Raw genomic sequence first — 57,671 nt, 5'->3', positions numbered from 1 at the left:
GTTATGTAGCCTTGCAATTTGCTTTTTCACTATTTTTTGAATAAAAAATAGAGATAAAAATCAGGAAAATAATACCAACCTAATTTTTTCTCTATTTACGTTTTATTTAAAATACTCATCTAATCCATCTGCCACACATTGCATCATTTTTCTTTGATATTCTGGATTTGACATCATTTGGTCCTCATTGTAATTGCTCATAAATCCCATCTCTACTAATACAGCTGGCACTTTTGACCAGTTAAATCCAGTCAAATCTCCTCTTTGAACAATTCCATTTATTTGTATTCCAGCTTGTTCCATGTTTGTTTTGATAAATTCTGCACATCTATTACTATCTTCATATATAGGCGCTGTATATTTTCCATCCTTCTCAGGAACTAATATAGATGCACCAGTCTTTGAAGAATTATTTAAACTATCTGCATGTATTCTTACAACCATATCTGCTTTTTTCTCATTAGCAAGTATCGCTCTTTCTGAGTTACTTATATTTACATCATGTGTTTCTCTAGTCATTATTACATTGTAACCTTTAGATTCTAATATATTTTTTAAAACTACAGATGCTTCAAGATTTAAAACATACTCTGCTTTCTTTGTGGCTATACCTTCTGTTCCTGAAGATACTCTTGCTTTTTGAGATGAAGAACCTGGAGCTACTGGCTCTAAATTACTATCTCCTTTTCCTTGATGCCCTGGGTCTATACAAATTAAAAACTTTTTATTTTTTTGAGTTTCTGTTTTACTATCTGATTTATTATCCTCTGACTTATTATCATTTTTGCTTTTTGAATTTGATTTATTTTCATCTTTATCTTTTATATTTTTATTTTCATCTTTATCTTTATCTGTTTTTTCATTTTTAGTAGTACCTGAATTAATTAAATTTGTTGTCTTGTAAAAATTGGTAACTGGATTTGATGTTCCTATAATTATAATTCCCATGGCAATTATACAAGTAACTAACAATCTATATTTTTTCATCTTTTGCTCCTTTCAATGATAGACAGCTATTATCTATTTTAAATTTATATGAATATGTATCTATTTTATCATATACCTTGTTTAATTTATTTATTTTTATGAAAACTAAGGTGTTATTGAGTCAGTTTTCCAAGCATCAAAAACTGATTCTTGAGCAACATAATATTGAGGCAGCAAGAAAATTTCAATTTTATTATTAAAATATTTTAATAAGAAAGAGGTATTCTATGCAATTTAAAAATTTTTATTTTAAAGATAAAGCTTTAAGTAAAAGAAATAACTTAGCTAAGTCTAAATTTACAATTGTTTTAACATTTTTATTTTTATTATATTTTTTCTCAAATAATTTAATTTATGCACAAAATTTACAAAAAAGTGAACCTCAATATTTAATACCTATAGGAAATGTTCTTCAAATTGATGCAGAACTAAAAAATATCATTGTTAGAAGTCCTGGTGAAGCATCTCCATTTAGATTAGGTGATGCTATAATCAAAGTAAACAATATAGAAGTTGATGGATATAGTGATTTTGCTAATACACTAAATGCTTTACCAGAAGAAAAACCAGTTTCTATTTTATTAAATAGAGGTGGTCAACTTCTAACAATGAAAACAACTAAACACATATTAGAAAAAATTAGTTTTAATAACTTACTTTCTGGATTTGCTACTTTGACTTATATCAATCCAGAAACCTCAGAATTCGGTGCTGTAGGTCACCCAATAAGTGTTGGTAATTCAAGAAAAATACCTATAAAATCAGGTTCAATTTCTACAACTAAACATCTTGATATAGAAAAATCTTATCGAGGTAGTGTTGGATGTATAAATGCAAAAAGAGAAAATATTATTGGTAGTTTTACAGAAAACACTGATTTTGGAATAAGAGGTCAAATTAATAATTTTGATATTTCTAGCTTAAAAAAATATAAAGTAGCTTCATTAAATGAAGTTAAACTAGGAAAAGCTCAAATAATTTTACAAAACAACTCTAATGAATGTAAAAAATATAATATTGAAATTGTAGATATAGAAAACCAAAATCATCCTGAGAGTAAAAGTTTTAAAATTAAAATCACTGACAAAAACCTTTTAGCTCAAACTGGTGGTATTGTACAAGGTATGAGTGGTACTCCAATAGTACAAGATGATAAAATAATAGGAGCAGTTTCTCATGCCATTGAAAATGACCCAGCTGTCGGTTATGCTGTATTTATTAAATGGATGTTATAGATAATAAATATTATAAGTAATTTGTAAACTTTAAATCATCATTCAATAAATGTTACTAATATATTTGGTCTGAAGATATATTCCTTCACTCTACAGACCAAATATATTAAATATTTTACATATTTAAAAACATAAATTTTTATTACAATTATACTAATTTTTATTACAACTATTATATTAATTTTTATTACAACCATTTTAATTATTATTTATTACTTATTATTTACAAAATTTTTATTTATAAACTATTATTTCAAATTTATCAAAAAATAAACATCACTATATTACTTGTTAGCATTTTTTCCAGTGTTAGGTAAAACATTCCCAAGGTTCTTTTCAGGTATATTTACATAACTTTCTGGAACATCACCTACTATTATAGTCTCACAAATAGGTATCTGAGCTTTAATTTGTTTTGTTGAAGTTATAAGTGGGATTACAACTTTTACTTGGGTTTGAGCTTCTAAATATATCCTATGTCTTGTTTGATTTATGCCTGAAGACTCAAATTCCGTTTTAAAGTTTACTGATACTGTTCCTATAGGTTCAATAGATACTTCAAGTTTAGGACCGTATTTAGCTAATATAGGACTTCCTAATGCTGTTCCTATAGGTATGTAAGAGTCTGCTGTTTTACCTTTTTTTAATTCATCTTGTATTTCTAAAGCTATTGCAGATGCAATTTCATTCATCATAATAGTATTTGCTTGTATCATAGTTATTTTTCCATTATTATCAAGCTGTATATCCATTAAATCTTCATAATTTATTTTTCCTTCTACCATTTCAGCAACAGCTTTATTTATAGACCTGTTTGCTAATTCAAGAGCTTTTGTTTCTGCTAGAACTGTAATTGTTGGTCTTAAACTTTTATCTATATATATAAAACTGCCTATAAATACAGACAAGAAAAGAATTAACAAGAAAATAGCTACAATTTTTCTAAATTCATTTTTCTTTTTTCTATCTACTATTCTATTCAAATTTATCCCCTCCTATTTATTTATATGTAACTTTGGCATAATTTTTATAATATTTGTCAAAAATAAATAAATAAAAATATAGACTTATTAATACATTTTGTTTATACATATCTACAATGTAAAGAATATTATAGCAAATTCATTTTTTCTATTAATTACAAAATTACTCCTATTTGTGTTATAATATTGCATTAAGTAAGGAGGTTAAAATCTTATGAATAACGATAATGATAAAAATGGAAATAAAATCAGAAGAAAAAAGGTTAGCTCATCTAGTAACTCAAATAAACCAGTTAATAGAAATTCAGCTAACAAAACTCGTTCAACTAAAAACAAGAATAAACCTAAAAAAAGCGATAAATTTAAAAGACTAAGAGTATTTGGTATAGTATTTTTAGTTTTATTAGTTGTTGGTGCAGCAGGTACTGCTGGATTAGTATTTGCATCATTAAGAGATGTCTCTCCAGTTACAGAAGCTGTTTTAGACAAACAAACCAACCAAACAACTACAATTAAATACGCTAATGGAAAAACATTATCTACTGCTCCAAGTGTAAATAAAAAGACACCCGTTCCATTAGATAAAATTTCAACTCATCTTCAACATGCAGTAATTGCAATAGAAGATGAACGTTTTTATGAACACAAGGGTGTTGACATTAAAGGTTTATTTAGATCAGTATTAAAGACTCTTACAGGTACCAAGCAAGGTGGTAGTACTATTCCTATGCAGGTATCTAAGATGCTGTTGACTACTGAGCAACAAACTCTACCTCGTAAAATAAAAGATATTTATTATGCATATGAGATGAGTAAGACAGTAAGTAAAGACAAAATATTAGAAACTTATTTAAATAACTTCTTCGTTGGAAAAGGTCTTGCAGGAGCTGAAGCTGGTGCACGTGGTTATTTTGATAAGTCTGCAGCTGACCTTACTATAGCTGAGTCAGCACTTCTTGCTGGTTCAACTAAAAACCCATCTAGGTTCTCAGCTTACAAAACTTCTAAATTAGATGGAAGTGAAGCTAAGAGTGACTTAGAGAATAAATTATTATTTTTTGTTAATACAACTGATGATGATTTAGATGACCCAACTCAAGTAGACTTTGATATGATTGAGAAATTAAAGACTTGGGAACTTATATCTAGTGATACTTATAGACAACTAAAAGCAGGTACATTAGTTGTCAGAAAAGCTATAAACAATCCTGAAGCTAAGAAAAGACAAGAAATTGTTCTAAAGAAAATGTTAGACCTAGGATATATAAAACAAAAAGAATATGATGAAGCAATTAATGCTAAGATAGAAATAAAATTACCTAAATCAGCAGATAAAGTTTCTTCATCTGTAGAAGACCTTATTGAAAGTGAAGTTATAAATGCCCTAATGGAACAAGGTCATACAAATGATGAAGCTCAAAACTTATTCTACAATGGTGGTCTAATTGTAAATACAACTATAGACCCTAAAATGCAAGATGCTTTAGAAGAAGAATTTGATAAAAATAGCAATTTCCCAGGCCATATGGTTGGACCTGATGGAGTTAGCCAGCCACAGGCTGCAATGGTAATTTTAGATTACAAGAATGGTGAAATAAGAGCACTAGCTGGAGGTAGAAACATAAGTGGCAGAAAAACTTTAAATCGTGCTACTAGCCCTCATCAACCAGGTTCTTCTATAAAACCTCTAGCAATTTATACGCCAGCTATTGATACTTTAAAGATTACACAATCAACTGCTCTAAATGATGTTAGAGGAGGATATAAATTTGAAGAAAATAATAAGTGGAATCCAAGAACTACTACTAGTGGTCATGGTTCTATGAGTTTACGTAAAGCACTTGCTAAATCTTCAAATACAATAGCAGTTAAAACTGCTGAAATGCTTGGAGATTCTTACGATGAATGTATAGATATAATGATGGACTACTTAAAGAACTTTGGTATAACAACTGTTAAAAATAGCCAAACAGGAGCAACTGATAGACAGTTTCCAGCATTAACACTTGGTGGTATGGCAAGTGGTATTACCCCACTTCAGATGGCTGCTGCTTACGGTACATTAGCAAATCAAGGAGTTTATGTAGAACCATCTATTTACACTACTATAACTACTTTTGATGGCCAATTATTAGTTAAAAACGCTCCTGAGGAACATAAAGTTGTAGACCCAGAAGTAGCTTATGTTGTTACAGATATGTTAGAAAGTGTAATTACTGAAGGTACAGGTGGTATTGCATCACTTCCAAAAGAAATGCCTGTTGCAGGTAAAACAGGTACTACAAATAGCGCATATGATGCTTGGTTTGTTGGTTATACACCTTATTATGTAGGAGCAACATACATTGGAGATGATGCTGGTAGAAAAGATGATGCTGGTAACACCATAAAACGTAGAGATGTTCCACATGGAAGTACTAGTACAGCAAAACTTTGGCAAAAAATTATGTCAAAAATACATGCAAATTTAACAGTTACTGAATTTGAAGTTCCTAAAAATGTATATTTTACAAAAATTAATTTAGAAGATGGAGGAAAGCAATCTTCTGGCTCTAAAGCAGCATTTATTGAAGGTACTGCTCCTTCTAGAGTAAGTTCTCAACCATCTCCTGAAGATACAAAGAAACCAGATAATAATCAACAAGAAGAAGAGAATAATAATAACAACAATAATTCAGGTAACAATGGTGGTGGCTCTACTCCTCCTGATAATGGTGGAAATAGTGGTGGAACTACTACTCCTCCTGATAATGGTGGAAATAGTGGTGGTACTACTCCTCCTGATAATGGTGGAAACAGTGGTGGTACTACTCCTCCTGATGATGGTGGAAACAGTGGTGGTACTGTCACCCCTCCTGATGGTGGTGGAAATACAACACCTTAGTTTAATAAAAGATTATATTTAAATATTAATAAATACTTAAAATTCAAACAAAAATATAAGGAGTTGCCTCAGAGTGATTTTTAGAAATCCTCAATGAGACACTCCTTTTTTAGTAATTATAATTAATGTGGGAATTGTTATAATATTTATGTATTACAAATTATATAAATTTTATATTTTTTGCTTATTGTATACCAAAAGTCTGGAATGTATTTAATTTACCATATCTTTTGATAAGTATATCCCATTCTTCCTTATCATAAAAATCACACTTATTTACACCAAATAATTTGGCAACTTCAATTGCAAATCTACCAGCTGACTCTAAATCACTAAAATGAGTTGCACCTGTAGCACATCCAGCAACAGGCATTTCTGTAGTAATTGCTACTCCAACTACTGGAGAATTTGTAGCAACTGCTGGCTGTAAAATACTATTCAAATGATACAAGTCATTTCCATATGGTGTTATATCTTGAATAGATAAAGGAAATACAAATGGAGATTTTCCAGTTACAGTCTGTATAATATCTAAAAGATTATCACTAGTTTTCAATATATACCCTTCTTTTACAGTTGGCGATATTGCAAATCCTCTAGTATTGATTATTCTATTACCTTTAGTAGTATCGATTGAAAGTATTGCATCACAACTACTGTCAACTTCATTTTCATTCATAGTTATCATATCTATTGGTGAATCCATAAAAGGTGTAGGATAGTGCTCTTTAGTTGGAGCATCTGGACAAATATGAGTCGAAATCACAATATCTCCTTCTAATACATCTCCTTTTCGTTGCATATCTAAAAGTTTCGCTGCTACTGAAATTGCTACCAATGCTCCATCACCATCTGAAACAAAACCTATTACCTCTGGTCTTGCCCCAATACCTCCAAGTCTGCCTAAAATACCAAGAGTAGGAGCACTTCCTCCTTTTAATTTACCATTCTTGCCAGCAATTGTAAGCTTAACTAAATCTGTAGAACCTTTACTTGATGAAAGCTTTTTTACTATTATATTTTCTCCACCATAGCTTTGTAAGTATGTCTTTACTTCTTCTCCACTTGCAGTTGATTTGTCTAAAATATCATAAACCTCTAATACTTGTTTTAATACCATATTTAATCTCCTTTCTTTATGTATTTTTTTAATAATACATTATTTACTGTACAAAACATCTACACCACACATTGCTAGTACTTTAATTGCTTTTATAAGTGCTATTTTTCCTTCTTCTCCACCAGCAGCTACAGCAAATTCTTCTGTATGAGTTGCAGTATTTTCTTTTAATTTGATATACGCTTGTATTGCAGGTATTTCATGAGTTAAATTTCCAGTATCAGTTGAGCCAATACCTTGAGTTAAATCTCTTTCAATATAGTCTTCACCTAATACTTCAAAATTTTCTCTAACTATATTTACTAATCTTGAATCATTTTTTATTTCTTTATATATCTCATCTAATTGAATTACTTCTACACTAGTTCCTGTAGAAATTGCAGCTCCCTTAGCACAATTTTTAAGCATATCACAAATTTCATTTAGGTATTCTATGCTTAATGCTCTTACATTAAATATAGCTGTAGATTTTTCGGGAATTATGTTATGTATACTACCTCCATCAGTTATAATTCCATGTACTCTTGCATAATCTTTAAGATGTAATCTCATGCTATTTACACTATTAAACAATGCTATTACTCCACTTAATGCACTTCTTCCTTCCCAAGGATAAGCAGCAGCATGAGAAGCTTTTCCACTAAAATCAAATTTTAAATTAACTTGAGCAAATGATATATCATCAGGTATTGAAGCATCACATGGATGTAAAATTAATGCAGCATCTACATCTTTAAATACTCCTTCTCTAATCATAGTTATCTTTCCACCTACTCTTTCTTCAGCAGGTGTTCCAAACACTTTTACAGTTCCTTCTATATCATATTTTTTTATAACTTCTTTTAAAATAATACCCGCTCCAACAGAACTTGTGCCTATAATATTGTGTCCACAAGCATGTCCCATACCTGGAAGTGCATCATATTCAGCTAAAAAAGCCACTGTCTTTCCACCAGTTCCATTTGAGTAGACTGCCTCAAAAGATGTTTCTAATCCTCCTACACCTTTTGTCACATTGAATCCATTTTCTTCTAATAAATCACATAATGCTTTTTGTGATTTAAATTCTTCAAATGCTAATTCTGGATTTTCAAATAAAGATTTAGATACCTTTTCAAATGATGCTTTTTTCTCATCAGATAACAACTTTATATCTTCTTTGATTTTTAATTTTAATTCTTCCATACTTACTACCTCCTTAAAGCATTCCATTTATTTTTAGAACTGTTTGAGATATAAAAGCAGAACCAAAATAAGTAGATGTCATAACTATAAATGATATAACTACTAGCTTCCAGCTCAAAGTCTTTAATATATCCAATTGGTTACCTACAGAAATTCCTGCAAAAGCTAATAATGGTGTTACTGTAGACATAAAATTTATTTTTCCTATATTACTTGCTATAAAATCTCCAACTGGTGATATTGGAAGTGATAATACAAACGCAACCAAAGTAGCCCATGCAAAACCTGGTAAATTTGGTCTCTTAACAAAATTCTTTATTACAATAGCAATTATTACTAATATAAAACCAAATACACTTCCAATCAATAAATCTTTAGCCTGTGTTTTAAGTGCTATAGCCTGTCCAAAGCAAATAATAATATATATGAACATTACTATTTTTATCTGTTCCATAATAGTCTTCAAAGTTTTTTCCATCTATACACCCTCCATTATAAAACATCTCTTGTTTTTGTTTTTTTTCTACTTCTAAACTTCTCAATAATTGGAGCCACTTTACTATAATAATAATTGGCAACTGGTAATGATAAAAATAATTCTATGTATATTCCAGTAACAGCTGTAATCAATCCGCTGGTTGCTGAATAAGCTAAAATCTGTTCAGACATATTTGGTACAGTATTCATCAATGATGCTGTTGCAGCCCCCATCATAGAACCACTTCCCATTCCTGATGCCATTGCTAAAGCATATGGATGAAAGCCTATAAGAACACCCAGTGGTGCCAAAAATGAAAATAATAATGTTCCAAAGATACTACCACTTATATAAGTTCCTAATGTTCCTATACCTTCTGGTGAATTCAATCCATACTTATCCCCAATAATTCCTAGTGCTGTGTCACGACATAATGAAAAAGTTCCTCCTAATGCACTTCTTCCAAGACCTAATGCTACTCCAACAGGTAATGCTATTAACATTGTACCCATATGACCAAACTCTTGTAATAAAAGTGCTGGTCCTGCTTGAAGTAATATACCAACTTTAGGTCCTGCATTAATTCCAAACATGATTCCCAATGGATATAGAGTTAAGGATAAAAGATATGGAGATACATTTATTTCATTATCTCCTATAAACTTTTTTAAAGCTGGTATAATCCTTCCTAACAAATGAGGGGAAACAGCCATACCTATAAAGATAGCCCATAGTATACTAAGTAAAGTTATATTAATACCCATAACTTTAAATGAAATAGGCCCAATTAATTCAGCCAATACTGTAATTATACAGGCTGCTATCAGAGCATTTCTAATTCCTGTCTTTCCTTTCATTTCTGTACCTCCTTGCAATTTTTATAATTTTCTTACAATATAATTGTTAGTGATTTAATTATATATTCTCTCATCGATAATGTATAATATAAATTTTTCATTATTTTTATATGCTTTTAGTCATAAAGCAAAAGGAGGATTAAACATCATGGATTTATTACAATTAAAATATTTTCAAGTTATAGCTCGTACTGAAAATATGACTAATGCTGCTAAGCAATTGCATGTAACACAGTCAGCACTTAGTAAAAGTATAGCTCTACTTGAAATGGATTTAGGTGTAAAATTATTTGACAGGAAAGGAAGGTCTATTAAATTAAACTATTGCGGAAATATTTTTCTTAAAAGAGTTGATTCAATACTTAATTTATTAGATACATCAACTAAAGAAATAAAAGATTTAGCTTGTAGTGAGTTTGACCAAATCAAATTAATCGTACTTACTGCATCAGGGTTAATTTTAGATGTACTTAGTGAATTTAAAAAATTACATCCAAATATTTCATTCAAATTAATGCAACATGTTCCAAAATCAACATTTGACTACGATTTTGATATATGTATTACTTCATATTGCTTTGAATTTAAATCATCAAATTATGAAGTATTAACTAGTGAAGAAATATTTATAGGTATCCCTTATAACAATCCACTATCAAAGCTTAACAGTATATATTTTAAAGATGTACAAGATGAGAATTTTATATGTTTAGAAGAAGGTACAAATTTCAGAAAAATTACAGATAGATTTTGTAACTATGCTGACTTTGAACCTAATGTATGTTTTGAATGTGATTCTCCTTCAACTGTTTATAATTTGATAAAAGAAGGTCATGGAGTTGGATTTATTCCTGAAAAATCATGGTGTATAGATTATGAATCTTCTATTAAACTATTGCCTATTAATGATATAAGATGTGAGCAATTTATTGAGCTATATTGGACAGATAATAAATTTTTAAACAAGTCAACAAGGATGTTTATTGATTTTATAAAAAACTATCTTAATAAATAGTAAAGCTCAATGTTGCACTGAGACCCAAAAGGTTGGACTTTATACTGGAATGAGTTTTCATTCCAGTATTTTTATTTTTATGCAGGTTTTTATTCATATTAAATTTTATAATCAACTGGACTACTTTTAGTTTTTTATTCTATTAACGCTGTTTCTTATAATTAGTCTTGGATAAAGTTTTCTTGGGATATGTTCTGTACTCTTTTTATTTATTGTATTTACTAAACTATCTACTCCATTTTTTATAACTTGTTCTCTTGGGTCATCTATTGTTGATAAGTGTGACCTAAAGTAAGATATCAATTCAATATTATTATATCCTATTACAGATATGTCTTCTGGTACATTTATACCATAAGTAGTTTTTAATTCTTGTATTATAGAAATAGCTGGTACATCTTGTTGCACAAATATAGCTGAAGCTTTTTTTATTTTATCAATATATTTTTTTAATAGCTCAACTTGAGATTCAAAATCCATTCTAGATTCAATTACATCAGTCTTTAAATTAGCTTCTTCCATAGCATTTAAATACCCTTTTGTTCTATCTTCGTGCATTTTTGAACTCTTATCTTCTGAAGTTATTGTTATTATATTTTTATGACCATGATCTATTAAATGCTTAGTAGCTATATAACCTCCATATACGTTATCATCCCAAAAGAAATTATCTACTTCTCCTACAAAAGATGGCTTAAAATATATGAATACATGTGGAAAATTATTGTCTTTTAAAAACTCATACTCTTCTTTTTTTATTGATTGAGACACTATTACTAATCCATCAACCATTTGTCCATTAACCATTTTATAGACATTACTGTCACCACTAATGTTATTATTAGGCTGTATTATAAAGTCGTACTTATTAGTCTCAATAGAATTTATAGAACTGTCCATTATATCACTAAAAAATTTTCTAGTGTCTTGATGATTAAAATTATTTGAAAAGATTACCCCTATTCTATTTGTTTCTTTTTTTGCTAGATTTCTCGCATTTACATTAAAATGAAACCCTAGCCTGTTAGCCTCTTCCACTACCTTCTTTTTTGTTTTTTCAGATACATTAGGATTATTGTTTAAGCACCTAGAGACAGTTGAATAGCTAATGCCTAGGTTCTTTGCAATATCTTTAATAGTTACCATCTTTATCCCCTACTTCACTTCATTTTATTTTTGCTAATATAATACTACACCATGTTGTAAATAATTGTCAACTTGATTATGTAAACGCTTGTAACTATAAAAAAATAGGTAGAATCTAAAAAGATATCTACCTATTTTAATAAAAAAACTTATCATATATTTAAGTGATTTTATGGTTTTGCTTTTGGTGTAAATACTACTGACATAATATATCCAAAAAATATAGCTGCGGCTATTCCACCAGCTGTAGCAGTTGTTCCACCTAGAAAAATACCTAAAAATCCATCACTTTGTATTGATTTTATCACTCCTGTTGCAAGTGAATATCCAAATCCTATTATAGGAACTGTTGCACCTGCTGCTGCAAACTTAACTAATGGCTCATAAAGTCCTAGAAAAGTTAAAACTACACCAGATGTTACATATGTTACCATAACATATGGAGTTTGCATCTTAAAATAATCCATCATTACTTGGGCTATTAAACATATAATTCCACCTACAATAAATACTCTTACATAGTCCATTAACATATATATCACATCCTACTCATTTACTATTACTACTGCATGTGCAACACATGGTATTGTTTGCTTTTGTAGTGTACTTGTTGGTGATAATAGTGCTCCTGTTGATACGAGCATTACTTTGTTAAATTCTTTTTTTCTTAACTTTTCATATATATATCCTGCAAATACTGTAGCTGAACATCCACATCCACTTCCACCACAGTGAACATCTTGCTCTTTAAGGTTAAACATTTCTATACCACAATCAGTATAACACTTTGAAATATCTACACCTTTTTGTTTTAAAAAGTCTTCTGTTATCTGTTTTCCAAGTGTACCTAAATCGCCAGTGGCAATTATGTCAAAGCTATTTGGGTCATCATTAGTGTCTTCAAAATAAGAATATATAGTATCTATTGCTGCTGGAGCCATGGCTGGTCCCATATTATTACCATCATCAATACCTTTATCTATTACTTTTCCAACTGTAACATATTTTACTTTAGGACCTTCTCCATTAGGAGCTAGTAAAACACTTCCTGCTCCTGTAACTGTCCATTGAGCTGTCATTGGCTTTTGATTTCCTAGCTCTAGTGGAAATCTGAATTGTCTTTCTGCTGTACAATAATGGCTTGATGTACCTGATAGCACTAAATCTGCAAAACCACCATCTACAAGCATAGAACCTATGCAAAGTCCTTCTGCCATTGTAGAACAAGCACCATATATACCCAAAAATGGAATTGCTAATTCTCTTGCAGCAAAAGATGCTGGTACTATTTGATTGATTAAATCTCCACCTAACATGTAATTTACATCTGACAGTTTTTTTCCTGCCTTTTGTATGGCTTTCTGTGATGCAGTCTCTACCATTTTACTTTCAGCTAATTCCCAAGTTTTTTCACCATATAAATCATCGGTCATAATCATATCAAAATAGTCCTTTAGCGGTCCTTCACCTTCTTTAGAACCGACTATAGTGCCAGCTGATATTATTGTTGGTTTATTTTCTAGCTTGACTGTTCTTTTTCCAATTCTTTTATTTTTCATATTTTCACACCTTTTTAATTTTGAATTTTACTATTTAATCCTTTAATATTAATTGAAATTTTCATAGCTATTTTCTAATAGATAATTTTTCTAGCTAATAGTTAATTAATAAAGTTTAAATTAAATAAAAATCATCTAAAACATTTTAAAAATATAATAAATAATTCCACATAAAATAGAAGAACCTATACCATAAACTAAAACTGGTCCTGCAATTTTAAATAGGTTTGCACCTACACCTAATACATATCCTTCTCTTTTATACTCCATTGCAGGAGATACTATTGAGTTAGCAAAACCTGTTATTGGTATTATAGAACCAGCTCCTGCTCTTTTTCCGATTAGGTCATAAACTCCTAATCCAGTTAGAAATGCCCCTATAAATATTAGTGTTATTGATGTAGCAGAACTAGCACCTAATTTATCAAGCCCTCCAACTTTCATGTATAAATCATTTATAGCTTGCCCTATCATACAAATAATTCCACCTACAATAAATGCAAGTGTATAGTTTTTTAAATATGTAGGTTTTGGGCTTATTTGGTCTACATACTTTTTATAATTTTTATCCATACTAAACACCTCTCTAAAGTATTATTTGTTAATTTTAAAAAAATAAACCTATAATTTATTTTAGACACTTAAAGTTTTGTCAAAAAATAAAAAAGATGCCTAATAAAGAAAATAATTTATTTTCTATTATAAAGACACCTTGTTTTTTAATATTTTTTATTTGAACTTATAATTTTTTAATCGAAACTTAAAAACTTAATATAAAAACTTAATATATTATAAATATTATCATGATATATATTCTTTTAACTTAGACAATACTTTTTTCTCTATTCTTGATACTTGAACCTGTGATATATTGAGCATTTCTCCTATTTCACTTTGAGTCATATCTTCAAAATATCTGAGAACTATTATTTGACGTTCTCTCTTATCCAGTCTTCCAAGTATGTCCTTTAATAATATATTATCTACAACTTTTTCTTCCTCACTTTCTCCTTTCATGCTTATCTTATCAATAAGACAGATTGGAGAACCTTCTTCTTCATGAATAACACCTTGCAAATACTCTACATTAAAGTTAGCTTCCATAGCCATTACTAAATCTTCTTTTTCTACATCTAATGCTTGAGCTATTTCTTCTATACTTGGCTCTCTACCTAGCTTTTTAGTTAAAGCTTCACTTTCCATCTTGGCCTTTACAGCTATTTGCTTCAATGACCTTGATACTTTTATCATACCATCATCTCTTAAGTATCTCTTTATTTCACCTAGAATCATTGGTACTGCATAAGTAGAGAATTTAACATTAAACTTGGGGTCAAATTTATATATTGATTTTATTAAACCTATAGAACCTAACTGAAATAAATCTTCTCTATCATACCCTATATTTAAAAATCTAGATACAACGCTCCTAACTAGACCTAAATTACTTGATATTAATATTTCTTTTGCCTCTTCATCTCCATTTTGAACTTTATCAATAAGTTCTAGAGTCTCTTCATGACTAAGAAGAGGTTTTTTTTCTTCTCTGGCAACAGTTACTTCCATAATAAAACCTCACTTTTGGACTTTATTTAGGCAAATTTATTTTTTTAGTCATTTCAATTCTAGTGCCATTATCTTTTCTAGAACTTACCTCTACATCGTCCATAAAGCTTTTCATAACTGTGAATCCCATTCCTGATCTATCAAGTTCTGGTTTTGATGTATAAAGTGGTTCCATTGCCTTCTCCACATTTTCTATTCCATACCCTTCATCTTCAACTACAATTTTTATAGTATTTCCTTCTATCTCACATCTCAAAAAAACAAACTTAGAACTGTCTTCTTCATATCCATGTATTATAGCATTTGTAACAGCCTCAGAGACAGCAGTTTTTATATCAACTAATTCATCTACTGTTGGGTCTAATTTTGCTGCAAATGATGCTACTATAACTCTTGCTAAACTTTCATTTTCTGATAGTGCCGAAAATTTAACTTCCATAATATTATTCATCACATACTCCTCCCTACAAAGAACTTAGAGCTTCTTCATACGTATCATAAATGCCAATAATTTTATTTAACCCAGATAAATCAAAAATTTTCTTAACTCGTGAACCTATATTAATTACTGAAACTCGTCCCCCTTCATTAGAAATTTTTTTATATCTACCTATGATGACACCTATACCTGAAGAATCCATAAAATTAATATTTCCAAAATCAAATACAACATTTTTTACTTGATTAACACTTAATAAGTTATCTATTTCTTCCCTTATTTCATTAGCTACATGGTGGTCTAGTTCTGAGCACATAAATTCTATGTATAGATTCTTATGTTCTAAGGAATATTTTACCATCAAAATCCCTCCTTCAATAGTTTTGTAAAAATAGTAACTTTTAATCAATTCTATAATCTTATTTCTATTCCTTCAATGAAATTTAACTAGTTTTGTCGTATTATTTCTACCATCGTTTCATTATATGTTACTTGACCACCAATATCTGATATACCAGTATCTGTTAAACTATTAGGATTGCCATGTTTCTTCCACCATCCAACATACATTTTTACTATATAATCACTTACTCTGTTATCTATATTTATCTGAACATCTATCTTTGTTTTTTTTGACTTTAAATCTACAATCTCTTTATTCTTAACACCTATTTTTTTAGCCATACTTTGATTTATATATGCTTGAGCTATAGATGTCTTATCCATAAAGTGTTGACTAAACAAAGTATCTGCATGGTGATTAGTTAGCAGTCTAAAAATATTTTTTCTATTTTCATATTCAAAGTTTCTAGTTTTGTTACTTATATACACTGGAATTGGACTAATTCCTAAATCTCTTATCCTTTCTGAATAAAGTTCATACTTTCCAGATGGAGTTTCAAACTTCTTATCTTCCCAAGCAATAGGATTATGTATAGTAAAATAACTATTTTTAAGTTTTTCTATATCTAGGCTTTTATCAAAGCATTTAAGTGGTTCAATTACTTTTTCTAAGTATTCTTTTTTTGATACAAAAGGATAGTCTCTTAGCTCCATCTTTTTAGCTAACTCCATAAAGAAATAATACTCATCCATCAATTCATGCTTTGGTTTTACTGCTCTTTCATTGTATGTTATATATGGATTAGTCATTGAGCTATAAATTATATCTTCACTTTCAAGCGTATTTGTACAAGGTATAAATAAGTCACATAAAGTAGCTGTGTCAGTTATAAACATATCAAAACATACTTTAAATTCAATCTTTGAAAAAACTCTTTCTAGTTCTACTAAATCTGGCAACTGATTTAACATGTTACTTTTAGTTATTACTGCCATCTTTATAGGAATATTTCCTTTTAGTGATTTACTTGACATATTATCAAATTCACTCAGTATATTATTTGTTTTCTCTAACATATTATTAGCTTCATTTGGTGTATTGTCTTTTAAAGATTCTTCTATAAACTTGCTAATATTACTTACATAAAACTCCCTATCTTCTCCATATGATTGACTATTATAAGGGTCAGCATCTATCACATTTGGATAAACCTTATTAGCATAATTCACTCCTCCACCACTAAATCCTATTTGACCTGTTATAGCTCCTAAGGCATCTATCGCTCTTATTGTATTTCCTCCATTTTTATACTTTTGAAGACCATAACCTACGTTTATACTTGAATATTTATTAGCATATAAATTAACTAACTCTCTTATATCCTTTTCTTTAACACCACATTCATCACTTAAAAAGTTTAAATCTAATGAATCCAAATATTTTTTATATTCCTCAAAACCAACAACATACGAATTTATATATTCTTCATCCTGCAAGTTATCTTCTATTATAATTTTTGCCATAGCCATAGCTAATGCTCCATCTGTTCCAGGGCTTACTTGTATGTACTTATCTGCCATTTGAGCAGTCTTTGTATATATAGGGTCAATGACTACTATTTTTATCCCTTTTTCTTTAGCTTTTTTAATTATTTGCATAGTATGAATGGTAGTATATGCTGGATTTTTTCCCCATATAAAGATACTCTTGCTGTTTAGCATATCTTCTATAGCATGTCCCTTAGCTACTCCAAAGTCATACTTTTGGGCATGTATTCCTGCACTCCAACATGGCCCTCCCTTATGTCTACTAACTCCTCCATAAAAATTAAAAAACACATCTCCTATATATTTTAATATAGACCCACTTCCATATTGGTCATAGTGCATAATAGACTTTGATGTATACTGTTCTTTATAATATAGGAGTTTATCTGCCATTATCTCTAATGCTTCATCAAAAGAAATCTTTTTCCATAGACCGTCTACCTTTAACATTGGAGTCTCTATCCTATCTTTATGATTTAATCTATCTAAATGAGCCAACCCTTTTTTACATATAAATCCTTTTGTATAAGGATGATTCCTATCTCCTTCAATTTTTATCACATTATTTCCACTAGTATAAACATTAAATTTACAACAATCATGGCAATCTAGTGTACATCCATGACTTAATTTCTTCATTGTATCCATAAAATATCTTTCTCTCCTTATAAACGCTACCTATTCACTATATTTTTATTAAGATTTGTATACTGAAAATATCCTGCTGAAGACATAAATATATTTTATCAAAATAAATTTAAAAATACCTTATAAATATGATATTCATATAAAATTACTTTCAACAAATCGAATTAAGAAAGCACAATATTAAATTCACACATACTGTTTAATATTAAAATAGCAGTTAGACTGCCTTATAGATTTACTTACTATATTTCTTAGTTAATAAAAAACCTTTCAATTACTTTATCTTTAAGATACAGTAATTGAAAGGTTTTACTAAGTTTAAAAATTAATTTTAAATCCTTAGACATTTTTCATTTTCTCTTTTGTATCACATTAAAAGTTAACTTGATAAGTTAAATTGATTTTTATCTATAACCTACTTATAATATGATTATATTAGTGCTATATTTGAAAGTTATAAACACATTATATTATAATATACTCTTTACACATTTCAATCTAGTTTTCAATGCTTTCCCCTTTGCCAGTATAAACATAAAAATTCTGTTAACCGTATGGATTACAAAGAATTCTAAGCGATTAATTAATTTTTATTTGATTATTTATTTTCTAATGTATTTTTTCTACTTACAGAAATAAAGTACAAACAAAATTTAAAATGTCTTTAATAATACTATTATATAAAACAATAAAAGCCTTATGTTGTTGATTCTTACAGATTACTTATCATCTGTTTTGAAAACACATTAGGCTTTTTAAATATTCAATATACTATTTTATATATCTTTCGATTATATTTTTATATACTATATATTATTTTTTCTTTTTGTTGGCTTTTTCTATATTAATTTTGTTACCTTTTATCTTAATATCTTTCATTTTTTCAATTACTGTTTTTGCATCTTTTTTAGGTATTTCAACAAAAGTATACTTATCATATATATCTATAGTCCCTACCATTTTACCTGGTATTCCAACTTCTCCAGCTATAGCACCAACGATATCTTTAGCTTGTATTCTTTGATTTCTACCAATATTGATAAACAATCTAATCATACCATCTTTAGCTCCAGTAACACCTTTTCTATCTCCACGTTCTCTTCTAGGTTTTTCTTCTATTATTTCTTCTTTCATTTCTTCACCTAGAGATAACTTAACAAGTGCAGCAGCAATATCAACCATTGCATAATCTTCATCATTACAGAAGCTTTCTAACCATTGTAATTGTTTAGTTAAATGACCTTCTTCTATAGTTTGTTTAACTTGTGCAAAGAAAGTACCTACTTTTTTCTCTTCAACATCAGTTATTGTTGGTATATTATGCTTGATTAATTTAGATTTAGTATATCTTTCTATATCTTTCATCTTTCTCATTTCTTTTCCAAATACAAAAGTAAATGACATACCTTCTCTACCAGCACGACCAGTTCTACCAATTCTATGAACATAGTATTCTTCATCTTGTGGTAAATCATAGTTGAATACACATTCAACATCATCAACATCTATACCTCTAGCTGCAACATCAGTAGCAACAAGTATATCTATTGTACCATTTCTAAACTTATCCATTACTATATCTCTTTGTGTTTGCTTTAAATCACCATGTAATGCATCTGCAAAATATCCTCTTGCTTGTAAATCTCCCACTAATTCATCTGCTTTTCTCTTAGTATTGCAGAAAACAACTGACAATTTAGGGTCATACACATCAACTAATCTACATAATACTTCCAATTTATTTGATGATCTAGTTTCTATATAATATTGTTTTGTATTTGAAACTGTAAGTTCTTTTCTAACAACTTTTATATGTTCTGGGTCTTTTTGATATCTCTTAGTCAAATCTAAAATTCCTTTTGGCATAGTTGCTGAAAAGAAAGTTGTTTGTCTTTCCTCAGGAATCTTACTTAAAATCATTTCTATATCTTCTCTAAATCCCATATCTAGCATTTCGTCTGCTTCATCTAGTATAATCATTTTTACATTATCCATCTTTAATGTTTTACGATTAATATGGTCTATTGTACGTCCAGGTGTACCTATTACAACTTGCACACCACTCTTTAGAGATTTTATCTGTCTATCTATTGGTTGACCACCATATATAGGTAATGTCTTTATTCCGTACGAGTATTTAGCTAGTTTTCTTATTTCTGTAGATACTTGTATTGCAAGTTCTCTTGTTGGGCAAAGTACTACAGCTTGTAAACTTCTATTATTTGGGTCTATTGTTTCTAGTATAGGTATACTAAAAGCTGCTGTTTTCCCCGTACCAGTTTGTGCTTGTCCTATAACGTCTTTACCTGACAAAATTGCAGGTATAGACTGTGCTTGTATAGGAGATGGCTCTTCAAACCCCATTTCAGCTATAGCTTTTTTTATTCCCTCATTTATTGGTAAATCTTCAAACTTTGTTATATTCATATATTATTCCTCTCCGTTATCAATTAATCTTAACCTATCCATTATATACTTTTTTAGGATATTCTGCAATTAATATTTTTAACAGTATGATTAAATAATATACATAAAATACAAAATTGATATATATATAAAATATGTAAATAACATTAATATACCTTGTAATCTACTAAGTCTATTTGATTTAAGAGTTGGTACTATTACTAATAACAATAATAATATCATAAATGGTATATCAAGTTTTCTATTTTGAGATAATATTGGTATGTTATTTGGTATTGCTGATACAGCTATTACTGATACTATATTTAATATATTTGCACCTAAAATATTTCCTACAGATATTTCATGATGATTTTTTCTTATGGCAGTAATTGAAGACACTATCTCTGGTAAAGAAGTTCCAAGTGCTATTATAGTCAAACTCACTATACCTTGAGGTATATTAAGAAAACTAGCTATTCTTACACCACTCTCTATAAGAATTTGAGAACCTATTATCATCATTATTAAGCCTGTAGCAAAAATTATTAGTATTTTTATGATTTCTGCTATAGAGAAACCTCTGTACTGTTTACTCTTCTTTGTAGGTATTTCTTTAATAGTATCTTTTTGAACACCTCTATTTTTAGTATGCGATTTCCCTACAACACTCTTATAGTTATTAACCATATAAAAAATCAATATTATTATAAGTAATAATGAATCTCCTCTTGTTATAACTCCATCTAACCCCAATAAAATTAAAACTATAACAGATACTATTAATAGTAAAGACTTAGAAAAAAACATTTTTTTATCTACATTAAATGGACTTATAAAAACAACTAACCCTAATGCTAATCCTGTATTACATATTATAGAACCAATTGCATTTCCTAAACTCATTGTAGTGTGACCATCAATAGAAGCAAGTAATGACACTGTAAATTCAGGCAATGTTGTTGCAAAACTAACAATAGTTGCTCCAAGTATAATTTCTGAAATATTCGTTTTTCTACCTATCTCTACAGTACAATTTATAAAGATATCTGCGCCTTTAGTAATTAATAGGAAACCTACTAAAAATAATATCACTGTGATAAACAATATATCACCTCCCCCTATTAAATAAATATTCAAGTTGTAAAGATGTATGCTTTTTCTTTTTTGTACTGAGATTTATTTATTTCTAATTTATAATTTTTTCAAATATTACCTTATTAATTTAGACATTTATTTGTTTCATTTTATTAATATATGGGTATAATTTCATCACATTACTAACATATAATTTGTTTTATACTTTAAAACGACATTTTTTTATTTTTCATGTATACAGGATACGTATAATATGTTATTATTATATTAGAAAATATATTTTTTAAAAAATATATAAAATAAATTAAGTATATAAAAATTAATTTTAATAACATTATTTATCATTTAAATCTAAGGAGGAAATACTTAATGAATGCATGGCAAGGATTTAAAACAGGAAGATGGACTAAAGAAGTAAATGTCAGAGAGTTTATACAATTAAACTATTCTCCATATGAAGGAAATGACTCTTTCTTAGCTGGTGCTACTGAAAACACTAAAAAATTATGGGACAAAGCAATGGTCTTATTTAAAAAAGAAAGAGAAAATGGTGGTACTTTAGATGTAGATACAAAAACTATTTCTGGAATAGCTGCATATGCTCCAGGATATTTAGATAAAGTATTAGAAACAATAGTTGGATTACAAACGGATGCCCCTTTAAAAAGAGCGGTTATGCCATATGGTGGTATAAAAATGGTTGAAAATTCATGTGATGCTTTTGGATATGAATTAGACCCTGAAATAAAAGAAATATTCACTAAATATAGAAAAACACATAACCAAGGAGTTTTTGACGCATATACTCCAGAAATGAGAGCTGCTAGAAAATCTGGTATAATAACAGGTCTTCCAGATGCTTATGGTAGAGGTAGAATAATAGGTGACTATAGAAGAGTTGCTTTATATGGTGTTGATGCCTTAATAGAAGATAAAATCGAACAAAAGAAATCATTAGAAGTTTCTTGTATGGATGAAGAAGTTATAAGACTAAGAGAAGAAATAACTGAACAAATATCAGCTTTAAACGAACTTAAAAAGATGGCTGAATCTTATGGATTTGATATATCAAAACCAGCAACTAACTCAAAAGAAGCTGTACAATGGTTATACTTTGGTTATTTAGCTGCTGTTAAAGACCAAAATGGTGCTGCAATGTCTTTAGGTAGAACATCTACTTTCCTAGATATATACTTTGAAAGAGATTTAAAAGCTGGAACAGTAACAGAGGAAGAATTACAAGAATATATGGACCATTTTGTTATGAAATTAAGAATGGTTAAATTCTTAAGAACTCCTGATTACAACAACTTATTCTCTGGAGACCCAACTTGGGTAACTGAGTGTATAGGAGGTATGGGAGTAGATGGTAGAACATTAGTTACTAAAAACTCATTTAGAATGTTAAATACTCTATATACATTAGGACCATCACCAGAACCAAACTTAACAGTTTTATGGTCAACTAAATTACCTCAAGGATTCAAAGATTTCTGTTCTAAAGTATCTATAGATACAAGTTCAGTTCAATATGAAAATGATGATTTAATGAGACCATACTGGGGAGATGATTACGGTATAGCTTGTTGTGTATCTGCAATGAAAATAGGTAAACAAATGCAGTTCTTCGGAGCTAGAGTTAACTTAGCAAAAACTTTATTATATGCTATAAATGGTGGTATTGATGAAAAATCTGGTGCTCAAGTTGGGCCAAGATTTGAGCCTATAACTTCTGAGTATTTAGACTTTGATGAAGTTATGAGTAAATTTGAACCATTTACTGATTGGTTAGCAAACTTATATGTAAATACTTTAAATGTAATACACTATATGCATGATAAATACTCTTATGAAGCATTAGAAATGGCATTACATGATAGAGATATATTTAGAACTATGGCTTGTGGTATGGCTGGATTATCAGTTTGTGCGGATTCATTATCTGCTATAAAACATGCTAAAGTTAAGACTATCAGAAATGAACAAGGAATAGCTGTTGATTTCGAAATAGAAGGAGATTATCCAAAATACGGAAACAACGATGATAGAGTTGATAGTATAGCTGTAGAGCTAGTTGAAAGCTTCATGAATAAGATAAGAAAAAATAAAACTTATAGAAATTCTTATCCTACTCAATCTATACTTACAATAACTTCAAATGTTGTTTATGGTAAGAAAACTGGTAATACACCAGATGGTAGAAGAGCTGGTGCTCCATTTGCTCCTGGTGCAAACCCAATGCATGGTAGAGATACTAATGGTGCTTTAGCTTCATTATCTTCAGTTGCTAAATTACCATATGAGCATGCTCAAGATGGTATATCTAATACTTTCTCTATAGTACCTGGTGCTTTAGGAAAAGATATGGCTGAAAGAATAAATAATCTTTCTGCAATGATGGATGGTTACTTCGCTCAAAATGCTCATCACTTAAATGTTAATGTATTTGATAGAGCTACTTTAGAAGATGCTATGGAACATCCAGAAGAATATCCACAATTAACTATAAGAGTTTCTGGATATGCAGTTAACTTCATAAAATTAACTAAAGAACAACAATTAGATGTTATAAACAGAACATTCCACGGTAAAATGGCTTAGTCTTTAAATTTTTATACTTTAGCTAAGATTACTACTGTGTAGAAAATAAAAATAAATGGCTATCTTATATTCGGATTATTTCTGGTATAAGATGGCCTTTTTTAGAGAAATATTATAACTATTAATAAAGTTATCAAAATATATTGTGAGGTGAACTCTATGATTAAAGGAAAAGTACACTCTATAGAAACATTTGGTACTGTAGATGGCCCAGGAATAAGATACATACTATTCTTTCAAGGATGTCCTCTTAGATGCAAATACTGTCATAATAGAGATACATGGGATACCAAATCTGGAAAAGAATATACAGTTGATGAAATAATAACTGATGCTCTTAAGTATACTTCTTTTATGAAGTTTTCTGGTGGAGGTATTACTGCTTCTGGTGGCGAGTCTACTCTTCAACCAGAGTTTTTAAGTGAACTATTTAAAAAAGCTAAAGAAAATAACATACACACTTGTCTAGATACATCTGGATTTGTAGATATAGAAACTATAGACTCAGTTTTAGATAATACTGACTTAGTTTTGCTTGATTTAAAACATATGGTTGAAGAAAAGTCTATTGATTTGACTGGCGTGGGTATGGATAAAGCTTTAAAACTTGCTAAACACTTAGAATCAAGAAATATTCCAGTATGGATAAGACATGTTTTAGTTCCTGGGATTACTGATGATATAGATAACTTAGAAAGATTAGGTAGATTCGTTGCTACATTAAAAAATGTAGAGAGATTGGAATTGCTACCATATCATTCTATGGGAATACACAAATGGGAAAATTTAGGCATCGATTATGAGTTAAAAGATGTTCCTGATGCTACCAAAGAAGATATTAAAAAAGCTAGTGAAATAATCTCTAAGTTTGGAGCAAAAGTATATAATAGCTAATACTCCTTGAGATTAATAACTATCACAATAAAATAAGGTAAAATATACGATTTAAAAAACCTTATATTTTACCTTATTTTTAATATACTTTATCTACACTCATCAATTTGATAATTTAAGTCTATAAAACTCAGATGCACTTACAGGTCTACCAAATAAAAAACCTTGAATAATATCTACACCTAAACTCTTCACTATATTGTATTCTTCATAAGACTCAATACCCTCAACACAAACTTTCAAATTGATAATATGAGCTAATTTAATAATATATTCTAGAAAGGTATGTTCATAACTATTATATGTAATATTCTTAACAAAACTTCTTTCAATCTTTATTATATTAACAGATAACTCTTTAAGATAATTTAAAGATGAATACCCAGTACCAAAATCATCAATTGCAATATGTACTCCAATACTTTTTAAACTGATAAACTTGTCATTCAATAAATTTATATCTGGTATCCAACAATTCTCTGTTAGTTCTAAAATCAAAAATTCAGGTTTTAATTGATATTCTATCAAACATTCTATTATAAAATCTCTAAAAAAATCCTCTTTTAATTGAATATACGATACATTTACAGATATTTTGAAAGCTGGATTTACTTTATGCCATTCTTTACACTGTTTTACGGCCTCTTTTATAATCCATTTTCCTACTGGTATAATCAGATTACTTTGTTCTAGTATTGGTATAAATTCAACAGGAGATACTTCTCCATAAGTATTTGAATGCCATCTCAAAAGTGCCTCTGCTCCTATAACGTTTTTGGTAGATGCATCTACCTGTGGCTGGAAAAATAACTCAAGGTCATTAAAATCATTTTCAATACACTCTCTCAATTTCTGTTGCATTGAAATTACTTTCAACTTATTTTCATAGAGTTCTTTTGAAAAAAACTTCATTCTATTTTTACCACCCATTTTTGCGATATCTAGCGCAATGTCAGCATGTTTAAATAAGTCCAAATAATTATCTCCATCTTCTGGATACATAGCAACCCCCGCAGTTACTGTACAATAATATTTATTTGATTCGATTTCATGCTGAGTATTTGTATACAATTGTATTTTTTCATATAAGTTCTCTATCGTTTCTTTATTGCACATAGGGTAAAAAAATGCAAATTCATCTCCATCTAATCTGTACAATCTAACATCCTTAGGTAAATATTCTAAAACTTCTGTAGCAATTGCACGCAAAACCTTATCACCATAAGAGTGCCCATATTTCTCATTTATATTTTTAAAATTATCAATATCCATGATAAATATAGCTCCACTTGTATAGATTTTCTCTTTTATAATACAATTCATTCTGTATTCAAATTGTTCTCTATTCCATGTTCCTGTGATAGAATCAAATTTATTCTTTTCACCTATATTTTTTATTCTACCAACTATAATTATAGTTTTTTGGTCATCTGATACATAAGCCTTACCTCTACAAGAAATCCATACTACTTCTTCATATTTATTAATTAATCTATATTCTAAATTATGTTCATCTTTTTTTCCATCTACCAACGCTTGTATATCATCTTTCCATACTTTGACATCATCTGGATAAACAATTTTACTCCAACAATTGACTACATCAGAATCCATATCTTTACTTAAGTTAAATTCTTCAAAAATTGCTGAAGAAATTTTAAATTTATTCGTATTTATATCCCAAAAAAATATATAATCTTCTGTGCTTTGAGACAAAAGTTCAAAGAAAATTTCTATATGATCTAAATTTAAAGAGTTCGATTCTTCTCTCATCTTTTCCCCCTACAATATAAGTAATATAGTAAGATTATAACCCTACTTATAATAAAAATAAAGTAGGGTTATAATTTATTACTATTGGTGTAGTTTAATCAACAAAATATTCTTATTTAGATTATACTATTTTACTAATCTTTTTATCTCATCAAATGCATCTTCATTTCCATTTCCTCCTACCTTAGTTATCTTATCAAATTTCTTACTTTTAACTAAAGTTTTTTGAGACTCATCAAGTGATTTTTCTACAATCATTACTGGTGATTTATTTTTACCTGCTAAAACACCTACTGTTAAAGCATCTATTAAATCATTTTCTCTTAACATCCCATTTTTTGTTACATAAAGATTTCTTAGTTCTTTATCCTTATAAAACTCTTCTATTACTTTTGAATTTGTTTTATTTCTATCTTCTCCACCTATTCTCTTTGGATTTGGAAACTGTTTTTCTATAGATTTTGGCAAAGAAGTTTCTCCTCCTATAATATAAGATTTTGATATTTCTTCTTCATCTATAAATTTTTTAATAGATGTTATCTCATTTTTTACATTTGTAAGAATTATTGGAGTTTTATTTTGTGCTGAAATGCCACCAACACTTATTGCATCTGCTAATCCGTCATGTCCATTGACTACAGATACTTTTTCTACATCTATTATTTTATCTATTTCTTTAGCAAGTCTTAGAGAAGTTGAATATCTATCTACTCCACCTATTCTTATAATAGTAAGCCCTTTTAATTTTAATTCTTTTTCTAAATCAGAGCTTAATGTATTTTCTCCACCTATTATATAAATATTTTTTGCTTTTAATCTTTTTATCTCTTCTTCTGTATTTGCATTTAATTTATCTTTTTCAGTTAATAAAATAGGTGCATTTTTAGTAGATGAAAATGGAGTTGCTGATAGAGCATCTGGTATTGATGTACTATTTACTAGTATCACATTTTCAGCTGATTCAAAACCTCTTTTACTTATTTTTATAGCAGTTTTGTATCTATCATCACCTGTTAAATTTTCTTCTGATGGACTAGTTGTATTAGTGGATGAACCTCCACTACTTCCTCCGCTGTTTCCACCACTATTTCCACCTGAATTATCATTATCTCCTTGGTTATCAGGTATCTTCTCCCATTGCGCATAAAGTACTATATTATCATCAACATTAATTATATCACTTCCATCACCTTTATATGGAGTTCCACTACCATCTGGTTTTGTATTCCATCCAATAAATTTGTACCCTTCTTTTGTAAGATTTCCTGTATTCGCTTTTACACTTGTATTTGTATTTCCATCATGCAGTTCATCTTCAGGTACATCTCCTTGTCCACCATTATTTTCATATTTAACTCTGTATTTATCTGTCCAAAATGCATAAAGAGTTGTATTTGTATCTTTTATGTTAAACTTTTCTCCTGCTTTATACCTACTGCCTGTATCATCTGCTTTTGTACTCCAATAAAAATTTCCTCCTCTACCAGAAGGTGCTACTAAACCATTATCACCAAGTATAGTAACTTCATCTCCTTTTCCATATATATTATTATCTATTGGCGCTGTACCTGTACTTCCATTTTTATCATATGTTACTCTACATTCTTCTTTCCATTGTGCAAATAAAGTTGTATTTTTTGTAAGGTTAAATTTGTCACCATCTCTGTATGAAGTCCCTTCACCATTATTTTTTGTATTCCATCCCATAAATATTGCTCCAGATTTAGATGGTATCTGACTTGTAACAGTTACTTCAGCGCCTTTTTTATGTTTTTCTTCTGATATACTTCCTGTTCCTCCATTTAAGTTATAATCTAATTTATATCCCCATTGTGCATATATCGTATCTCCTGCGATATTTGGCGGAATAGTGTCACCTTCTTTGAAAGATGTTCCACTTCCATCTGCTTCTGTATTCCACCCTATGAATTCTTCATCACCATTGATAAGTCCACCTGACCCTGGGAATTTGTCAGCCTCTCCTGGCTTTGGTAAGTCTGGCAGTGTACCTGAGCCTCCATTACCATCAAGTTGTAAATCATACTCCCATTGTGCATAAAGATCTACGTTAAAATTGTCATAATCCCTTAATAATACCTCAAAACTTGAGCCTAAATTATAAGATGTTCCTGTACCATCAGCTTTTGTATTCCATTTTGTAAGTTTATAATTTGTTTTTTTAAGGTCACCTTCATTTCCTTTAATTTGCAAAGTAGCATTCTGATGATACTTATTTGAATCTGATGGAACATTACCTGAAGTATTTCCATTTCCGTTATATCTTACTTGTAAAAAGTCTGGAATCCAAATGGCATAAAGTGTTGTATCTCTATCGATATCTGTTCCTATTAGAATTTCTCCGCTTCCATATGGTTGAGTACCACTTGCCAAATGGTCCCTTGAGACACTCCAAGCATCAGTATGATAGTTTGCTCTTGTAAGATTATTACTGAACGCTAAATAAGAATCAAACTTATCAAGGTCATATACTTTTGGACCTGTTATTACTGGTCCAGGAATAACATTTCCCCCATTAAATATAGCTTCATTTATCGTTCCTCCAGTAGCCCCATTATCATCATAAGTTATTGTAATATTATTAACTCGCCTTAAGCTTTTATCTTGAATCTGCTTATTAAATATCTTATTTAAATCATAATCAGCAAAAACATTTGAATAATTTAAAGGAATTATAGCAAATGTAAGTATGCATATAGTTAACTTTTTTAACTTTTTATTCATCAAAACCCTCCCCTTTATATAAAAATTAATTTTATTTTTCATTTTGTAATTTGTAAAATAAAGAAATACTGATAAAATCTATATCAGTATTTCTTATAATTATTAAAATCTTATTCTTATATAAATATTAAATACGATTTTAGATTATAAATTACAATAATAAACAACTTATATTATTAATTTTTTTGCCACACTGCATATAATATAATGTTTCTTTCGTCCATAGTGATTGTACCTGATACTATTGTTGATGAGTCATTTCTAACTGTACTCCATCCTACAAATGTATAAGTATCAGCATTAAGCCCATTAACATTTCCTAAAACAGTCACAGTATCTCCTTTTTTATATTCTGTTGTATCAACAGGAGCCATACCTGAAACAGTTACTCCTGAAGGGAAGTTTGCACTATAAGCTACCCTATAAGTTTTTTCAGCTACAGTAAAATATATTGTATTTGGATTAATTCCAGAAGAATCAAGTGCAACTATTTGAGATTGACTTACTGGGTCTAAGTTGTATCCAGCAGGAACCTTTGTAGAGTCTGGAGTTATTGTATGGTCTCCAAGTACAGCATTAACAATCTCTGTGTACGTATCTCCAACTATATTACCATCCTTATCTTTAAAACCAATTGTTAAAGTACGTTCTGCTTCTGAAGGCATCTTACTTACTGTAAAGTAAATTATATCTGGTACAAGACCACTTGTACTAAGATTTACCATTTCAAATTGGTTGTCTGGATTAAGTACATATCCATTTGGTACCTTTGTAGAATCAGATTCCACTCTATGATTTCCATATTCAGCTGGTAGTGTAACTGTATATGGGTCTCCAATTATTGCTCCACTATCTTTATCTTTAAAGTTAACTGTAACTATACGATTTACAAGTGGAATATCAGGACTTACTGTAAAGTAAACAATACTCTTGTCAAGCCCTGTTGGTTGTAAATTAACAGTCTGAGTTTGATTAGAAGGATCAAGCTTATAACCATTAGGAACTTTTGATGTGTTTGGTGTTACATCATGTGAGCCTAGTATATCTGGAATTTCTTCTATATAAGTACTTCCAACATTACTTCCATCTTTATCCTTAAATCCAACTATAAGAACACGATTTTCTTCTGGCACTCCAGCCTTATCAGGAATTACTGTAAAATTAACTTCATTTGGATTAACTCCATTTTGAGCAAGATTTACCACTTTAGATTGACTTGCTGGATCTAATTTGTATCCAGAAGGAATTTGTGTAGCATCAGGTGTAACTGTGCTATTTCCATACTTAGCTGGAACTCGAGCTGTATATGACCCAACTATAGCTCCTGTTTCTTTATTTTTATAATTGACCTTAATAGAAAGTTTTGCATTTGAAATTTCAGTAGATGCATATGATGTTCTTGTAACGTTTCCATTCCCTGTATTAGGTGATGTATAGCTCCAATTTACTCCAGACATGTCTCGATTTGTCACAAAAGAATAAATTCCTGTCATTTGACTTCCTGTTATCCCTGCAGATGGTATGCCATTAGGGAATCCATAGCTTGTTCCATAAATAGTTGAAACTTTTTCCCCATTAATTTGTAATACCCAACCTTCTTGAGAACCTCCTTTTGGATCAGTCCCCCATACATATTTTACATTTAATGAGTTCCCACCACATGGAACAAATAATGAGAAAAATGTTACATATCCATTTCCCATATTTGCACGAAGGTCAACTTGATATCTTCCATTAATATCATATCTTCGTTCTGTATTTTGTAGTACTTCATTATTAACTTTATCTGGTAAAGTTTGTGCATATGATGGTACTCCTACACCAACAACTAAAGCTAAGGTTGCCACAAAAGATGTTAGTTTACTTAATCTGTGTTTCATTAAAAATCCCCCTCCAATATTTTTTATTTCAAACAGATTTTTCATACTTTATTTTGCATAGTCTTTATCAAAACTATTTATTTAAAGTCTAATTAATCTATTATGAAGTCTATCTTAAAAGTGAAGTTTTTATAGTTTATTTAATTTTTACTTGAAATCTTTTTTATTAAATAAAAAATATATTTAATTTTTACACAAAGATATTAATACTCTATAGACTAGATATTTTGATTTTATTTTTGTAGAATTAAACAGTCTAAAAAAACAATAGAGTAAGATATTTTATATATTTATATTACTTAAAGTAATTAACTTTAATTGTTTTCAATTTCATGAAAATTAGTTGTGATATATGTTCAGAGTATCAAAATTTTTTTAATTAAAATAATTGTTTTAATTAAAATAATTATTTTAATTCTGGTTATTATAGTTTCCATTTGTTATAAAAAAGTCACTATTTATATAATTAATAGTTTTTTTTACATTTATATACATTTTTTAAAAAAATTTATATGTCTATACTATTAAAATTATAATTATTTCTTTATCTTGAAAACAAATGTTATATACTTTTACTGATAATCAATTATTAGAAGTGGGAAAAAATTTTGAATGGCTTTGATATACATTTTTTATAATATTCTTATAGTTTTTTTTACATAAAAAAAAACCCTTTTATAACTAAGGGTCACTTTTTCCTTTATTTTACATTTATTGTATCATGCTTTTTTATTTATTTCAATCTTATACTACTTTTTCCCAAAATATTATTATTATTTTTTTATCTTTTTCGACTTTATATTTTTTATACATAATGCTTAAATTAATTAAACTCATTTTATTATTCTACAAATATAAAATAACAAAAAACAAGACTAAAACAAATAATTTTTTATTTTAAACCTTCACCCTTCTATTTTCAATTACTTGAATTACTCCACCTTAACTACCTTAGGTAACGTTTGAAGGTGGAAATTCTTATTTGATAGTACTTTTATACTAAGCATTCATAGGCTCTAAGGGCTGTTCCATCCCCACTAATCTTAATCCTTCTTTTAATATATTTACACTGGCATTTATATCTCTATCATGTTGTGTATTGCACTCTTGATAAGTATATTTCATGCTTACATCTCCACCCTACTTACGTTGAGGATGGAGTATTTTGCCTATCTTTGATAAATTTTATAACTGTATCTCACAATACAAATAATCAAATATTCTAAACTCTAGAGACTTTATAAACTACATTTCTAGCTTGTGGTAATTTCCCATCTGGAACACCAACAGCAATACCAAATGGTACACAATATCCTTCTGGTATATTTAATAATTCTCTGTATTTTTTATTTGTATCAAACTTCATCGTTATCGATTCTGATTCTTTTACATCATCTTTATCTAGAACACTCACAAGACCCACAATATCACCTTGTTCAACAGGTGTAAATAGTCCCCTAACCATTCCTATTATGCAACTCCCAAGTCCTAAAGCTTGTGCAGCTGTTGTTATGTTTCCTGTAAGTATTCCCGCGTCATATGGAGCCCATGAACTCTCTTCGTCATAAGAAATAAATAAAACAGTTGGTGCACCATAAAATAATTTAAAATTTTTATTTATTTCAACGTTACTAACTTCATGAATTCTAGAAAGAGTATCATCACTAATCTCTTTTAAAAGTTTTTGGTCTTGTACAACAGTTATGTGCCATGGCTGTTTATTACACCCTGAAGGTGCTGCAAATGCACAATGTAATAATGTATCTAATTGTTCATCTGTAATTTGCTCTGTTGTAAATTTTCGTATACTTCTACGCCCTTGTATTAAATTTATTGTTTGATTGTCTTGTAAATTATTCATTATATCTATTCCCCCTTTTATGTATTTGTTATCTTAAATACCAAATCTTTAGAAAATTAATTTTATAATTAAGTTTCTTTATATTCTTATTATAATTATTTTTAGCTTACATGTGAAGCTTTTATAATATCAAAACATCAATATATCTACTCTACAAATAATCTTCAATAAAAAACTGGTATCACTCAACTATAGAAAATATCATTTTTCTACAGAACGATTAATACCAGTAAAGTTGATAAAATATACTATATTAATTTAAAGGGCCCCAACCAGTTTTGGTATGAATCTCTGTTTTTACAGATTTAGTCTTACCATCAGCTGAATCAACATCCCATGACCTACCTGCAACAGAAATACCATTGTTACCTTTATACCATCTACCTTCATCGTAATCATAAACTAAAGATGTGTACCAATTACCTCCAGTCTTATCATTTGCAAATACAACTACAGTAGCATCAGATTTAGTAGGATTATATGCATATGGTTGTATATATAATGTTGCCTTACTTAAATTATATTTCTTCTTAAATTCATCTGGAATTGTAGGCCAGCCATTTTTATATTTATTATCTAGTAAATAATTTCTAAAAGCATCATTCCCTTTTGAAGGCCCTGGTATTACAGAAGGGTCTACTGCAAAAGATGCAATTAAATCTTTCATACTTTGATGTACATCTCTAGCCATCTCAACACCATCTGGATGTTCTGTACAAGTAACATAAACTCTTGCAATACTTTCTTCTCCAGTTATTCCATCATAACCATCGTCAAACTCTGCTGAATATGTTCCACCTGACTTACACTTTGGCTCTGTTTCAAAATACTTACCATCTGTATTTTTTAATACATCTTTTATAACCTCTTTTTTATCTTTACTAGGTTCCTCAGCTACAGCAATAACAATTTGAGTCTTTATATTTTCTCTATTAGAAAGACATGTTACTGCTTTACTTTTTTCTATATTTTTAAAAAGTGCTGGTAGTGCAACTATAACCAAAATTCCTATTATAGATATAACTACCAATAATTCAATTAGTGTAAAACCCTTTTTATTCATAATAATCATTCCCATTAAATAAAATTATAGTATTTACTTTAACATGCTATATAGCAACAAAGTGTCTACATAAAGCTCTTCCAACAAAAACTCCCAAAATACTTAATGTCAAGTTAAAAAATATGTTTAGTCCAAATAATATATAATTCCCGCTATCAAAAAACTTTACAGTTTCAAAGCCAAAAGTAGAAAATGTAGTTAGTCCTCCCATTAAACCAGTTGTCAAAAACAATTTCAAATTATTAGAAATAGAATTTGTTCTTATACTCATTTCCATCACAAAACCAATTAAAATTCCACCCATAATATTGACCACTAAAGTCCCAAATGGAAACTTAGTTCCTACAAACTTTAGAGATATTAAATATCTTAATATAGCTCCCAAAAATCCACCAATACCAACATATAATACTTGAATCACATGTAACACCTACCCCAAATAACTAAATCACTTACATATTAAAATTCTATGTCTTCAACCTCTATTCCGTCAATTGCATCCTGTACTAATTTTTCTATATCAAGTGACAGCTCAGATTTTTCTATTTTCTCTAGTCTAGGCTTAGTGACAGGTTTTCTAGGAGAAAACACGCTACAGCAATCTTCTTCAGGTATTATAGATGTTTCAAAAGTCCCTATTTTCTTAGCTATATCAACTATGTCTGATTTATCCATAGCTATAAGTGGTCTAAATACTGGTAAATTTACAACAGCATTAGTGCAAGTAAGCCCTTGTATAGTTTGAGATGCAACTTGACCAATACTTTCACCTGTAATCAAAGCATCACAATGTCTTTTTTCAGAAAGTCTTTGTGCTATTCTCATCATAAATCTTCTTGAAAGAATAGTAGCTTCTTCTTCATTACAATTCTCACCAATTGCTTTTTGTATTTCTAGTATATTTACTTTATGAAGTCTTACTCTACCACAATATTTAGCTAATATCTTAGCTAAATCTTTAACTTTTTCTTGTGACCTTTCACTTGTGAATGGATAGCTATGAAAATGTACTGCTTCTACTTCCATACCTCTTTTTGCAACCATCCATGTTGCTACTGGACTATCTATACCACCTGATAAAAGAGACATCGCTCTACCATTAGTTCCAAGTGGCAAACCACCATATCCAGGTATAGTATCACTATAAACCATAGTATGAAATTCTCTGTATTCACATTTTATTTTAACTTCTGGATTTCTTACATCAACATCAATTCTATCTCCTACCTTTGATAATAAGTATCCACCTATATCCATACTCATTTCTTGAGAAGTTAATCTAAAAGACTTATCTCCTCTTCTTGACTCTACCTTAAAAGTTTTATATCCAGCATCTATTTTTTCTTCTAACATCTTTAAAGCTATTTCTTTTAATGTATCATAATCTTTTTTAGCTCTTACTCCAGGACATACACCTACTATACCAAATACTTTTCTAACTTCTTCAATTACTTCTTCATAATCATAATCTTCTAAATCAACATATATTCTTCCATACTCTTTATATACATTAAATTTGCCAATTGGCTTTAACATATTTCTTATATTTCTTATAAGTCTATTCTCAAATATATATCTATTTTTTCCTTTTACTCCAATTTCTCCATACTTTACTATTAATATATTATACACCATTTCACCTCGTAAACTACTTTCCTCTTATTATTTATACAGTATTCTTTATTTCTTTCTCATTATTGACCTTAAATCACAAATTGATTCTTTTAATACTTTCACAGCTTCAGATATTTCATCTTCTGTATTCATATCAGATAGACTAAACCTTATTGTTCCATTGATTTCTTCATTTGTAAGACCTATGGCATTTAAAACATGACTACCTTTTTTCTTGGAAGAGCATGCAGAACCAGTGGACACATAAATTCCTTTTTGCTCTAGGTAATGAAGTAAAACTTCTCCTTTTGTACCTATAAATGATACATTTAATATATGACATACACCATCTTCTGGAGAATTAATTTTTATATCTTCTATATTCTCAACTATTTTATTTCTAAATATGTTTTTTAAGTTATTTATCTTCAAAATAACAGCATCTAAATCTTTACTTAATATACTTACAGCTTCTCCAAGCCCATATATTCCAGGTACATTTTCTGTTCCAGACCTAATTCCAATTTCTTGTCCTCCTCCTGTTAGCATAGGCTTTAAACGATTGTTTTCCTTAATATACATAAATCCAATTCCCTTTGGACCATGAAATTTATGTGCACTTACACTCATAAAATCTATATTGTATTTAGATGGCCTAAAGTTTATTTTCCCATATGATTGAATAGCATCTACATGAAAATATATCTTCTCTTTTAAAGACTTCAGATATTTTCCAACTTCATCTATTGGCTGTATAGTTCCTATTTCATTGTTAACATGCATCATACTTACTAAACATGTAGTTGATTTTATAGTATTTTTCAAATCTTCTATATTTATCTTTCCATCTTTTCCGACCTCTAGGTAAGTTACTTCGAATCCATCTTCTTCTAAATCTTTTAATGTATTTAAAACAGAAGGATGTTCTATATTTGTAGATATTATATGATTTCTTCTCTTCTTATTTATATTGGCAATACCTCTTATTATAGTATTATTACATTCTGTACCACCTGATGTAAAATAAATCTCTTTATCTTTCGCTCCTAGAGATTTAGCTACAATCTGTCTTACTTCTTTTATACCTTTTTCAACTTCCACACCTTTTCTATGAACAGAAGAAGGATTTCCATAATCCGTACTAAGTGCATATACCATTTTATCTATAACTTCTGGATAAGGTTTTGTAGTCGCACTATTATCTAAGTATATTTCCAACTTAATTACACCTGCCTTTATTTAAAATCTTCAACTCTAATTATTATACCATTAATTACAGTATTTTTTTTGTTAATCTTTATTAAAAAGATAATCTTAAGTTTATAGAATCTTCTTTCATAAAAATCTAGTTTTTTCACTCAACTACAAAATTTTATGTTAAAATATAATATGTTTATACTATACCCTACAAAAATACGTGATAACATACAATATATGATAAAATAATATATTATATAAAATAAATATATTATATTATACATATACTTATTTTTGCTATAAAGTCTATTTTTATAAGCTTACTTGTTATAAAAATAACTTTTACAATTTATATCAAAAAAAATATTGATTTTTGTGTCGCATTTTGTTATAATAAATTAAGGTTATCCCCCTGGTAACCCTAGTTAGTTAATATATCTATTCCCAATACCCTTTCATAAGGATATATTTTATATTTATTAAAAATCGAATTAATATCGGAAACTAATTCGATGGAAAAAAAGAGCTTACCCCGAGCTCTTTTTTTTTCTGCAAAAATATAATATCAAGTTAAAATAAAGTTAATATCAGTATAATTTTAATTTTAAAAATTATATTAATTATCACTAAAAAAGGATGTATTGAATTTCTAATATCAATACATCCTTTTTTTATATATTATAACACTTTTGCTAAGAATGATTTTGTTCTCTCATGTTTTGGATTTCCAAAGACTTCTTCTGGAGTATTATCCTCAAGAACACTTCCTCCATCTATAAAAATAACTCTGTCTGCAACTTCTTTTGCAAATCCCATTTCATGAGTTACAATTACCATTGTCATTCCTTCTTTAGCAAGCTCTTTTATAACATCCAAAACTTCATTTACCATTTCTGGGTCAAGAGCAGATGTTGGCTCATCAAATAACATCATATCTGGTTCCATAGCAAGAGCTCGTGCTATTGCTATTCTTTGCTTTTGCCCTCCAGATAATTGTGATGGATATGAATCTTTTTTATCTAAAAGACCAACTCTACTTAATAAAACTTCTGCTTTCTTTTCTGCTTCTTCCTTAGTCATTTTTTTTAATTTAATTGGTGCCAATGTTATATTATCTAAAATAGTCTTATGTGGGAATAAATTAAAGTTCTGGAACACCATACCTATATTCTGTCTAACTTCATCAATATTAGTTTTTTTATCAACTAAATTTTTTCCTTCAAATATTATATCTCCACCTGTAGGTATTTCTAATAGATTCATACATCTAAGAAGTGTACTTTTACCAGAACCACTTGGACCTACTATAACCATTATTTCGCCTTTAGCGATTTCTAAGTTTATATTTTTTAATACATTTAAATCTCCAAAAGATTTACTTAAATTTTTTATTGTAATCATATTATCACTTTCCTTTTATACTATTCTATGTTTTCTCTAAATGCCAAATATTCTCTCATCTAATTAGACACAGATAGTTTCTTTTCTAATAATCCAACTAATCTTGATAGAGTAAATGTTATAACAAAGTAAATTGCTGCTGCTACTATTAATGGTTCTAGTGCTTTAAATGCTGCATTTTTTACTATATCAGCAGTACGCATTATCTCAACAACTCCTATTACAGATATTATTGAAGATTCTTTTACAAGTGTAATAAATTCATTTGCTAATGAAGGTAGTATATTTTTTATAGCTTGAGGTATTATTATATATCTCATAGTTGCCCAATAATTCAATCCTAATGATCTACTTGCTTCCATTTGCCCATTATCAACTGATTGTATACCTGATCTAAGTATCTCTGCTACATATGCACCAGAGTTTACTGACAATGCAAATGCACTAGCTATAAATTCACTTGGTATACCAAATAACATAGGGAATCTTATTCCTAACTGAGGTAATCCAAACCATACTATATATATCTGTACTAATAATGGTGTCCCTCTTAAAATTTCAATATATATTGATGATATTGCTCTCAATACTTTATTCTTTGATATTCTTGCCATACATATAACTATACCTATCATAAACCCAAAGAATAATGCTACAAGAGAAATTGCTACTGTCACACCTGTTCCTTCCAAAAAAGAAGTCCCAAATTTACTTAAAAAACTAAAATCTAAACTCATAATTTCATCTCCCACATAACTTTCTTACTAATTTGAAGCAGCTTCAGTAGATGCTTCATTTAAAAATTCTTCTATTTTTTTACCATCTTGTAATTCTTTTATCTTTTTATTTAATAATTCTATAAATTCTTTATTATTATCAGCTTTTTTGATTGCTGCTGCCATACCTTCTGTTACATCTTTACCAACTTCAGTGTTTGCCATTTTTATTCCATCATATTTCTTAACATTGATTAAAGAAACTGCTTCATTAACAACAACTGCATCTATGTTTCCATTTTTTAATTCTGTAATTAAGTCAGGTACTGCTTTTAAAGATTTTGTAGTTGTCATTTTTAGAGTATTAACTACATATTCTTCTTGAATACTTCCTGCCTGTACTCCTACTCTAAGTTTTTTCAAATCGTCTTCAGTTTTTACTTTGTCTATATCTGCATCTTTCACTATAACTGCATTTCTACTTAAATAATATAATTCTGAGAAATCAACACTCTTTTCTCTTTCTGGTGTTGGAGACATACCTGCAAGAACGATATCAACTTGGTCTGCATTTAAAGCACCTATTAATCCATCAAATGACATATCTTTAATTTCAACCTTTACACCAAGTTCCTTTGCAAATTCTTCAGCCAACATTACATCGAATCCTTTTATTGAATCTTTACCATCTACTACTTTATGAAATTCAAATGGTGGGAATTCTGCACTAGTACCTACAACCAATTTTCCACTTTCTTTTATTTGCTCTAATTTTGTTTTTTCTTCTCCACCACTACATCCTACTAGTGATAATGTTAATCCTAATACTAATCCTAAACTTAATAATTTTTTAAATACTTTCATTTTAACTACCCCTCTCTTTTAATTATAATTTTCCCTCAAATTTTTAATACTTTAATGTTTCGAGTTACAAAAAAAGTCCCTCAGTCTTTAATGACTAAGAGACGACTTTACCGCGTTACCACTCTTATTGATAAATACTTATACAACCTTCAAAATTTGTGAATTTTAGCTTTTATAGCTACAGGGATATTTTAATTTTAAAATCAAAAAAGTCCCTTAGCTTTACAGCTAAGAGACGAATTATATCCGCGTTACCACTCTTTTTGATAAGTAAGTACTTATCCTCTCAATCCCTTAAGGCGGGCAAACCAATTATCATACTAACTAAAACTTCTGATAATTTCCTCCAGAGCTCTCTTCACATAGACTTCATTGCTAGGCTTACACCAACCCCTAACTCGCTGTAAATCCGTATATGCTACTTTCTCTATCACTGGATTTGTTTCCTTAAATTGTTAATACAATTGTACTTCCTTCTAATATTTTTGTCAATAAGTTTTTTATTTTTTTAATAATTTTATTTTCTAAAATTTAGATATTGTCTTACATGCTTATTGATATTATCCATATATTTATAAATAATATCTTTCTGTTTATTTCCATTGCTTAAATACTTATAAATAATATTTTTCTGCTTCATTTCCATTGCTTAAATACTTATAAATGATATATCTTATCCTTACTAAATTTTATATACTAAGTTAAATAGTATGGATTATATTCTTCAATAAACACGTTTTCAAATCTAAAGTTCGCTCTCTATCTTTAAACTTTATAGTAAACATGATTCCATCTTTTTTGATTATTTCGCCTTCGTGAAATTTTTTATGGTATACTTTATCACCAACACCAATACTATCAATTTCTTTTTTAGTTGGAGATTTTATATCATCGATAAACAGTGATTTATCAACTTTTTTACCATATTTATTTAAAGTAGAACTTATACATAATTTTTCTTCAGCTCTTGTAATAGCTACATACATAAGTCTTCTTTCTTCTTCTAATTGTTCCTCTTTTTTTTCTTCCTTACAAATATCATATGATTTTTCATGAGGTATTGTTCCTTCATTTGCACCTATAATATAGACATTCCTAAATTCTAATCCTTTTGCACTATGCATAGTTGTAAATATAACACCATCAGTCTGTTTATTCTTGTTATTTTCCATTAACTCTGTCTTTACTCTCTCAATATGTTCTAAAAACTCTGTCACTGTATTAAAATTTGTAGCAGAACTCTCAAGCTCATTTAATATCTCTACAAGCCCATTAGTCTTTATCTTTCTATTGCTACAGTAATCCAGAACATATCTATCATAATCAAAACTAGTTCTAATATAAGATATTGCGTTTTTAGGATTTAAAGTATTCAAATAACTCAAGTCTATCTCCAAATCTGTTATTGTTTTGACTTGTTTGGGATGAAGGTTACATTTGTTTATTAGTGTTGTTACAAAATCTTTTTCATCTTTAACCATATTTACACTATCTTTAGATATATATCTAAATGGCTTATTTATAATTCTTAACCAATCTTTATTTGATTTTGGATTAATACCTATTCTTAAATATGCTAGTATATCCTGACTTGCCCAGTGGTCATATATTGTAATTACTGAGTCTTTTACTACAAATGGAATTCTCATATCCATAAATACATCTACTAAGGCTCTTGATTGTATATTAGTTCTATAAATTACTGCAAAATCTGAATACTCTACATAATCCTTTTTTATTTCGTCAATTATTTCCTTGGCAATATGTAAAGCTTCTTCCTCTGAATCATATGGAGAAATATAACTCACAATACCTCCCTTGCCTTGACTACATTTAATAACTTTTTCATATCTATTTCTATTTTTTTCTATAAGCCTGTTTGCAGTATTTACTATTTCACTTTTAGACCTATAATTTACATCCAGCACTATTTTTTTAGTATTATTAAAATATTTTTCAAATTCAAGCAAAAAATCTGGTCTAGCTCCTCTAAAACCATATATACTTTGGTCCTCATCTCCAACCGCAAATATATTGTTTAATGGATTACAAATTAACTTTAAAACCTCAAATTGCACTTTATTTATATCTTGGAATTCATCTATCAATATATATTTATATACATTTCTAACCATTTCTAAGGCTGATTTATTATTCAAAAGCAAATAATAAGTCTTTATAAGCATATCATCAAAATCAATCTTATTAACTTTTGATTTTTGCTCTTCATATAAATTATATACTTTTAAAAACTCATCTTTTGTCAACACTTCTGAACTAAATTCATTCTTATCCATAAGTTCATTTTTTACATAAGATATTTCATTTATAACTTGTCCTATATTTTCATCATCATCTGCATTTTCTATATTTAGACTTTTTAATATTGCCTTTATTGTTATCCTCTTTGACTTTTCATCAAATATGCTATCTAAATTGTATCTTTCAAAATACCTCAAAATCTTGAAAAATACAGAATGAAAAGTACCATATGTTACTTTATTGAGTCTTATATCATCACTTAAACTCAATGCTCTATTTTTCATTTCTACTGAGGATGCTTTGGTAAAACTTATTGCCAATATTCTTGCTGGTGCTATATTTTTGTTTACTACCATATTAGCTATTCTATATGTAATTACCCTAGTCTTACCTGAACCAGGCCCTGCAAGTATCATGCAAGGCCCATCTATATGTTCAACTGCTTCTAGTTGATTTTCATTTAACTGTCTTATATCTATATTTGTTGTGATTATTACATCCACCACCTTAATTTATAATCATCTTATTTTCTTTTTTAATTATAAACTAAAAGTATCCTTAAAATACATTTAATTTTTCTTCTATTAAACTATATCATCTCTATTTTCATAACATATCTTGAGTTCCTGTTTAATTTTATCACTTATATCTTGAGGAACAAATTCTGGTTTACCAACGTAATATCCTTGAATATAATCTATTCCAATGGCTACTAATGCCTCCATTTCACTTTTGGTTTCTACACCTTCTGCTATAACTTTAATGTTTCTTTCTTTAGAATATGAAATAAGATTTTTTAGTATTTTTTTCCTGTCTTCATCTTTGTCAATACCTCTTACAATAGACATATCAATCTTCACATAATTTGGCATTATATACAATAATACAGCATCACCATTGTAACCTGTTCCAAAATCATCTAAAGCGATTTCTATATTCCAATTATTTATATATACTTTCTTTTTATCAATAAAATCTTCACTAATCTTATCATTCTCTGTTATTTCTAACACTACCCTATTTAGATAATTACCATATAAATCTTCTATTTCTTCAAAATCAACTTTTGATAAATTATTATTTGGTATAGAGTTTAAGAATAATTTACACACTCCAAATTTTTCCCTATATCTCTTAAAAGATTTAAGTGCTTTGAACCATGTGATACGTTCGATTTGATATAATTTAGACTGTGAACGAGCTAATCTAATAACATCCATTGGAGAACTAAAAGTTTCCATTTTTGGTCTCATAAGTGCTTCATATGCAAATACTTCACCTTTACAATCCACAATAGGCTGAAATGCATATTCAACCAATTGACCATCAATTAATTTATTTAACTCTTCTCTATTATGCAACAAGAATGAATCTTTATTATATATATTAATATCAAATTCACTTACTTCGCCTTTAATTGTATTTTTAATTTGATACATAGCAAAATCTGCATATTTCATTAGTTCATCATAGTTAGTTGAATCGCTAGGATACCAAGAAATTCCTGCTGATGCTCTTATTTTAAATTCTGTTCCATCATGAAGCTTTAATAAGGTATTATTCATCTGTGTCTTAACAGAGTTAATAATAGTTCTTATACTATCTTTACTTTCATACCCATATATGAATACATAAAACTCATCCCCTGAAAGTCTAGAAACTATGCCATTCCATGATATAAACTTTTTAAGTATATCTGCTGCACATCTAATATATTCATCACCAGCATCATGGCCATAGGTGTCATTAATATATTTTAAATTATCTAAATCCCACATTATAAATGCAGCTATTTTAAGCTCTTCTTTGTTTTCAAATTTTTCTCGTACTTGTGAATAAAAAGCTCTCCTGTTTAGAAGATTTGTTAAAATATCAAAATCTCTTTCATACTCAATTTTCATTTTCTCAATAAACTCTTTTGTAACATCAACAACAACACCTAATATCTTTAAATCGTCTTCAACAAGATTTAATCTTATCCACTTAGACTTTTTATCTTTAGACTCAAATTTATATATGTATATATTTTCTGTCTTATAATTTTTCTGTAAATATGTATCCATTTCCTTCATTTTTTTTAAAAATTTACTTTTCGATATATATCCATATTCTTGAAATTCATCTTCCGTAGCAAATATACTAAAAAATCCTTTTGTGCAAAAAACATTATCTCCATTTTTATATAATTCAAAAGCTCCAATTGGCATATCTGCCATTTCAATAATTTGTGATAATTTTGATGAGGAATCTGCAACATTTGCACTAAGTAGCTCTATAGCTGAAGATAATTCATCTATTTCAGATATGTTTATTTTATCAAGATTTACTGGTTTTGATGGATTACTATTTCTAACTTTATTAACCAAAAGAACAATTGGTTTTGTAAACAATCTTGAAGCAATATAAATACCTATAAGCCCTATCACTAAGGAAACTGCAACAGACACTATTACCAAGGTTTCCACTCTTTTTGAAAAACACAATAAACTTTTTTCTTCAATAATTCCCAAAAGAGCCCAACGCTCATTTTCAAATGGAGTATTGGAATTGTATAAATCTAAATATTGTACACTAGCATAAGTACTTTCTTTAATTTTACCATCATCTTCATTTTTGACTTTATATACATTTTTATAAGATTCTTTTTGCTCAAGGTTGGAATGTAAACCATCCCAAAATTTTTCTTTAAATGTATACCCATTTGAAACAACATTTTCAAATGCCAAATCATCATTTCTATCTACACCTAAAATATAATTACCTTTTTTATTCTCATTTATCTCCCCATATGGAAGTAACTCTCTTAAATAATTTATACCTAAATCTATTCCAAGTACTCCATATACAGTTCCATCTTCATAAATAAGAGGAACTGAATATGTTATAACTCTATCTCCTGCACTTGTTAATAAGAACTGACTTCCCCAATATCCTAAATTAGAACTTGATGTATTTGGATTATCAATTGCAGCTCTAAATGGTTTATAAAAGAAATTATCTCCTTTTCGCTCATTTTCACTTTTAAAGGAAAACTTTGGAGCCCAATAACTATCCATAGATATTCCAAAATTTCTTGCTATCTCTGAAGAGCCTCTTTCAATTAGTAAATCAGAATTATCATTGGGATTAAATTTAGGGTCTAAATCTCTTATATACAATCCTGTCCTACTTATTTCATCTTTACTATTTATTGAATCATCTTCAATATCTTTGTTATTTAAAATTATGAAAGAACCTGTAACAGAATTTTTTCTCAAAAGATATATTAAATCTTTTGATATATTTTTTATAATTTCTTTATTAATTTCTTCGTTGATACCCACATCTTTAATTGAGGCATTATTTTCATCTAAAACCTTTTTTACAGATGAGTTAATAGCTAGTTCTGTCTCGCTTGTCTTTGACCATCTTTGTAACATCTCATTTTGTATATAATTTTTACGATTAATTACTCTTTCATTTAAAATGTCAAATGAATTGTCATTTAGTTTTTTAATAGTTCCTCCCCATAAAATTGTGGCACAAAATAAACTTGTTTGAATTAGCATAACAATAATTAGAGGAAATATCATCTTTTTCATTATTGAGTTATTCTTTTTTAGATTATTTTCCATATTTATTCCACCCATACCTTTGTGCATTTTGGTACACGTTGCCAATTCACCTACTCTTTTACAGCATTTTCAAGCTCAGTCTTAAAATTCAAAAACCATTCTGAAAAATTTTCATCATTATTAAATTGTGCTACTGCATTCTCTTTAGAGGTTCCATTTTTTATTAATTCATTTATTTTCTTTAAATCTTCTTTGGCCTTATCAATCATTGAATACTCAAGGATTTGTCTAGCTTTTGTCCCACCATCAAATGCTTTATTAGTGTACAACTTACAACTATTAATTTGTTCAATAGATGAAACAATTGAACTTTCAACTTTACTTGATACCTTTAAATCATCTTTATTCATGACATCCTTTATAACATTCAAATCATTGGTTTTTTTCTTTACTGGTAAGTATCCAGAAGCAATAGAGAATTTTATATTAGACTCTTTATCTGTAAACCATTTTAAAAATTCTACTGATGCATATTCTTCTTCTTTAGTAGATTTTGTTACAGCCATTCCTGCCCCTTGTTGTACAGCATATTTTTCTTTATCTTTAAAACGTGGAGCTTGAAATACAGACGTCTCAATTTTATAACTCTCATTATCATTTAACATTACTTCACCTGGAAAATATGATGCTCCTGAGCTAGACCCAACAAGAGCTAGTATATCTCCTGTTTTTGCATCATCAGAACGGAATTTACCATAAGATGCAAAATATCCATTTATATATGGGACATAAAAATTATCCCATAATTTTTTCATAACCTTTTCATCAAGATTTAGTGTAACTTTTCCATCTTTCACTGAAAAAATTTCTACTCCTAACTGCTTACTTCCTATAATAATATAATTTGCTATAGCATCTCTTCCAAAAAATGCTTTACCATCATTAGGCTCTTTTGTTAAACTATCTGTCCATTCATAGTATTTCTTTGATGTCTCTACTAATCCTTCAATTGTTTGTATATCATTTATATTTGAATTTGTTGCTTTGGCAAACTTATCCCAATCTGTCTTATTTAACATCAAAATCTCAGTAGACTTTGCAATCGGAAAAAGCTTAAATTTGTTATCAGAATTTAGTCTACCCTCATCTACATATTCTTCTATATACTCATTTAATTCATCTTTACTTATGTACTTGCTAATATCTACTAATAGTTCTAATTTATCCATTTCATATGCAGTATCTGAGTATGCTGCAAAAACATTTGGGACCTCTTCAGAACCAACCTTTTTATTAGCAGAATCTAACACCTTTTCAGATAAATCAACTACATTTCCCTGACTAAACGCTTCAACAATAATTCCTTTTTCAGCACCTACAGTGTCATTAAATTCCTTAACTAGCTTATCAAACGCCATTTTTTGCTGTCCATTATAATAATGCCAAATTTCTATTGATGTCGGATTTTCTGGATCTAGTTTATAGCTCTCTTCCTTTTTCAAATCACACCCTGTAAGTAATAAAACAATCATTGATGTGATAATTAATTTTACAAATCCACTCCTATTCATAAAATCGACTCCTTCAAATGTATAAGATTTATTATAGCATTAAAACCGTAACTTAATTACTTATATTAATTATAAAATATTTACTGATATATTTAAATAGGACTAACAGTATATTTAAAAGCAACTAGAAAACAAATGATTACAAATATTGAAAATATACCTTTAGCATAATTCTTCTCTCTAAATGCACCAAATGATACCAAACCTTGTTGAATAGCCACTGTAATTACTAAAAGTGTCATTATTATATTAAGCTGAACTAACTTAAACAGATAAAGTAAAGAAAATATTACTAAAAGAACACATAATACAATACTAGATTTATTAATAATAGCAGTAATCTTGTCTTCTTTTTTATGTTGTTTATTAGATTCTTTTAACTTCTCTTTATTTAAAGTTTCAACCTTTTTATTATACCTTGCCCTTGTTTTATCTTTATATTTTGTATTTTTATTCTTATTACCCATTTATTTACTCACCTTTGATATCAATTTTAAAATTGAGTCCTTTCATAATTTAAATATTATATATTTAAGATACCATATATTCTCACAAAAAGGTAACTTACTAACCATCTATTTTTAATTTTCGCATAAAAAAGCTATCCCTTATTAGAAATAATTCTGTATTGAGATAGCTTATTTAACTATTTATTTTCTCCAACATTTTCTACATCATCGAACTTACTATCAACCAAGACTATATCAACTCTTCTGTTTTTTGATTTGCCATCTGGAGATGAATTATCAGCTATTGGTCTGAATTCACCATATCCTACAGCAGACAACTTATTTGGTGCAATACCTGAACTATCAATAAGAAGCTGGACAACATTGGTTGCTCTCATGACTGATAAATCCCAATTAGATTTAAATTCAGAATTTTTTATAGATAGGTTATCTGTATGACCTTCTACTCTTATATAACTATTCATTTCATTTAACATCTTACCTATTTGAATAATCTTATCTCTAGAATCATTTATTATAACAGCTTTTCCCGTATCAAATAAGATAGTATCTTTAAGACTTATTACTAGTCCTCTATCTTGAGCTTTTAATGATACCGAATTTGCCAATCCACTTTCATTTAAATAATTTTGAATATTTTCAGCAACTTCTTTAAACTCAGGATTTTGTAAACTATCTAGATTATTATTGTTTGGATCAACTACTGGTTCTATTTTACTTTGTCCACCTTCAATAACTCCAGAAGAACCACCAAATGCAGAACTTAAAGATTGAGATAATTGTTTATATTTCTCTGCATCGACATTACTCATAGAATACATTATGACAAAGAAAATCATAAGTAATGTTATGAGGTCGGAATAAGTTAAAAGCCATCGCTCATTATTTTCTTCTTTTTCGTCTTCATCATGTAACATAAATATTCCATCCTTTTATATTATTCAACTCTACCATCAGCTTCTCCAAGTTCAATTAATTCTTTTGAATTTAAAAATATCTTTAATTTTTCTGTCATTAAATTAGAATTATCGCCCTCAAGTATAGATAGTATCGCTTCTATTACTAAAAGTCTTTCATTAGTTTCTTGTTGATTTATAGCTTTAAGCTTTGATGCTATTGGTAACCAAATTAAATTGGCGGAACCAACACCATATAAAGTAGCTAAAAACGCTACAGATATCTGAGGTCCAAGTGCATCTGGATTACTCGAAAGGTTTCCTAAAATATGTACTAATCCCATAACTGTACCTATGATTCCCAGTGTAGGTGCATACCCTCCTGCTGAATCGAATATTGCTATTCCTTCTTTATGTCTTTTTGATGTTATCTGTATCTGAGATTCTAATATATTTCTTATTGTAGCTGCATCAACGCCGTCTACCATAAGTTCAAGACCTTTTCTAATAAATGGGTCCAATTCATCATTTTCGCTTATTTCTTTATCAATACTAAGAAGACCTTCTTTTCTGGCTTTGATTGCAATTTCTTTAAAATAAACTATATTTTCTATATTGTTAGGCTTTTTATTTTTAAAGGCTAACAACATTATCTTTATGGATTTTTTGAACACAGGAAATGGTGTTGAAGCACCAACAGCTCCTATAGTTCCACCAAAAACAACAAGTGCCGATGAGAATACAAATAATGCTCCAATGTGTCCCCCATCAATAACGAAAGCAACCACTAAAGATGCTATTCCCACTATAAAGAAAATTAAAGTTGTCATATATTCCCTCCTTTCTTTAATCATGTCTGCTAGGTTGTTTTTATTAATAGACATTACAAAAAAGACTACCTTCAACAAGAATAGCCTTTGATAATTGGCGGAGAAGGAGGGATTCGAACCCTCGCACCGGTTACCCAGCCTAATCCCTTAGCAGGGGATCCTCTTGAGCCACTTGAGTACTTCTCCGTATTTCTATGCAATTAAATTATATAATAAAATTATATTTTAGTCAATTAATTTATGAAATTTAAGGTATTTTAAGTCATTAAATATCTATTTTCACTTTTTTACTTAAATGTAAGTTTGAAATATGGTAAAATTATCTTGCATAACGCTTATAATATTATTTACTAAATATACACACATTAACATATAGACATAAATCCTTAATTCATCATAAGTTATGCTTAAAACTAAAATAATATTAATCCAAGGAGGATTTTCCATGTTACCACAGGAAAGATATGAGAAAATTTTAAGTATTCTCGAATCAGATAATATAATTAAAATAAATGACATAGTCCAAATGTTTGATATATCAATAGAAACAGCTCGAAGAGACTTAGCACATATGGAAAGTATTGGACTTTTAAAAAGAGTTTATGGTGGTGCTATACCAGTTATAGCAAGTAGCGTAGAACTTAACTATGTTAAAAGAAAAAAGATAAATTCAAATGATAAAAAACAAATTGCTCTTAAATGTAGTGAACTTATAAACACAAATGACACTATTTTCATGGATACTGGAACTACTGTCCTTGAAGTTGCAAAAAATTTAAAAGACAAAAAAAACTTAACTGTAATAACTAACTCAATTTTGGTTGCAAATGAACTTATGAATACTAATATAAAAGTATATGTACTTGGTGGATATCTTAGAGAAACTGAAGGTTCTTTTTCTGGACCACTTACATTAGCAGCAATTGAACAATTTAATGTTGATAAGGCAATTTTAGGTGCTGGAGGTATTACACTTGAAAATGGTATTTCTGACTATCATTTAGAAGAATCACTTGTTCGAAAAAAAATGATTGAAAGGTCTAGAAAGTCAATAGTAGTTGTTGAGCCACCTAAGTTTGGAATAAATTCATTTGCTTCAGTTGCTCCTATAGAACATATAGATACTATTATTACATCTGCTAGTATAGACCACGATATAATTATAGAATTTTCTCAAAAAGGAATACCTTTAGTCATCGCTGATAATTAGTTTGTATTATTGATTTTTAATTCCTTATAAAATATCATTGATTAAAGTTAAGGAGCCAAATAATTATTTATTTAGCTCCATTTGTACCTAAACTATACTATGCCTTTGCTATGTCACTATATCTTTTTTCATTTTACTACTTTGCTCTTCTTCTGCTGTTAAATCTTTTGTCATTACCATAGCAAGTGCAATCGCCAATACCCCACCAACTAGCTTTCCAATTACAACAGGTGTAATCATCTCTGGAACTACTCCTGCTGTAAATCCTAGGTGATCACCTAGTGCTGCTGTTGCACAGACTAACCATGCAGTATTTACTACTTTTCCTTTTGGGCTCATGTCTTTCATCATTTTATACACTGGAATACTATTAGCTAAAGTGAAAACTAATCCTGCTGCACTTGTTGCATCCATACCTAATTTTCCACCTACTGCTGTAAGTGGTTTATTTAAAACTTTAACTAATAAATGTAGTATAGGAAAAGTACCCAACAATACTATTGCAATACTTCCAATTACTTGAATACCTTCTCTTATAGGTGTCATTCCTTTTATAAGTACTATACCTGTTATTTCTTGAAATGCTGCTGCACCTAATCCTATCGTTATCAATATAGATATAATTTTTCCAAAAACTAAAGACCCCTTTATCATAAGTGTTGAATTTACTTTCAAACCTATTGCTAATAGTACTGCTAATATTATTACTGGCACCATATTTATAATCACCATTGATAAATTAAATCCTGCTATCACTCCTCCTACAATCCCTCCAAAAGGTATTGTTATTAACCCTATTAATAACCCTTTTGCAAAAAATGGTCTGTCTTCATATTCTATAAGACCTAATCCTACTGGGATTGAAAATACAAGTGTACATCCAAGCATTGACGATACAACTAATCCTGCAAGCATCCCTGCTTCTTTATTGTGTGCAAGTTCCATCGCTAATGGATACCCTCCCATATCATTTGCTAATATAGTTGCAAACATAGATGGGTCTGCTCCACATAAATTGAATATCGGTATTATTACAGGGCCTAATACATTTGAGATAACTGGAGCTAGACATACTATACCAACCATCCCTAAAGCTAGTGGACCCATTGAATTAAAGCCTTCTTCAAATTGTTCACCAAGCCCAAATTTATTTCCAATTATCCTATCTAATGCTCCTAAAAGCACCCCTACAGCCATTATATATAATATAACTTTATCAAAGGGCATATTTAATTCCTCCTATACATGTAAATACTATGTTGTACTTTAATTAGCACACATCTTTCTGGTATCGTTTTCCCAATTCATAGCTCTTTTTACTGCTTGATTCCATCCAAGCAAAATTTCTTCTCTTTTTTGTTTGGTCATATTTGGAGTGTATTTTTTGCTTATTGTAAACTCATTTCTAATTTCATCAATGCTATTCCAAACACCACAGGAAAGACCTGCCATATATCCTACTCCAAGCACTGTTGTCTCAGGATTTTCTGCAATTTCAATTGGTATATCTAATATATCGGATTGAAACTGCATTGTAAAATTGTTTTTTGTAATTCCGCCATCCACCCTTAGCATTTTTATATCTTTTCCTGAAGCTAAATTCATAGAGTCAACAACATCTTTAACCTGAAGTGCAACAGATTCAAGAGTAGCTCTTACTATATGTTCTTTTTTAGTACTTCCTGTTATACCAACCATTGTACCTCTTGCATATTGGTCCCAATAAGGCGCTGCAATCCCTGCAAATGCTGGAACAAAATATACACCACCAGTACTTGGTATTGAGTTAGCCATATCATCAGTTTCTGAGTAATTTTTTATAACTCCAATTCCATCTCTAAGCCACTGTATTGCAGCACCTGCTATATATACTCCACCATCATAAGCATATGTAATTTTGTTTCCTATTTTCCAGGCAACAGTTGTTAATATACCATTCCCCGCTATATTCAGCTCTTCACCTATATTCATATATAAGAAACATCCTGTTCCATAAGTATTTTTAACCATACCTGGCTCAAAGCATCCATTTCCAAATAGAGCTGCTGGCTGGTCAACCATTGAAGCAGTAATTTTTATTGATACACCACAAAATGCCTCTTTATCTGTGGTCCCAAAATCACCACTTGTAGGCATTATATCTGCTAAAATACTTCTAGGAACTCCTATAATATCAAGTAATTCTCTATCCCAATCCATATCTCTTATATTAAAAAGCATGGTTCTTGCTGCTGTAGAAACATCAGTTAAAAAAGACTTTCCTCCTGTCATTTTCCAAATTAACCAGCTATCTAATGTTCCTGCAAGGACTTCTCCACTTTTGATTTTTTCTTTTACACCTTTTACATTATCTATTATCCACTTAATTTTTGTCCCTGAAAAATAAGGGTCTATGATTAGTCCTGTTTTATCTATTATCTTATTTTCCAATCCTGGTATGTTCTTTAAATTTTCAACATAATCATAGGTTCTTCTGCACTGCCATACTATTGCATTGTATAGTGGCATACCTGTATTTTTATCCCATAGCATTACTGTTTCACCTTGATTATCTATACCTATTCCCTTTATATCACTTTCGTCTATTCCACTTTTAAAAGCTTGTTGTAGTACATTATTACTTACAGTTTTTGTGTTATTCCAAATTTCTATAGGGTCATGTTCGACGTATCCAGATTGTGGATAGATTTGAGTATGTTCCATATAATCACTAAAAACAAACTCTGATTTTTCATTTATTAATACTGCTCTTGTTCCTGTTGTTCCTTGATCAATTGCTAATACATATTTCACTTTAAACGCCCCCCTTTATTTTCAGAATTAATAGATTTTTTATTATTTTTTGAATATAAAATCTATTTAACTTATTTATATTCTATATCATCTTGGTGATTTATACAATATTTATTACAATATTTTTTGTATTTTTTACTTTTTTTGATTGTTAAAGTATTTTAATTAAAATATTATTGCAATATTATTAATTTTATTCTATAATCTAGTTAAATTAACACATAAACTTTTAATATTAGCACATAAACAGTCATTCTAAAATTTAAATTAAACTTTAAGGGGGATTTACAATGAAAAAAACATATCTATTTAGTCCTGGGCCAGTAATGGTTACAGATAGGGTTAGAAATTCACTTCTTCACTATGATATATGTCATAGGGGAAATGAATTCATGAATTTATTTAAAGATACACAGCAAAAAATCAGTAAATTATATAATGCAACTTATGATTATTATTCTCTAGTTGTATCTGGCTCTGGAACATCTGTAAATGAATGTGTATTATCTTCTATATTTGACAAAGAAGATGCTGCTTTATTAGTTAGTAATGGTGTATTTGGAGAAAGGCTAGAAGAAATATTATCTGCTTATAGTGTTAAAACCTACAAGCCAGACTTTAAATGGGCTGAATATCCAGACTTAGATATTTTAGAAAAGTACTTACTTGAAAATCCTGACATAAAAGTAATTGCTATGGTATTTCATGAGACTAGTTCAGGAATGATAAATCCTGTGCCTGAATTAGGAAAACTTGCAAAAAAATATAACAAAATATTTTTTGTTGATGCAATAAGTGCATCTGCTGGTGAATACATTGATGTTGATGAGTTTAATATAGATATAATAACAGGTGTTGGTGGTAAAGCCCTTGGAGCATTTCCAGGCTCTGCATACCTTTGTGCTAAAGAAAGCGTTTTACAAAATATTAAAGAAAGTCAATGTAAAAATGTGTATCTTAGCCTTTACAAACATTATAAGCTTGCAAAATTATCTTCTCAAACACCAAATACACCTAATGTCACTTTAATATTTGCCCTTAATGAAGCTTTAACTGAATTTTTAGAAGATGACAGTAAGATAGAAAGATATAAAGAATGTTCTGCTATTTTAAGAAATGGTATGGAAGAACTAGGTCTAACATTTTTACTTCCAGATAAGTATATGTCTAATACTGTTACGTCTGTATTTCTTCCTAAAGAAATCGATATAAATAGATTTATATTAGAACTAGAAGAAGAAAATGGTTATGTGGTATATCCAGGAAAAGGTAAATTTCTAGATGATAATATGTTCCAAGTTGCAAATATGGGAGAAATTTATCCAGACGATTGTTATAAATTCCTTGATATTTTAAAATCAAAACTAGAAATTAAAAAGGCCATATAAATATCTAAAGACCAGAAATAAAAAAACTATGTAAATATCTAAAGTTAAACTAGATTATAGCCTGTAAATAACAACTATCTATAAATAGTCACTCTATATAAACATATTCAAAAATATACTTGAACATTAAATATAGGCAAATGTTGTTTTATATTTTTTTATAAGGGTGAACTCTAATATGTAAAGTTCACCCCTATATTAAAAATTTATTTTGATACAATTCTTTTTATATTTAACTCTTTTTATATTTGATTCTTTTATATTTTTGATACAATTCGGCTATTTAAATGCACAGATTATTATAAGTTTAAAATCTATACATAATACTATATACTTTTAAATTTAGTTCTTTTTTTATTAAATACTTTAAATATTACTTTTCAAGCTCATCAAAGTAATTATATACAATGACTTCACCTGTTTCTTTATCTGTTGTCTTTATAATCCCTTTAGCTCCATTTACCTCTTCTTTTGTGAATTCATCATCTAGTACAACTTTAAATTTATCTTCCTTTCCATATCCCTGTTGAAACTCAGCTCTTAAAATTGCATTTTTTTCAGCTTTTGGTTTTAATTCAAATTCAATTCCTGATTTCATTTCATCAAAATAATTTAAAACTACAACTTCATTATTCATTTTATTAGTTGTCTTTATAATCCCTTTAGCTCCATTTACTTCTTCTTTTGTAAATTCATCATCTAATACGACTTTGAATTCATCTTCCTTTCCATACTCTTCTTGAAATTCTTTTTTCATTTCACTGTACTTAATCTCAAATTCTTCACTCCTGTTTAATTCCATAGCTGATACATTTATCAATGACGTCCCAATAGCTATTATTGTCAATGCCATGACCATACCAGTTTTTAATTTTTTTAACTTCATATTTTACCTCCTAAATTAAATGTTCTTAGTGAAATTATATAAATAAAAATCTAATTTTTACAGTTTCATTCTTGTAACTAAAATTACTATTATGTAACCAAACTTTTTAATTTAACTCTTCCTTAAAACCTGCCTTTTTGGGGAATAGTTGAATTAAAAAAATAAAATTTTTAAACTTTTTAATTACTCTAATATTGTATTTATTGAACTTAATAAACTTTGTTTTTAATAAAATAAAATTTATCATATGTCTCAAACCTACTTATTTACTAAAAATACTACATTCAAAAAACTAATCTCACTATATATTTCATTGATAGTTTACTTATTTTTGACTTATAAAATCATATAATCAATATCCAAATAAATTAGTTGAAAATTCAAAAAATACATACCCCTATTTAGTATATATTTTTATATATTAAAAAAAAGTTTTAAATAAAGTTATATTTTTTACAACAGTTTTGTAATTAAAAACATGTTGAAGCTAAAATTAAATGTACTATATACTATAAATATGTCGACAAAATAAATTTATAAAGGAGAAAAACAGATGAGAAAAAATTTACTAATAGCAATATTGTCAGTTGTTTTAGTGTTATCAAGCATGCTTACAATCTTTGCATATTCAACTATTAAAGATAATAACAGATTAGTATACTCAAACATGATAGATAAAAAGACACAAAATCAAGTAAAAAATGTATTAGAAGAAAATAGAGTAGATAAGAAAAATATTGATATTTTTATTAAATCAGTTAGGAGCTACAACAAACTTCAAATTAAAATACTTCAAGACAATGTAAATATATCTAAGTCTGGATATAGTTCAATTAACACAAAGCAGGTTCCATATAATTTAGATAAATTACAAGATAACTGGATGGAAAAGTTTCCTAACTATATGGATGTAAATTGCAGAATAACAGCTTTTAGACTTTTTAAAGATTTCATAAACTCAAAAGAGAAGTTTACTGGAGATTCTATCGATTTAAGTATTGATTTAGATACTATAATGAATAATAGAGATGCAAAATTTAGCTCAAAGGATGTAGAAAAATTTATTAACTTTTTTTCTGCAATACCAACTCAATACACAGATGATATAAATAAAAATGCAGAACAAATAAAAAAAGAATGGAAAAAAAGAAAAATATCTTTTAAAGATAATAAAAATATGTCTATTATAAGTGGATTTCTTCGTTATCCAGAAACTAAAAATGTATTTATAGGTCATACAGGTATATGTATCAAGACTGATAAAGATATTTTATTTATAGAAAAATATGGTTCTACATCCCCTTACCAAGTTACTAAGTTCAAAAGTAAAAAAGATGTGAAAAATTATATGTTCAATAGATTAAAGATGTCAGAAGGAGATGTAGAATTACTAGACCCAATAATAATGGAAAATGATAAACTTATGCAGTAATATTTCTAAACATTAAAATTATCTTTATGATTGTTAAGATAAGTAAAAGTAGGCTAATATCAACGAAAAAATATTAATTGTGAAACTCTAATACTGAACAAATCTATAGATATTTTCTAATTTAACAAAAAGACTGTAAGTAGATTTATTTTACATAAATCTACTTACAGTCTTTTAAATAAATACTTTAAAAATATAAATTATCATAACTTTAAGATTATAATATATACATCTTTAGCCTATATCATAATTATTTATTTCTTCTGCACAGTGAGAA

General features: G+C 28.8%; 46 protein-coding genes, 1 tRNA gene and 1 other annotated feature (1 of these 48 only partly in view). Of the genes, 8 read left to right on the top strand and 39 right to left on the bottom strand.

Translation table 11 applies throughout. The features are described 5' to 3' along the window. Positions 1-102: 102 nt before the first annotated feature. A complete protein-coding gene (locus KGF36_RS11185) occupies positions 103-987 on the bottom strand; it encodes an N-acetylmuramoyl-L-alanine amidase family protein (RefSeq protein ID WP_227839493.1) in 885 nt (294 codons plus the stop codon). Positions 988-1,214: 227 nt separating this feature from the next. Here KGF36_RS11185 and KGF36_RS11180 point away from each other — a divergent pair, with 227 nt between their 5' ends. Beyond that, the gene (locus tag KGF36_RS11180) at positions 1,215-2,222 is read left to right on the top strand and encodes a SpoIVB peptidase S55 domain-containing protein (RefSeq protein WP_227842791.1); all 1,008 of its coding nucleotides are present in this window, start codon (positions 1,215-1,217) and stop codon (positions 2,220-2,222) included. A 284-nt stretch (positions 2,223-2,506) separates the two neighbouring features. Here the strand turns inward: KGF36_RS11180 and yunB are convergent, their stop codons facing one another. After that, the gene (gene yunB / locus KGF36_RS11175; protein WP_227433393.1) at positions 2,507-3,205 is read right to left on the bottom strand and encodes a sporulation protein YunB; all 699 of its coding nucleotides are present in this window, start codon (positions 3,203-3,205) and stop codon (positions 2,507-2,509) included. A 214-nt stretch (positions 3,206-3,419) separates the two neighbouring features. Here yunB and KGF36_RS11170 point away from each other — a divergent pair, with 214 nt between their 5' ends. After that, entirely contained in the window at positions 3,420-6,089 is a 2,670-nt protein-coding gene (locus KGF36_RS11170) for a transglycosylase domain-containing protein (protein WP_227842790.1), read from the top strand. Between the two features lie 184 nt (positions 6,090-6,273). Here KGF36_RS11170 and KGF36_RS11165 read toward each other — a convergent pair whose 3' ends face one another. Genes KGF36_RS11165 through KGF36_RS11150 form a run of 4 tightly spaced genes read right to left on the bottom strand, consistent with a single transcriptional unit; the run spans position 6,274 to position 9,729 of the window. Next, positions 6,274-7,209, bottom strand: a complete 936-nt coding sequence (locus KGF36_RS11165; protein WP_227842789.1) for a DUF1177 domain-containing protein — start codon at positions 7,207-7,209, stop codon at positions 6,274-6,276. A 39-nt stretch (positions 7,210-7,248) separates the two neighbouring features. Next, on the bottom strand, positions 7,249-8,394 hold the full coding sequence (locus KGF36_RS11160; protein WP_227829674.1) for a M20 family metallopeptidase: 1,146 nt from the start codon (positions 8,392-8,394) through the stop codon (positions 7,249-7,251). Between the two features lie 13 nt (positions 8,395-8,407). After that, entirely contained in the window at positions 8,408-8,872 is a 465-nt protein-coding gene (locus tag KGF36_RS11155; RefSeq protein ID WP_227829675.1) for a hypothetical protein, read from the bottom strand. A gap of 14 nt (positions 8,873-8,886) precedes the next feature. Beyond that, the gene (locus tag KGF36_RS11150; RefSeq protein ID WP_227829676.1) at positions 8,887-9,729 is read right to left on the bottom strand and encodes a DUF3100 domain-containing protein; all 843 of its coding nucleotides are present in this window, start codon (positions 9,727-9,729) and stop codon (positions 8,887-8,889) included. 148 nt (positions 9,730-9,877) lie between these two features. Here KGF36_RS11150 and KGF36_RS11145 point away from each other — a divergent pair, with 148 nt between their 5' ends. Continuing rightward, positions 9,878-10,744, top strand: a complete 867-nt coding sequence (locus KGF36_RS11145; RefSeq protein WP_227829677.1) for a LysR family transcriptional regulator — start codon at positions 9,878-9,880, stop codon at positions 10,742-10,744. A 126-nt stretch (positions 10,745-10,870) separates the two neighbouring features. Here the strand turns inward: KGF36_RS11145 and KGF36_RS11140 are convergent, their stop codons facing one another. The 10 genes from KGF36_RS11140 to KGF36_RS11095 all read right to left on the bottom strand — a co-directional run bounded on the left by KGF36_RS11140 (position 10,871) and on the right by KGF36_RS11095 (position 21,505). After that, positions 10,871-11,890, bottom strand: coding sequence for a LacI family DNA-binding transcriptional regulator (locus KGF36_RS11140; protein ID WP_227829678.1), 1,020 nt, complete (start codon positions 11,888-11,890; stop codon positions 10,871-10,873). Positions 11,891-12,060: 170 nt separating this feature from the next. After that, positions 12,061-12,423: a stage V sporulation protein AE gene (gene spoVAE / locus KGF36_RS11135; RefSeq protein WP_169468704.1), complete on the bottom strand. Its 363-nt coding sequence runs from the start codon at positions 12,421-12,423 to the stop codon at positions 12,061-12,063. Between the two features lie 12 nt (positions 12,424-12,435). Beyond that, on the bottom strand, positions 12,436-13,449 hold the full coding sequence (spoVAD, locus tag KGF36_RS11130; protein WP_227829679.1) for a stage V sporulation protein AD: 1,014 nt from the start codon (positions 13,447-13,449) through the stop codon (positions 12,436-12,438). A gap of 135 nt (positions 13,450-13,584) precedes the next feature. Next, the gene (spoVAC, locus tag KGF36_RS11125; protein ID WP_003418420.1) at positions 13,585-14,022 is read right to left on the bottom strand and encodes a stage V sporulation protein AC; all 438 of its coding nucleotides are present in this window, start codon (positions 14,020-14,022) and stop codon (positions 13,585-13,587) included. A gap of 228 nt (positions 14,023-14,250) precedes the next feature. Beyond that, positions 14,251-15,015: an RNA polymerase sporulation sigma factor SigF gene (sigF, locus tag KGF36_RS11120; RefSeq protein WP_227433403.1), complete on the bottom strand. Its 765-nt coding sequence runs from the start codon at positions 15,013-15,015 to the stop codon at positions 14,251-14,253. A gap of 22 nt (positions 15,016-15,037) precedes the next feature. Next, entirely contained in the window at positions 15,038-15,466 is a 429-nt protein-coding gene (gene spoIIAB, locus KGF36_RS11115; RefSeq protein ID WP_227829680.1) for an anti-sigma F factor, read from the bottom strand. Between the two features lie 13 nt (positions 15,467-15,479). Continuing rightward, the gene (gene spoIIAA / locus KGF36_RS11110; protein WP_227829681.1) at positions 15,480-15,815 is read right to left on the bottom strand and encodes an anti-sigma F factor antagonist; all 336 of its coding nucleotides are present in this window, start codon (positions 15,813-15,815) and stop codon (positions 15,480-15,482) included. A gap of 86 nt (positions 15,816-15,901) precedes the next feature. Further along, positions 15,902-17,992: a molybdopterin-dependent oxidoreductase gene (locus KGF36_RS11105; protein WP_227854709.1), complete on the bottom strand. Its 2,091-nt coding sequence runs from the start codon at positions 17,990-17,992 to the stop codon at positions 15,902-15,904. 813 nt (positions 17,993-18,805) lie between these two features. Next, positions 18,806-20,419, bottom strand: a complete 1,614-nt coding sequence (locus KGF36_RS11100; protein WP_227829683.1) for a DEAD/DEAH box helicase — start codon at positions 20,417-20,419, stop codon at positions 18,806-18,808. Between the two features lie 90 nt (positions 20,420-20,509). Further along, the gene (locus KGF36_RS11095) at positions 20,510-21,505 is read right to left on the bottom strand and encodes a calcium/sodium antiporter (protein ID WP_227829684.1); all 996 of its coding nucleotides are present in this window, start codon (positions 21,503-21,505) and stop codon (positions 20,510-20,512) included. Between the two features lie 360 nt (positions 21,506-21,865). On the opposite strand from KGF36_RS11095, the gene pflB reads away from it, so the two are divergent. Continuing rightward, positions 21,866-24,097, top strand: a complete 2,232-nt coding sequence (pflB, locus tag KGF36_RS11090) for a formate C-acetyltransferase (protein ID WP_227839505.1) — start codon at positions 21,866-21,868, stop codon at positions 24,095-24,097. A 159-nt stretch (positions 24,098-24,256) separates the two neighbouring features. Continuing rightward, positions 24,257-24,991: a pyruvate formate-lyase-activating protein gene (gene pflA / locus KGF36_RS11085; RefSeq protein ID WP_227829686.1), complete on the top strand. Its 735-nt coding sequence runs from the start codon at positions 24,257-24,259 to the stop codon at positions 24,989-24,991. Positions 24,992-25,093: 102 nt separating this feature from the next. Here pflA and KGF36_RS11080 read toward each other — a convergent pair whose 3' ends face one another. The 19 genes from KGF36_RS11080 to KGF36_RS10990 form a co-directional block, all read right to left on the bottom strand. After that, the gene (locus tag KGF36_RS11080) at positions 25,094-26,764 is read right to left on the bottom strand and encodes a GGDEF and EAL domain-containing protein (protein WP_227850457.1); all 1,671 of its coding nucleotides are present in this window, start codon (positions 26,762-26,764) and stop codon (positions 25,094-25,096) included. Between the two features lie 126 nt (positions 26,765-26,890). Then, positions 26,891-29,506 (bottom strand): cell wall-binding repeat-containing protein, encoded by a 2,616-nt coding sequence (locus tag KGF36_RS11075; RefSeq protein WP_227829688.1) that lies wholly within the window; start codon positions 29,504-29,506, stop codon positions 26,891-26,893. Positions 29,507-29,682: 176 nt separating this feature from the next. Then, positions 29,683-31,386, bottom strand: coding sequence for an InlB B-repeat-containing protein (locus KGF36_RS11070; protein ID WP_227829689.1), 1,704 nt, complete (start codon positions 31,384-31,386; stop codon positions 29,683-29,685). Between the two features lie 999 nt (positions 31,387-32,385). After that, positions 32,386-32,511 carry a hypothetical protein gene (locus KGF36_RS20215; protein ID WP_255287812.1) on the bottom strand — a complete coding sequence of 42 codons (126 nt, stop codon included), beginning with the start codon at positions 32,509-32,511 and terminating at the stop codon, positions 32,386-32,388. A 97-nt stretch (positions 32,512-32,608) separates the two neighbouring features. Further along, positions 32,609-33,247: a nitroreductase gene (locus tag KGF36_RS11065; protein WP_227829501.1), complete on the bottom strand. Its 639-nt coding sequence runs from the start codon at positions 33,245-33,247 to the stop codon at positions 32,609-32,611. Between the two features lie 253 nt (positions 33,248-33,500). Beyond that, positions 33,501-34,310, bottom strand: coding sequence for a prepilin-type N-terminal cleavage/methylation domain-containing protein (locus KGF36_RS20350; RefSeq protein WP_285891648.1), 810 nt, complete (start codon positions 34,308-34,310; stop codon positions 33,501-33,503). 46 nt (positions 34,311-34,356) lie between these two features. Continuing rightward, the gene (gene crcB, locus KGF36_RS11050) at positions 34,357-34,731 is read right to left on the bottom strand and encodes a fluoride efflux transporter CrcB (RefSeq protein ID WP_227829500.1); all 375 of its coding nucleotides are present in this window, start codon (positions 34,729-34,731) and stop codon (positions 34,357-34,359) included. A gap of 38 nt (positions 34,732-34,769) precedes the next feature. Beyond that, positions 34,770-35,945, bottom strand: a complete 1,176-nt coding sequence (gene thiI, locus KGF36_RS11045; RefSeq protein ID WP_227829499.1) for a tRNA uracil 4-sulfurtransferase ThiI — start codon at positions 35,943-35,945, stop codon at positions 34,770-34,772. Positions 35,946-35,990: 45 nt separating this feature from the next. Continuing rightward, the gene (locus tag KGF36_RS11040) at positions 35,991-37,142 is read right to left on the bottom strand and encodes a cysteine desulfurase family protein (RefSeq protein WP_227829498.1); all 1,152 of its coding nucleotides are present in this window, start codon (positions 37,140-37,142) and stop codon (positions 35,991-35,993) included. A 657-nt stretch (positions 37,143-37,799) separates the two neighbouring features. Further along, the gene (locus KGF36_RS11035) at positions 37,800-38,522 is read right to left on the bottom strand and encodes an amino acid ABC transporter ATP-binding protein (protein WP_227854708.1); all 723 of its coding nucleotides are present in this window, start codon (positions 38,520-38,522) and stop codon (positions 37,800-37,802) included. Between the two features lie 59 nt (positions 38,523-38,581). Next, the gene (locus KGF36_RS11030) at positions 38,582-39,259 is read right to left on the bottom strand and encodes an amino acid ABC transporter permease (protein WP_227829496.1); all 678 of its coding nucleotides are present in this window, start codon (positions 39,257-39,259) and stop codon (positions 38,582-38,584) included. 27 nt (positions 39,260-39,286) lie between these two features. Then, entirely contained in the window at positions 39,287-40,102 is an 816-nt protein-coding gene (locus KGF36_RS11025) for a transporter substrate-binding domain-containing protein (RefSeq protein ID WP_227829495.1), read from the bottom strand. A 228-nt stretch (positions 40,103-40,330) separates the two neighbouring features. Next, positions 40,331-40,545, bottom strand: a binding site (T-box leader). 258 nt (positions 40,546-40,803) lie between these two features. Next, entirely contained in the window at positions 40,804-42,870 is a 2,067-nt protein-coding gene (locus KGF36_RS11020; protein WP_227854707.1) for an ATP-dependent helicase, read from the bottom strand. A gap of 78 nt (positions 42,871-42,948) precedes the next feature. After that, the gene (locus KGF36_RS11015; protein ID WP_227854706.1) at positions 42,949-45,978 is read right to left on the bottom strand and encodes an EAL domain-containing protein; all 3,030 of its coding nucleotides are present in this window, start codon (positions 45,976-45,978) and stop codon (positions 42,949-42,951) included. Between the two features lie 50 nt (positions 45,979-46,028). Further along, positions 46,029-47,489, bottom strand: a complete 1,461-nt coding sequence (locus KGF36_RS11010; protein WP_227829492.1) for an extracellular solute-binding protein — start codon at positions 47,487-47,489, stop codon at positions 46,029-46,031. A gap of 92 nt (positions 47,490-47,581) precedes the next feature. Further along, complete coding sequence (locus KGF36_RS11005; RefSeq protein ID WP_227829491.1) at positions 47,582-47,956, bottom strand: hypothetical protein; 375 nt, start codon at positions 47,954-47,956, stop codon at positions 47,582-47,584. 179 nt (positions 47,957-48,135) lie between these two features. Next, on the bottom strand, positions 48,136-48,876 hold the full coding sequence (locus KGF36_RS11000; protein WP_227829490.1) for a flagellar motor protein MotB: 741 nt from the start codon (positions 48,874-48,876) through the stop codon (positions 48,136-48,138). 20 nt (positions 48,877-48,896) lie between these two features. Beyond that, entirely contained in the window at positions 48,897-49,685 is a 789-nt protein-coding gene (locus tag KGF36_RS10995; protein WP_227829489.1) for a flagellar motor protein, read from the bottom strand. Between the two features lie 95 nt (positions 49,686-49,780). After that, positions 49,781-49,871, bottom strand: a tRNA-Ser gene (locus tag KGF36_RS10990). 259 nt (positions 49,872-50,130) lie between these two features. Between KGF36_RS10990 and KGF36_RS10985 the strand changes: the two genes are divergently transcribed. After that, entirely contained in the window at positions 50,131-50,895 is a 765-nt protein-coding gene (locus tag KGF36_RS10985; protein WP_227829488.1) for a DeoR/GlpR family DNA-binding transcription regulator, read from the top strand. 108 nt (positions 50,896-51,003) lie between these two features. Here KGF36_RS10985 and KGF36_RS10980 read toward each other — a convergent pair whose 3' ends face one another. Further along, positions 51,004-52,122: an ethanolamine utilization protein EutH gene (locus KGF36_RS10980; protein ID WP_227829487.1), complete on the bottom strand. Its 1,119-nt coding sequence runs from the start codon at positions 52,120-52,122 to the stop codon at positions 51,004-51,006. 39 nt (positions 52,123-52,161) lie between these two features. Beyond that, on the bottom strand, positions 52,162-53,688 hold the full coding sequence (gene glpK / locus KGF36_RS10975) for a glycerol kinase GlpK (protein WP_227854705.1): 1,527 nt from the start codon (positions 53,686-53,688) through the stop codon (positions 52,162-52,164). Between the two features lie 290 nt (positions 53,689-53,978). On the opposite strand from glpK, the gene KGF36_RS10970 reads away from it, so the two are divergent. Next, on the top strand, positions 53,979-55,076 hold the full coding sequence (locus KGF36_RS10970) for a pyridoxal-phosphate-dependent aminotransferase family protein (protein ID WP_227829485.1): 1,098 nt from the start codon (positions 53,979-53,981) through the stop codon (positions 55,074-55,076). A 373-nt stretch (positions 55,077-55,449) separates the two neighbouring features. On the opposite strand, the gene KGF36_RS10965 is transcribed toward KGF36_RS10970, so the two are convergent. Continuing rightward, on the bottom strand, positions 55,450-55,962 hold the full coding sequence (locus KGF36_RS10965; protein ID WP_227829484.1) for a hypothetical protein: 513 nt from the start codon (positions 55,960-55,962) through the stop codon (positions 55,450-55,452). Between the two features lie 553 nt (positions 55,963-56,515). Between KGF36_RS10965 and KGF36_RS10960 the strand changes: the two genes are divergently transcribed. Further along, the gene (locus tag KGF36_RS10960; protein ID WP_227829483.1) at positions 56,516-57,394 is read left to right on the top strand and encodes a DUF4300 family protein; all 879 of its coding nucleotides are present in this window, start codon (positions 56,516-56,518) and stop codon (positions 57,392-57,394) included. A 234-nt stretch (positions 57,395-57,628) separates the two neighbouring features. Here the strand turns inward: KGF36_RS10960 and hisJ are convergent, their stop codons facing one another. Then, positions 57,629-57,671, bottom strand: the 3' end of a protein-coding gene (hisJ, locus tag KGF36_RS10955; RefSeq protein ID WP_227829482.1) for a histidinol-phosphatase HisJ. Its footprint extends 737 nt past the window's final position; the window shows 43 of its 780 coding nt (coding positions 738-780); its start codon lies off the right edge, out of view; the stop codon is at positions 57,629-57,631.

The sequence above is a fragment of the Clostridioides sp. ZZV14-6009 genome, from assembly GCF_020658095.1.
Taxonomy (GTDB): Bacteria; Bacillota; Clostridia; order Peptostreptococcales; family Peptostreptococcaceae; genus Clostridioides.
This window is presented reverse-complemented; position numbering and strand designations above follow the sequence as displayed.

What these genes read in the sequence shown, in the direction of transcription:
- KGF36_RS11185 (WP_227839493.1), bottom strand. Translation starts at nt 987, where the DNA reads ATGAAAAAATATAGATTGTTAGTTACTTGTATAATTGCCATGGGAATT.
- KGF36_RS11180 (WP_227842791.1), top strand. Translation starts at nt 1,215, where the DNA reads ATGCAATTTAAAAATTTTTATTTTAAAGATAAAGCTTTAAGTAAAAGA.
- KGF36_RS11170 (WP_227842790.1), top strand. Translation starts at nt 3,420, where the DNA reads ATGAATAACGATAATGATAAAAATGGAAATAAAATCAGAAGAAAAAAG.
- KGF36_RS11165 (WP_227842789.1), bottom strand. Translation starts at nt 7,209, where the DNA reads ATGGTATTAAAACAAGTATTAGAGGTTTATGATATTTTAGACAAATCA.
- KGF36_RS11160 (WP_227829674.1), bottom strand. Translation starts at nt 8,394, where the DNA reads ATGGAAGAATTAAAATTAAAAATCAAAGAAGATATAAAGTTGTTATCT.
- KGF36_RS11155 (WP_227829675.1), bottom strand. Translation starts at nt 8,872, where the DNA reads ATGGAAAAAACTTTGAAGACTATTATGGAACAGATAAAAATAGTAATG.
- KGF36_RS11150 (WP_227829676.1), bottom strand. Translation starts at nt 9,729, where the DNA reads ATGAAAGGAAAGACAGGAATTAGAAATGCTCTGATAGCAGCCTGTATA.
- KGF36_RS11145 (WP_227829677.1), top strand. Translation starts at nt 9,878, where the DNA reads ATGGATTTATTACAATTAAAATATTTTCAAGTTATAGCTCGTACTGAA.
- KGF36_RS11140 (WP_227829678.1), bottom strand. Translation starts at nt 11,890, where the DNA reads ATGGTAACTATTAAAGATATTGCAAAGAACCTAGGCATTAGCTATTCA.
- spoVAE (WP_169468704.1), bottom strand. Translation starts at nt 12,423, where the DNA reads ATGTTAATGGACTATGTAAGAGTATTTATTGTAGGTGGAATTATATGT.
- spoVAD (WP_227829679.1), bottom strand. Translation starts at nt 13,449, where the DNA reads ATGAAAAATAAAAGAATTGGAAAAAGAACAGTCAAGCTAGAAAATAAA.
- spoVAC (WP_003418420.1), bottom strand. Translation starts at nt 14,022, where the DNA reads ATGGATAAAAATTATAAAAAGTATGTAGACCAAATAAGCCCAAAACCT.
- sigF (WP_227433403.1), bottom strand. Translation starts at nt 15,015, where the DNA reads ATGGAAGTAACTGTTGCCAGAGAAGAAAAAAAACCTCTTCTTAGTCAT.
- spoIIAB (WP_227829680.1), bottom strand. Translation starts at nt 15,466, where the DNA reads ATGAATAATATTATGGAAGTTAAATTTTCGGCACTATCAGAAAATGAA.
- spoIIAA (WP_227829681.1), bottom strand. Translation starts at nt 15,815, where the DNA reads ATGGTAAAATATTCCTTAGAACATAAGAATCTATACATAGAATTTATG.
- KGF36_RS11105 (WP_227854709.1), bottom strand. Translation starts at nt 17,992, where the DNA reads ATGGATACAATGAAGAAATTAAGTCATGGATGTACACTAGATTGCCAT.
- KGF36_RS11100 (WP_227829683.1), bottom strand. Translation starts at nt 20,419, where the DNA reads ATGAATATAACAAAGTTTGAAGATTTACCAATAAATGAGGGAATAAAA.
- pflB (WP_227839505.1), top strand. Translation starts at nt 21,866, where the DNA reads ATGAATGCATGGCAAGGATTTAAAACAGGAAGATGGACTAAAGAAGTA.
- pflA (WP_227829686.1), top strand. Translation starts at nt 24,257, where the DNA reads ATGATTAAAGGAAAAGTACACTCTATAGAAACATTTGGTACTGTAGAT.
- KGF36_RS11080 (WP_227850457.1), bottom strand. Translation starts at nt 26,764, where the DNA reads ATGAGAGAAGAATCGAACTCTTTAAATTTAGATCATATAGAAATTTTC.
- KGF36_RS11075 (WP_227829688.1), bottom strand. Translation starts at nt 29,506, where the DNA reads ATGAATAAAAAGTTAAAAAAGTTAACTATATGCATACTTACATTTGCT.
- KGF36_RS11070 (WP_227829689.1), bottom strand. Translation starts at nt 31,386, where the DNA reads ATGAAACACAGATTAAGTAAACTAACATCTTTTGTGGCAACCTTAGCT.
- KGF36_RS20215 (WP_255287812.1), bottom strand. Translation starts at nt 32,511, where the DNA reads ATGAAATATACTTATCAAGAGTGCAATACACAACATGATAGAGATATA.
- KGF36_RS11065 (WP_227829501.1), bottom strand. Translation starts at nt 33,247, where the DNA reads ATGAATAATTTACAAGACAATCAAACAATAAATTTAATACAAGGGCGT.
- KGF36_RS20350 (WP_285891648.1), bottom strand. Translation starts at nt 34,310, where the DNA reads ATGAATAAAAAGGGTTTTACACTAATTGAATTATTGGTAGTTATATCT.
- thiI (WP_227829499.1), bottom strand. Translation starts at nt 35,945, where the DNA reads ATGGTGTATAATATATTAATAGTAAAGTATGGAGAAATTGGAGTAAAA.
- KGF36_RS11035 (WP_227854708.1), bottom strand. Translation starts at nt 38,522, where the DNA reads ATGATTACAATAAAAAATTTAAGTAAATCTTTTGGAGATTTAAATGTA.
- KGF36_RS11030 (WP_227829496.1), bottom strand. Translation starts at nt 39,259, where the DNA reads ATGAGTTTAGATTTTAGTTTTTTAAGTAAATTTGGGACTTCTTTTTTG.
- KGF36_RS11025 (WP_227829495.1), bottom strand. Translation starts at nt 40,102, where the DNA reads ATGAAAGTATTTAAAAAATTATTAAGTTTAGGATTAGTATTAGGATTA.
- KGF36_RS11015 (WP_227854706.1), bottom strand. Translation starts at nt 45,978, where the DNA reads ATGGAAAATAATCTAAAAAAGAATAACTCAATAATGAAAAAGATGATA.
- KGF36_RS11010 (WP_227829492.1), bottom strand. Translation starts at nt 47,489, where the DNA reads ATGAATAGGAGTGGATTTGTAAAATTAATTATCACATCAATGATTGTT.
- KGF36_RS11005 (WP_227829491.1), bottom strand. Translation starts at nt 47,956, where the DNA reads ATGGGTAATAAGAATAAAAATACAAAATATAAAGATAAAACAAGGGCA.
- KGF36_RS11000 (WP_227829490.1), bottom strand. Translation starts at nt 48,876, where the DNA reads ATGTTACATGATGAAGACGAAAAAGAAGAAAATAATGAGCGATGGCTT.
- KGF36_RS10995 (WP_227829489.1), bottom strand. Translation starts at nt 49,685, where the DNA reads ATGACAACTTTAATTTTCTTTATAGTGGGAATAGCATCTTTAGTGGTT.
- KGF36_RS10985 (WP_227829488.1), top strand. Translation starts at nt 50,131, where the DNA reads ATGTTACCACAGGAAAGATATGAGAAAATTTTAAGTATTCTCGAATCA.
- KGF36_RS10980 (WP_227829487.1), bottom strand. Translation starts at nt 52,122, where the DNA reads ATGCCCTTTGATAAAGTTATATTATATATAATGGCTGTAGGGGTGCTT.
- KGF36_RS10970 (WP_227829485.1), top strand. Translation starts at nt 53,979, where the DNA reads ATGAAAAAAACATATCTATTTAGTCCTGGGCCAGTAATGGTTACAGAT.
- KGF36_RS10965 (WP_227829484.1), bottom strand. Translation starts at nt 55,962, where the DNA reads ATGAAGTTAAAAAAATTAAAAACTGGTATGGTCATGGCATTGACAATA.
- KGF36_RS10960 (WP_227829483.1), top strand. Translation starts at nt 56,516, where the DNA reads ATGAGAAAAAATTTACTAATAGCAATATTGTCAGTTGTTTTAGTGTTA.